This window comes from Dysgonomonas termitidis (assembly GCF_042654545.1).
GTDB classification, from domain to species: domain Bacteria; phylum Bacteroidota; class Bacteroidia; order Bacteroidales; family Dysgonomonadaceae; genus Dysgonomonas; species Dysgonomonas termitidis.
On sequence record NZ_JBHSGN010000122.1, the window covers coordinates 1 to 42,978 of the forward strand.

The 42,978-nt window shown below is 39.0% G+C and carries 41 protein-coding genes; 8 read left to right on the forward strand and 33 right to left on the reverse strand.

Annotation, left to right across the window (positions count from 1 at the left end):
• Window positions 1–80: 80 nt before the first annotated feature.
• From ACFO6W_RS20970 to ACFO6W_RS20990, 5 genes are all read right to left on the reverse strand, one after another.
• Complete coding sequence (locus ACFO6W_RS20970) at window positions 81–1,556, reverse strand: hypothetical protein (protein WP_380000111.1); 1,476 nt, start codon at window positions 1,554–1,556, stop codon at window positions 81–83.
• Window positions 1,543–2,253, reverse strand: coding sequence for a hypothetical protein (locus ACFO6W_RS20975; protein WP_380000113.1), 711 nt, complete (start codon window positions 2,251–2,253; stop codon window positions 1,543–1,545). Before ACFO6W_RS20975 ends, ACFO6W_RS20970 begins: the two co-directional genes overlap by 14 nt.
• 32 nt (window positions 2,254–2,285) lie before the next feature.
• Window positions 2,286–2,774, reverse strand: coding sequence for a hypothetical protein (locus ACFO6W_RS20980; RefSeq protein WP_380000115.1), 489 nt, complete (start codon window positions 2,772–2,774; stop codon window positions 2,286–2,288).
• Window positions 2,775–2,843: 69 nt separating this feature from the next.
• On the reverse strand, window positions 2,844–4,256 hold the full coding sequence (locus ACFO6W_RS20985; RefSeq protein ID WP_380000117.1) for an SU10 major capsid protein: 1,413 nt from the start codon (window positions 4,254–4,256) through the stop codon (window positions 2,844–2,846).
• A 17-nt stretch (window positions 4,257–4,273) separates the two neighbouring features.
• Window positions 4,274–5,071 (reverse strand): hypothetical protein, encoded by a 798-nt coding sequence (locus ACFO6W_RS20990; protein ID WP_380000119.1) that lies wholly within the window; start codon window positions 5,069–5,071, stop codon window positions 4,274–4,276.
• Between the two features lie 221 nt (window positions 5,072–5,292).
• Between ACFO6W_RS20990 and ACFO6W_RS20995 the strand changes: the two genes are divergently transcribed.
• From ACFO6W_RS20995 to ACFO6W_RS21025, 7 genes are read left to right on the forward strand one after another with little or no spacing between them, the layout of a single operon-like run.
• Window positions 5,293–5,583: a hypothetical protein gene (locus ACFO6W_RS20995; protein ID WP_380000121.1), complete on the forward strand. Its 291-nt coding sequence runs from the start codon at window positions 5,293–5,295 to the stop codon at window positions 5,581–5,583.
• Window positions 5,580–6,080: a rhomboid family intramembrane serine protease gene (locus tag ACFO6W_RS21000; protein WP_380000123.1), complete on the forward strand. Its 501-nt coding sequence runs from the start codon at window positions 5,580–5,582 to the stop codon at window positions 6,078–6,080. The genes ACFO6W_RS20995 and ACFO6W_RS21000 overlap by 4 nt, the downstream gene beginning before the upstream one ends.
• Window positions 6,043–8,133 (forward strand): hypothetical protein, encoded by a 2,091-nt coding sequence (locus ACFO6W_RS21005; protein ID WP_380000125.1) that lies wholly within the window; start codon window positions 6,043–6,045, stop codon window positions 8,131–8,133. Before ACFO6W_RS21000 ends, ACFO6W_RS21005 begins: the two co-directional genes overlap by 38 nt.
• An 11-nt stretch (window positions 8,134–8,144) precedes the next feature.
• Window positions 8,145–8,588, forward strand: coding sequence for a hypothetical protein (locus ACFO6W_RS21010; protein WP_380000127.1), 444 nt, complete (start codon window positions 8,145–8,147; stop codon window positions 8,586–8,588).
• Window positions 8,585–8,815, forward strand: a complete 231-nt coding sequence (locus ACFO6W_RS21015; RefSeq protein WP_380000129.1) for a hypothetical protein — start codon at window positions 8,585–8,587, stop codon at window positions 8,813–8,815. Before ACFO6W_RS21010 ends, ACFO6W_RS21015 begins: the two co-directional genes overlap by 4 nt.
• Window positions 8,812–9,039 (forward strand): hypothetical protein, encoded by a 228-nt coding sequence (locus ACFO6W_RS21020; protein ID WP_380000131.1) that lies wholly within the window; start codon window positions 8,812–8,814, stop codon window positions 9,037–9,039. Before ACFO6W_RS21015 ends, ACFO6W_RS21020 begins: the two co-directional genes overlap by 4 nt.
• Window positions 9,040–9,078: 39 nt before the next feature.
• A complete protein-coding gene (locus tag ACFO6W_RS21025) occupies window positions 9,079–9,420 on the forward strand; it encodes a hypothetical protein (RefSeq protein WP_380000133.1) in 342 nt (113 codons plus the stop codon).
• A 39-nt stretch (window positions 9,421–9,459) separates the two neighbouring features.
• Here the strand turns inward: ACFO6W_RS21025 and ACFO6W_RS21030 are convergent, their stop codons facing one another.
• From ACFO6W_RS21030 to ACFO6W_RS21045, 4 genes are read right to left on the reverse strand one after another with little or no spacing between them, the layout of a single operon-like run.
• Window positions 9,460–11,424, reverse strand: coding sequence for a portal protein (locus ACFO6W_RS21030; RefSeq protein ID WP_380000135.1), 1,965 nt, complete (start codon window positions 11,422–11,424; stop codon window positions 9,460–9,462).
• Window positions 11,421–23,924: a MuF-C-terminal domain-containing protein gene (locus ACFO6W_RS21035; RefSeq protein WP_380000137.1), complete on the reverse strand. Its 12,504-nt coding sequence runs from the start codon at window positions 23,922–23,924 to the stop codon at window positions 11,421–11,423. The genes ACFO6W_RS21030 and ACFO6W_RS21035 overlap by 4 nt, the downstream gene beginning before the upstream one ends.
• A 12-nt stretch (window positions 23,925–23,936) precedes the next feature.
• On the reverse strand, window positions 23,937–25,190 hold the full coding sequence (locus ACFO6W_RS21040) for a hypothetical protein (protein ID WP_380000140.1): 1,254 nt from the start codon (window positions 25,188–25,190) through the stop codon (window positions 23,937–23,939).
• Window position 25,191: 1 nt separating this feature from the next.
• Entirely contained in the window at window positions 25,192–25,806 is a 615-nt protein-coding gene (locus tag ACFO6W_RS21045; RefSeq protein ID WP_380000143.1) for a virion core protein, T7 gp14 family, read from the reverse strand.
• Window positions 25,807–25,924: 118 nt separating this feature from the next.
• Between ACFO6W_RS21045 and ACFO6W_RS21050 the strand changes: the two genes are divergently transcribed.
• A complete protein-coding gene (locus ACFO6W_RS21050) occupies window positions 25,925–26,401 on the forward strand; it encodes a helix-turn-helix domain-containing protein (RefSeq protein WP_380000145.1) in 477 nt (158 codons plus the stop codon).
• Window positions 26,402–26,539: 138 nt separating this feature from the next.
• Here the strand turns inward: ACFO6W_RS21050 and ACFO6W_RS21055 are convergent, their stop codons facing one another.
• The 24 genes from ACFO6W_RS21055 to ACFO6W_RS21170 all read right to left on the reverse strand — a co-directional run.
• Window positions 26,540–27,253: a BRO-N domain-containing protein gene (locus ACFO6W_RS21055; protein WP_380000194.1), complete on the reverse strand. Its 714-nt coding sequence runs from the start codon at window positions 27,251–27,253 to the stop codon at window positions 26,540–26,542.
• A 241-nt stretch (window positions 27,254–27,494) separates the two neighbouring features.
• Complete coding sequence (locus tag ACFO6W_RS21060; protein WP_380000147.1) at window positions 27,495–27,908, reverse strand: hypothetical protein; 414 nt, start codon at window positions 27,906–27,908, stop codon at window positions 27,495–27,497.
• A gap of 13 nt (window positions 27,909–27,921) precedes the next feature.
• Window positions 27,922–28,569, reverse strand: a complete 648-nt coding sequence (locus tag ACFO6W_RS21065; protein ID WP_380000149.1) for a hypothetical protein — start codon at window positions 28,567–28,569, stop codon at window positions 27,922–27,924.
• Window positions 28,566–29,012: a hypothetical protein gene (locus ACFO6W_RS21070; RefSeq protein ID WP_380000151.1), complete on the reverse strand. Its 447-nt coding sequence runs from the start codon at window positions 29,010–29,012 to the stop codon at window positions 28,566–28,568. Before ACFO6W_RS21070 ends, ACFO6W_RS21065 begins: the two co-directional genes overlap by 4 nt.
• Window positions 29,013–29,022: 10 nt before the next feature.
• Complete coding sequence (locus ACFO6W_RS21075; protein ID WP_380000154.1) at window positions 29,023–29,286, reverse strand: hypothetical protein; 264 nt, start codon at window positions 29,284–29,286, stop codon at window positions 29,023–29,025.
• A gap of 11 nt (window positions 29,287–29,297) precedes the next feature.
• The gene (locus ACFO6W_RS21080; RefSeq protein WP_380000156.1) at window positions 29,298–29,570 is read right to left on the reverse strand and encodes a hypothetical protein; all 273 of its coding nucleotides are present in this window, start codon (window positions 29,568–29,570) and stop codon (window positions 29,298–29,300) included.
• A gap of 495 nt (window positions 29,571–30,065) precedes the next feature.
• Entirely contained in the window at window positions 30,066–30,284 is a 219-nt protein-coding gene (locus ACFO6W_RS21085; RefSeq protein ID WP_380000158.1) for a hypothetical protein, read from the reverse strand.
• Window positions 30,285–30,518: 234 nt separating this feature from the next.
• On the reverse strand, window positions 30,519–30,728 hold the full coding sequence (locus ACFO6W_RS21090; protein ID WP_380000162.1) for a hypothetical protein: 210 nt from the start codon (window positions 30,726–30,728) through the stop codon (window positions 30,519–30,521).
• A gap of 41 nt (window positions 30,729–30,769) precedes the next feature.
• Window positions 30,770–31,114, reverse strand: a complete 345-nt coding sequence (locus ACFO6W_RS21095; RefSeq protein ID WP_380000164.1) for a hypothetical protein — start codon at window positions 31,112–31,114, stop codon at window positions 30,770–30,772.
• Window positions 31,111–31,458 (reverse strand): hypothetical protein, encoded by a 348-nt coding sequence (locus ACFO6W_RS21100; protein WP_380000166.1) that lies wholly within the window; start codon window positions 31,456–31,458, stop codon window positions 31,111–31,113. Before ACFO6W_RS21100 ends, ACFO6W_RS21095 begins: the two co-directional genes overlap by 4 nt.
• A 3-nt stretch (window positions 31,459–31,461) precedes the next feature.
• Window positions 31,462–31,770 (reverse strand): hypothetical protein, encoded by a 309-nt coding sequence (locus tag ACFO6W_RS21105; RefSeq protein WP_380000168.1) that lies wholly within the window; start codon window positions 31,768–31,770, stop codon window positions 31,462–31,464.
• Between the two features lie 41 nt (window positions 31,771–31,811).
• Window positions 31,812–33,269 (reverse strand): replicative DNA helicase, encoded by a 1,458-nt coding sequence (gene dnaB, locus ACFO6W_RS21110; protein ID WP_380000170.1) that lies wholly within the window; start codon window positions 33,267–33,269, stop codon window positions 31,812–31,814.
• Window positions 33,235–33,486: a hypothetical protein gene (locus ACFO6W_RS21115; protein ID WP_380000172.1), complete on the reverse strand. Its 252-nt coding sequence runs from the start codon at window positions 33,484–33,486 to the stop codon at window positions 33,235–33,237. Before ACFO6W_RS21115 ends, dnaB begins: the two co-directional genes overlap by 35 nt.
• 1 nt (window position 33,487) lies before the next feature.
• Entirely contained in the window at window positions 33,488–34,333 is an 846-nt protein-coding gene (locus tag ACFO6W_RS21120) for a Lin1244/Lin1753 domain-containing protein (RefSeq protein WP_380000174.1), read from the reverse strand.
• 136 nt (window positions 34,334–34,469) lie between these two features.
• Window positions 34,470–36,500 carry a DNA cytosine methyltransferase gene (locus ACFO6W_RS21125; RefSeq protein ID WP_380000197.1) on the reverse strand — a complete coding sequence of 677 codons (2,031 nt, stop codon included), beginning with the start codon at window positions 36,498–36,500 and terminating at the stop codon, window positions 34,470–34,472.
• Between the two features lie 38 nt (window positions 36,501–36,538).
• Window positions 36,539–39,058 (reverse strand): DNA methyltransferase, encoded by a 2,520-nt coding sequence (locus ACFO6W_RS21130; RefSeq protein WP_380000176.1) that lies wholly within the window; start codon window positions 39,056–39,058, stop codon window positions 36,539–36,541.
• Between the two features lie 4 nt (window positions 39,059–39,062).
• Window positions 39,063–40,214, reverse strand: coding sequence for a DNA polymerase III subunit beta (locus ACFO6W_RS21135; protein WP_380000178.1), 1,152 nt, complete (start codon window positions 40,212–40,214; stop codon window positions 39,063–39,065).
• 26 nt (window positions 40,215–40,240) lie between these two features.
• On the reverse strand, window positions 40,241–40,450 hold the full coding sequence (locus tag ACFO6W_RS21140) for a hypothetical protein (protein WP_380000180.1): 210 nt from the start codon (window positions 40,448–40,450) through the stop codon (window positions 40,241–40,243).
• A gap of 13 nt (window positions 40,451–40,463) precedes the next feature.
• Window positions 40,464–40,919: a DUF4494 domain-containing protein gene (locus tag ACFO6W_RS21145; protein ID WP_380000182.1), complete on the reverse strand. Its 456-nt coding sequence runs from the start codon at window positions 40,917–40,919 to the stop codon at window positions 40,464–40,466.
• The gene (locus ACFO6W_RS21150) at window positions 40,912–41,460 is read right to left on the reverse strand and encodes a recombination protein NinG (RefSeq protein ID WP_380000184.1); all 549 of its coding nucleotides are present in this window, start codon (window positions 41,458–41,460) and stop codon (window positions 40,912–40,914) included. The genes ACFO6W_RS21145 and ACFO6W_RS21150 overlap by 8 nt, the downstream gene beginning before the upstream one ends.
• Window positions 41,441–41,890, reverse strand: a complete 450-nt coding sequence (locus ACFO6W_RS21155) for a recombination protein NinB (protein ID WP_380000186.1) — start codon at window positions 41,888–41,890, stop codon at window positions 41,441–41,443. The genes ACFO6W_RS21150 and ACFO6W_RS21155 overlap by 20 nt, the downstream gene beginning before the upstream one ends.
• 21 nt (window positions 41,891–41,911) lie before the next feature.
• Window positions 41,912–42,205: a hypothetical protein gene (locus ACFO6W_RS21160; protein ID WP_380000188.1), complete on the reverse strand. Its 294-nt coding sequence runs from the start codon at window positions 42,203–42,205 to the stop codon at window positions 41,912–41,914.
• A 175-nt stretch (window positions 42,206–42,380) separates the two neighbouring features.
• Window positions 42,381–42,668, reverse strand: coding sequence for a hypothetical protein (locus tag ACFO6W_RS21165; protein WP_380000190.1), 288 nt, complete (start codon window positions 42,666–42,668; stop codon window positions 42,381–42,383).
• Window positions 42,665–42,978, reverse strand: a 314-nt coding sequence (locus tag ACFO6W_RS21170) for a hypothetical protein (protein ID WP_380000192.1), incomplete at its 5' end; no start/stop codon positions are given. The genes ACFO6W_RS21165 and ACFO6W_RS21170, both read right to left, overlap by 4 nt.

Here is a 42,978-nt window from a genome sequence, read left to right on the forward strand (position 1 = left end):
GTATGCCGGCTGTATCTTCATAATAGGAATCATTATTGGAGTATGTCCTTCGTCTCATATTTTTAGCTATTGGCTGGTTATTAATTCGGATCTCCTACTCTCATGCTATAGTTTCCTGTTATCCCGCACAAAATATTCACTTCCGCTACTTTGCCTGCCGGAATGCTTACTGTAGGCTGACCGTAATTGTTCCTTAACCCTGTTACCGTAGGCAGTGTAAGTGTAATGGCGGACGCTCCTGTATTTTCAACCTCTATTACCATCTCGTAGCAGGATTTAAGACTGCTGATATTCGCTATCGACATTGTTGCACTGGCGGATATCTGGCATAATGTGTATGAAGCTGTAGCCGGGATATTTGCTACGGAAGTGAGCGACTGGGAAGCTAACTTGAATGCGATATAAGGCAGGGCATCAGCTAAGGATGCAGCCAGCGCATCCCAACCTACTACCGACATAGAGCCGTCGTTTTCCACGAATACCTTACCTGCGTTACCCGCTATCGCCGCAACGCCTTTTACGAGCCCCAGCACATCTGTCGCCGCCTGATTGACTGTATCCGTTCCCCTGTCTATCCATTCGAATACTCCGGGGGATGTTTCCAGATAAGTCCACGCGTGACCGGCCGGTGCGTCCTGATCGAGATTGACGACGGTCGCATTATCCAAAGGGGCTGCGCCTTTTATGGCTGTCCATGCATCGGTAAGCTGCTGCTGTGTAGGAGTGTTTCCCAAATTAGCCGCTGCACGTCCCGTCCCTTTTATAATTGCAATATCCGCCGTATTTATGCCTATCTGTTGGAAGCTCTCTTTCGGCATGGCCCCATCCTGTACTTCGGAAGCGTTTGGTATTACGTTGCTTGTATTACTTGTTATTCCGGATAACAGGTTTTTAGATGTTTCATTCAGTTGCAGACGTTTTGTTGTAGGGTTGTTGTCTATGGAGATATCGGAGAGGACGGATTGGTTGAGTTTGGTATCGGTGTAGCTATTAGCATCCTGTAATACATTTTCACCTACAGCATCGGTATAGTCCCTTGATTTTCTTTCTACATTAGATAACCTGTACTTATCTTTGAAATAGCACCACAATGAGAATTCAGTTATTTCATCAGGTTGCAATATAATTGATCCTCCGTAATCATTAAAAATAGGCGATTCTGTCGGTAGCGATATGGTTATGGGATTTTGAGATACATTTTTAATTATGATACGCATCTCATATCCGGGCTTCATACATTCCAATCCCTGGAGAGTAAATTGTTGGTCAATTAATGCCTCTACGGCGACATTACCCTTTGGTTTCAGATTAAATAATGTATCTACAACTTCATACCGGGTCATAAACCGGGTATACATATTCGATGGATCTAATCCTTTCCACTCCCTTTCTTCTATATCCCAGTATGCGAATGTCTTTAAAGACTGAACAAAAGCAAACCAACCGTAATATCCTTTCGGATACCTTTCATATATATCATATATAGAGCCGTATGCGCCTTTATAATCCTGAAAGGGAACACGGTCTTTTCTGTCTATTCTATTAAATCCGCTCATTGTCTGCAATTTTTATTAATTGTAATTTTTCTATTGCTGCCTGTTTTGTTTTGTCGGATAATTCGGATTGCTCATAAATAAGTTGAACAATCGAGACTATAAGGTAAATGAATACAGGAATAAGTCTGCTGTCTATATCTTCCAGTATCTGGCTATTCTCGTTATCCATGTCAATAGTTAGTTTTGGTATGTAATAACCGAAATCAATTTTATGCTCTCTGTATGTTTTAGGAAGTGAGTAGTATTCTAACTTTTTACCCTCGCTTGTTTTTATAACAGCGCATACAGGCGATGATACGCCGCCCCGTAAATAAGGGTTGAATTGATTCATATATGCCGGACTGTCCGAGGTAATAATTTTACTAACCGGGCGCTCCCAGCCTCTCATTTTGAATAATTTCAGTGAATGAAAATCTTCCGGAAGTTTTATATAGCCGCTGCCGTCTTGATTTTTTACAATATCTATAGGAGCATCTTCCGGCGATAATTCTTTGGACGGAAGTAAATCACCCGGTGATAATTCTATTAATAGGTCGTAGGCTTCGCTTATGGATTCTTTTATGTAAATCTCTACTGGTTTGTCGTATCTTTCAGGGTCAAGGACAACCAACCCGTCAGTCAAAGGAGTAATCACTGACGAATCGGGATCAAGTACAGCTAACCCCGAACCATACGGGGTTAGCTCTTGTAATTTCACCTTAACCTTATATATAAGATCCTTTATAGTCATTATTCATTGAAAATTCTCCAATTCGGGAAATTAAACCCATTTTCTTTTGCCAGAATAACCAGGCTTTCAGCTGTCAGGGCATTATTTAATATTTCAGGGCTTACGCCTTTTGAACCCATAAATTCCCGCACCTGCTGCTGATTGGACACATGCTCCGAGTATAAATCCGGATTTTGAGGAACGCCGACGCCTTTACCATTATCGAGCGTTACTTTCTGGCTGAGGCTCTCTGTACCTTCTTCATCAGGTGCATCTTCCTCTGTCTCGCTTTCAACGTATATCTGTTTATCCTTGAATCGCTGAGATGCCTTAATGGCTTTTATCACAAGAGGATCCTTTGACATATACCGTCCTCCGATAATGGAAGTACCGTTGTTTGATCCTCCTGTATATTCTATACGCACGCCTTTACCATTATCGAGCGTTACTTTCTGGCTGAGGCTCATCAATCCTTTTAGCCTGAATATGACTATAGTTATTTTTGACATGTTTTTTAATTTTGATTATGATAATAAGCGGAGCTATGATATTGACTATAACTCCGCTTTTAAATTATATTAAGCTGCTTTCATTATTTTACAATGGCAGGATGGATATCCCAATCCTACGCAGAAGCTTTCCGAGTTAACGGTAGTGTCCGACTTCCTTACACCAAGCTGCTCCTGGTCATATTGTTTTGTAGTTCTTGCTTCCCATATATATTTATACAGGTAATCAGGATCTAATACATAGGCATTTTCTGCGTCATCGTACAAATCCAGCAATTCATGATGGATCAGATATAGTGTACCGAAGTTTGTTCTTATGGTAGTCCACTCTATACCCCATTGTACGTCTGTGCCTGTTGTAATATCTTTGTACAATGTCCAGTCTATTTTACTTACATTGGATATAAACTTGGAACCGGCAAAAATAGCGCGTTTCTTAGATCCGCTGTTTTTAGTAAATATATATTCGAGCATGTCCACGAAATCGTCTTTAGTAAACGTCGTATATTCGTACTCTTTGAACATATATTTAGTGATACCGTTACATGTATACACATCTACGTTCTGATCATCATCATACGTCATACCTTTCTCTCCATACATCAGGGAGCCTTCCATTTCCATACGCCATTCAAAGATAGCAGCCTCATTCATATCTTCTTTTTCCCAGTCCAGTATCTTATCCTGTTTTTGGTACCATTTCGAAACGTCTATCTGGCACATGAACGTTTGCGCATAGTTATTGTCTATCGTAGGATAAGAAGATGTAGGAGGTGTTTTTACGTCAAATTCAGTGGCCGCACGTCCCAAACGGAATAGTTTCGTATTTGCCGGGATAGAAGGTATGAATTTTTGTGTTTTAGGTCTTAGAGCTGTACCCGTTAATGCTCCCCCGTTGGTCGCGTATACAGTGATCTGGTTTCCTGCGATGCTTTTTACTCTCAATTGCAGGTATACCTTTGTACTACGCACAGTACCTGATTCGTCGTATCCATATACACCTTTTACACGTATTGTACTGGATTTTGCGAATATAATAGGGTTGTCTACCGTTAACACAGCTGTCGAACTGGTTGTTACTTGTGTATAAGCACTCGTCGCAAATGTCTCGAATGGCTTTATATCAACACTTCCCCATTTTGCTTCTATGGAATTCGTATTCCGTGGGGTCATATGACGCAGCATAGTATCAAGTATGGCTTTATCCGGCCTTACTTTTATTATCTCATCATCATAAAACGGTTTTAATAGCTCTGATTGGACATTTTTACCGGTATCGACACTGACTTCCCCGGCTACATGCTTTCCAAGATTATCAGCTCCGGGAGAGCTTGGATCGGCTCCTGTGTTGTTCGGTGTGAATATGCCTTCTGCCGCATGTACGGAGCCCGCATCGGTCACTCCGATAATAGCGCATGCAAGGGAAAGTAGCAAAATAATCAGCCCTCCCTTTCCAAAATAGTTTTTAAAAATTTCTTTCATTTTTTTATAATTTAATGTTACTTAATTAGTTCCGTATTTGTTCCCCAGCTTCCGTTTTTCCTTGGTGTAGAAATTCTTTCTTCCGGTTTATTCTGAGGCTTGCCGCTTGTGGCTCCCAGTGTAGGAACTCCGTCTCCCCCTCCATTATCGTTACGCACCTTTTCTACTATTTTCTGGGTACGTCCTTTCGCTTCTCCGGCTTTTATAGCACTGTCTACGTCTGTATCGTAGTCATATGCTTTTTTTAAAGCCTCCAGTCCTTCTGTACTATACACTCCTGAAAATGCAGGCATATAGATAGTATCATAAGCCCATTGCAGAAATTCCGAAAACTGCTCTTCGGTCATGCCGTTATTTTCGGCAAATGCTTTGAAGACTTCTTCCGATTTAGATATGTTATCTTCAAATTCTTGTTGCTGTTTAGCAGTTCTATCAAATGCATCCTGTTCAGACTTCATCCGCTCGTCCTCTGCCTGAATTATTTCTTTAAATTCTTCGCTTTCGGGATCAAGCTCCAATATAGATTTTCCATACATTTTCACAATGTCCGGCAACATATTATTTCCGGACATAATAGATTGGAGAAGGGCTGCGTTCCGGGGGTTCTTCCTTACTCCTTCCGCAAGTTTATTACTTGTATCGTTCACCTTTCCGTATCTGTCGAGTATATGGTCTATCGCATCGTCATCGCTTTCAAAGATCATGTCTGGACTATTTGATTTCAGATAATCCATCATTCTGGAACGTCCTCTTAACGGTTGTTCTTCCGGTTCGGTGACTACTTCCTCAGCCATTACTTTTTCTTCATCTTCCATTATTTATAATTTATATAAAACTTAAAGTATTACTTTACAAATTTGTTATATATAATTGTATTTAAAAGTGTTGAAAAATTAATTTTTTATGTTTATTTCTTATTATTTTTACAGCAGAATCATTTTTTTATAATATGTGTACGCTTAAAAAAATAAAGGATCGGGATTTTAATTTAGCTTACAAAGAAGTGATTCGTAGATATGGACAAAAAGCCAGATTTATGAAAAGGATAGATATCGTGAATGAAGCGGTAAATATGCCGGCTCCCCGATATTACATAACTGAGCATGAAGCTGGAAGAATGATAAATAAAATGATGAAAGGCTATATTCCGCAGCACAAAAGAATGGAAAGGCGCAAGATGTATTTCGATATGTTCAATGCTTTTCTGGAATGGAGGATAAATAATCCGGACAGTAAAATATCTGAAGGTATAAATTATGTGATATATAATGAGGCTCCCGGATTTTATATAACGGCGCAATATGCGTCACAAATAAAAATAAGATGAAATATATTTTTATAATAATATGCATAATTGTTTATTTTTTGCCTGTCGATATCCTTTTGGCTGGGTATTCAGATAATAGTCCGGTATATACATTCTTTATATACATGGTATTTCACAAATCGTTTATTCATTTATCATTGAATATGATGTCTTTTTATTTCATATATGGATCAATAAATATAAAGGACAGATTATTTCTTCTATTATATCCGGGCTCTGTGCTTATCGCATTTTTGTCATCTATGCCGGAGCCTACCATAGGAGCATCGGGATTGATTTATATATTATGTGGTATACGCTCAGGAGCTATAATAACCATTCCGTATAAGTTTATTCCGTTTTTCACTTTAGTTATTTCTTCTATAACTATAGGTTTTCTACTGCCGGGTATTAATGGATTAATCCATTTATTAGGCTTCTCATTGGGATTTTTAGCATATATAGTTAAGTCTATTTTTAATGAAACTGACAGCGTCATACATAAGGGAAGAGAATAAAAAACGTAACAGGGATTTACGGCAGGAAGAAGATCAGTATAACCCTTATATTGGTGCAGGATCGAATACCGTAGAAAGAACTCCTTTAAGGATAAGTGATTTACCTATTCCTCTCTTTTATGCACCTAAAGAAATGCTTTGTCATGACCTCATAAAGTCACTGGAAAAAGAAGGTTCCATATTCGCTTATCTGCAAAAATTAAATATACCACCACAAAAGGAGAATGTAAGGAAAATAATCATAGCAGTCGAGAAAATAAGGATTAAGACGGATTTTGAATACACAGCAGCTTCTTATTTCAAAATAAAACCTAAACCCAAAAAAGACCCTTTTACCGGACAGGATATTGTTATAGAAGGGGATATCCCATTTATATTGAACAGAGGACAGCGCAAACTTTTAAAAGTATTGGAATCATTCAGGCTCAGGCGGAAATCCATCAGGATAATCCTGTTAAAAGCCAGGCAATGGGGCGGCTCCACGCTTGTACAGTTATATATGGCATGGATGCAACTATTCCATCACCGGCAATGGAATAGTACAATATGTGCGCATGTTGAAAATACAGCCAGAATTGTAAAGGGCATGTATACTAAGATTTTAAAATACATACCTGTCGAATTGGTCGATAATGTAAATTATTTGATGATGCGGCCATATGAAAAATCGGCAAAGACATCTATCATAGAAGGTCCCGACTGCCGTATCACTATAGGGAGTGCCGAAAAACCGGATGGTGTACGCGGGGAAGATACAGTAATGGCGCATTGTACCGAAATAGGAATTTGGAAAGTAACAAAAGGAAAAACCCCTGAGGATATATTAAATTCGGTTACTTCCGGTATACCTATGGTAGCTGATTCTATAGTTGTCTATGAGAGCACGGCTAAGGGCGTGGGTAATCTTTTTCATAGGGAATGGCTAAGGGCTAAATCAGGAGAAAATAATATGACTCCCGTATTTATTTCATGGTTTGATATTGAAAACAATGCAGTAAAAATAGACAATGTCATTGATTTTATTAACTCGATGACAGATTATGAATATAACCTTTGGGAAAAAGGGGCGACGCTTGAGCAGATAAATTGGTATAGGAATAAATCTAAAGAATACCCTAACGAATGGGGAATGCGTCAGGAGTTCCCGTCCGATGATATCGAAGCATTTCAGAGTTCCGGGAAGCGTAAGTTTGATATATACCAGGTACAGAACATGCGTAAATTCAATAAAGAGCCATTGTTTTACGCTACCGTCGAATCTACTCTGCTTCTTAAAGAATGCGATGATTCTGATAAGCAAAAGGAATTTCTAAAAAATTCATTTATAAAAAAACTGGAAGGCGTTCCGAATAAAGAGGATAATCTTCTTAAAGTATGGGCTCTTCCAACAAAAGAATATATACGTCGTCGGTATGTCGTAAGTGTCGATATCGGAGGTAAATCCGACAAAGCGGACTGGTCTGTCATTACCGTTTTCGACCGGAAATATATGACTGAAATAGGCGGAGTTCCGGAAAAAGTAGCGCAATGGAGAGGGCATATAGATCACGACTTATTAGCGTGGCTGGCAGCTATGATAGCTACAATATATGACAATGCGTTACTGGTATTTGAATCTAATACATTTGAAACAGAAAAAACGGAAGGCCAGCACTTCGAATACATACTTGATGAATTAGGCGGCGCATATGATAATCTGTATTGCCGTAATTCGGCGCAACGCATAAAGGAAAATTTACCTCCTAAATGGGGATTCCATACGGGTGAGTCCTCAAAAACAATGATTATGGACAATATGACAAAAATGTTACGTGAGGAAGGTTATTATGAACGTGATCTGGAATGCTGTAACGAAATGGATCAGTACGAAATCAAAGAAGACGGCAAACTTGGAGCTATCGAGGGCTGTCATGACGATATATTAATGTCTACGGCAATAGGGGTATATGTCTGTTACGACTTTAAATATTTTCCCATGCCCGAAATATATATTCCATATGAACATAAAAATCATAATAAACAACCAAAAATCAGAAATGAATCAACATTTTAAATAAATAATTTATGGAAAAATCAATCAAATCAAATGTATGGTTAGAAACCATGACATTTTTAATAGCTACAAAAAACTGGATCATAGAGATCTGGCTATTGTTTATCCTGGGTCTTAGGCTCCGTATGGCTATAAAGTTAGCCGATATGAAGCATTTCATCAGAGATAAACGCTATTTTGTATATCCAGACAGGATAAGCGGGGGGCTGTTGGTTCTGAATAACGATGAAATCGATATCCGGAAAAAACAAAAGTTAATGCCTCCCGGAATGAAATATCTGGAGATAAGGAACCGGTGCTTCTACGTTACGGCGACAAAAAGGTATGGGACGGATGCGCCTACAGAGATAGAGAAAAAGGAGATGAGGGATCGTTACCTGAATTGGCAGAAACTATTGAAGCCTTTTTTCAGGAAAGCCAGGGTAGGAATACCGGTAGTAAAGAAAAAGAAATGAAAATATATACCGTAAAACGTAGAAGGAACGGGCTTTCCTTTTTATTGGATGAAGACAGGATAAAAGCCCGCTCCTGGATATATGCCGAAATCAAACTTTTTATCGGGAAATTAACGGGGAGATATGACGCCTCATGCCATATAGATGGAATGCTTGTAGAAGAGATACCTGTAAGCGTTGATAATATGTTGGATATAATGATAATGATTAAAACAATAAAACTATGACAGAGAAAAATTGGAAAGTAACAATCGATATCAGTAAAATAGGACAAAAAAACACTTTAGAAACATATAACCTGTCCGCATGGAAAAAGAAAATAGGTTGTTATGGGAAAAGAGCGGCTAAAAGGATGCTATATTGTGCCCCTGAATGCCAAGTGTCGCCGACAGGAAATGGATATTGCCTGGCAAAGGACGTTTGTAAGAATTACGTCGAAAGGAAGCATTAATATGTTATATAATTATTTACACAAATAAACAATAATGATATGTTTAAACTTAATAAAGAATTAAAAAAAGGAGATACGCTGTATATAGACGCATTAGCGGATGGAATACATGAATTTCTTGTAGAATCGGTATCAATTAACAAAAATTGCATATCCGTAAAGATAGAACGCCGGAATGATTACTACGGAAGTCCATTCCTATTCGGACATAAAAACGGAAAAACCCTTTCATCCGATTCAGAGATATTTTACGTGAATATAGGCCATGCGAAAGATGCGGTATATGAAAGGGTAACCTCGAGAATATGGATGGATTATATAAGATCCAAGAAAGAAATTAACAGGATAAACGAAATAATAGAACAAGAATCATCCATATAAATAACGTATATAGAGAGCCGGTTAATACCGGCTCTCTCTTTATCCCTGAGGCATAAAATTACCACTCAGCATATTCATCGCTTCAGGGTTTACCTGTCCCTGTATCTCCTGCATCATTTCAGGAGAAAATCCCTGCATCTGCCCGTTCTCTGCCGATTGTTCAGCCGATTCTACGGACTGTAGCAATCTGTCTTTAAATGGCAGTGTTGAGTTTTCAAGCAGCATCTTTAATGTTATGGCTCCGCCTTTGAACATATCTAACAGGAATGTATCCATGACAGACCTGTACGCAGCAGTAGATGTGCTTTGAGCAAGTGATATATCCATCTCCGAGTTTTGGACGGTTTCAGGATTATAATATTTCGACTCTTTTGAATAATACACCCCGGCCGTATTAATGAACTTCCTGGAGTCATAATACTGCTGCAACACTTTCATTAGTTTTATATCCCTGTCTGTGCGCAATGAATTGAATGAGTTTATAAGGTGTACTACATTAGTGGCCGCATTCTGCGCCTCCTGTGCATAGAGGCTGGCAGCAGTACCAGCTTTTGGCTCCTCCCCTCTTGCAGCTCCGTGAACTCCTGATATGTCGTTCATAAATGACATCATCAGGTTTATCATTTCATAGGTACCTACATTGTTATTATCCGCCTTTATCTGGTGTATCGATTCGCTTATCTTAATACCGGTCTTAGGTTTCATAACAATAACGGAACCAACTTTTACATAGGATTCAGCTATAGATTCAGGAGATTGCCCATTCAGCGCATCTGCATCTATTATAAGCGTATTCTTTGCCCCTGAGCTTATGATAAAGTCCTGGAGTATATACATCCGGTTAAGCATCCTTTGCGGGTCTATAAGGTCTTCTACGAATGAATGAGGTTCACCGTCGAACGAAGAATAGAAATTAAATGTGTAAGGATGGCCTTTATGCCAGTATGGGGATTCTCCTTCCGATAACACATTTCCGTATGGAGTTAGAAATCTGTAATACCAGTATTGGTGTATAGCCCACTCATACTTTATCAGCAACACGTCATCTATATCCACGCCCTGGGCAGTCGCTTCATTTATGCGCCTTTCATTCTCCGCTTTTATTCCGGATTCTTTATTTATATCTACCCAGTATAAAGACCCCTCAGCTTCATCGATACATCGTAGCCTTTGTTTGCTCTCAAATCTCCAGCTTTCTATTACTCTGCATGTATAATCATCCTGCGGAATATAAAAATCAAGGTTATCGATTCTTTTAGTGGTCATGTTTCCATACGATGATGATATACGTGTATTTATACCGTGGTATAATCCCCGGATATAATCAGCATCCTGTTTATTCTTCGCAAATGCCCTTAATACGTCAGCTATCCTTAAATCATGTATTTCCCCGATATGCCTTAAATCCCATCCCCTGGGGTCTTCCATATCCGCGTTCCAGAACATACGCGCCGGATTATTTATAAGTACGATACCGTCAAGCATTCCATTGGACGGTACTATGTCATACTTAATCTTGTAAAATGCGCATGCTGAAATGGCGTATTCGAACAGGTTTATAGCATCCAGCTCGGAAGTCTTATTCAGTTGTTCGTTAGCTTGTAAGGCTATTGTCATCATTTCGCCTATTTTTACTTCATCGCTGTCACGTACCGTACACACAGGTTCCGTCTGATTCGTCCTGAACTGTCCGACAATAGAATTCAGGAACCTGCGTATCATATTGTTCTGTAACGGGGTTTTACCCTGCATCATAATAGCCTGGCGTTCGGTTATAAATCCTCCCGGTCTGTCAGGATTAGGAATTAGATCTTCCCACTGCTTGCCGTATACATAACGACCGCAACGTTTACGTTTATGCCTTAATTCCCTCAGATCATACCAGTAAGCGGCACATTCTTGCAGTATATCCTTGTTATCGGCATAGTGCACGCTGTTCAGTACTTCGGATGCTTTATCGGCTTTTATGCCAAGCTTTTTTTTGTTGAATATTTTATGATTCATCTGCGGTCTATATTTATTTCTTCAAATTCCTTAATTAATTCTTCCTTTAGCTCTTTAATATATTGTTCCTGTTCTTTCAGTTCCGGCCCTTTTAACTCTTTAAGCAATTTCTCCTCATTTTTTATGTCGTTTACATAATCTTTAAGATATGAATATTCTTCGATTTCAGGCTTATCTTTTATTATACCGTCAAAGCTGTCCGGATATTCTTTTTCATATTGTTTATATTTATAATCGGCCGCTTCAATCTTTTTCGATATATTATAGTATTTATTATTCAGGTAGCTGTTATTTTCTTCAATATCCGCTTCTGATATATAGAATGATCGCAGAGGAGTATTCCTTACCTTTACTTCTTTTTCGGGGTCTGCCGCCCTGTCTGCCGTATCGGCCAGTCGTGATGCGAAAGTGAACTGCCCCCCAAGGTACGCGTTAAACACGTGGTATACCTTATCTGGGTTATAGTCTATATGTCCCTGTTCTACATTATCCCCGCCGGTTATATCATTTATGGCTTTCGATAAATCAACCATCCATTCCGGGGTTTTATATTCGCCTTTTTTATTCGTAAGAGCCTGTTTGTGTCCTGGCGCGTTTTCGTTCGCATATTGGTTATAAATCCTATTTCCGGCAAAATCCTGATTTATCGCAAGTTCAAAGAAAGGACGAATGCGGTCAGGGGTTAATTTAACCAATGATTTTGCGCCTATATCTTCAATATTGCCAACATCACTTCCCAGCGGATTTACAGGGAATAGATCTACCAATCCAAGGATACTATTACCGGCTGCCGTCAAAGCATCTTGCCGTCCTTCACAAGCCATCATAAAATTATCACCCATGCGTGTAAATACGCGTAATTCATGGGGCAAGCTGTATTTTATAAATCCGCTGCCCGTATAGATGCAAAGATGATTCTGCCTATCCCAGTCGCTCAGGTTGTAGTATTCTTCCAGTCCGTCATCACCGCCTATAGCGTAAGCCAGTAAAGATGCCAGATATGAAAGGCTACCGAATACGGCTACAGCTGCTGTCATTCTCGCCTTATTCTTAACAGCTACGCCTGCCAGGTTATACGCCGCTTGCAAAGCCGGGTTCACAAACATGTAATATCTTCTAAGGAAATCATTACCCATTTGCCCTGATCCGGTCTGGTTAAAGTTAACAGTTACATTCTTCGCGTCAGATATAGCCCGGTAAACCGATCGGCCATTTTCTATACTTGTGACGTATACAGAAAAACGGGACAGATTTTCGGCTATTTTATTAATGGCATCGATACTATCCGGCACATATTTCATCAATTCCAAAAGATTTGGATATCCCCTGATTTCCCGCTTAATATCCTTTTCTATATTTCCCTGTATCTTATCCAGTTCCAATGCCTGCATATAACCGGTTTCTCCACCTTGGAGTATAAAATCAGACAAGTGGCGGTCATATTTATTCGACATATCCATTTTTCCACGGATAAACCGTTGTAGCGCCATGAATGAACCCGGTATATTTCCTTGGAATTCAAGTGCATATTTAGCTCCTTCTTTTACACCTAGTATCGTGCTGGAAAACAGATAGTCCCGTTCAAAGTTTGTTACAATGAAATTCGGATTACGTGAAGTTACATTTCGGGCCCTCCAGTTTTGGGCCTTTTCTGCTGCATCTGCCGTTTTGTGCAAAAACTTCAATACACGCCCGTATTGTTTAGTATTTGTTTTCCGCTTGTGTTCTATAGTATTTATGCCCTTTATAGCACGACTCACCGCAGGATTGGCATTAATATATACTGAATATTCCGTACCATTCACATATACCGGTATCGTATGCTGTTCTTTCTGTATTGGTGTTGTAAATAATCCCAGATCGAATTTTCCCTGATGCGCTTTGCCTTCTTTCGAAAGTTCATACATGCGTTTATTAAACGATTTGATATTATTCGCGTACACTTCCGGATCTTCGGAATATTCTGGTTCTGTGGCTTGATATACAGGTTCGCCATCTGCATTTACTCCGGTTTGCATATACCACGTTTTATCGCGTGTTATTAGCCCTGTTTTATCTTTTCCGGCTATCCTGTACCATGATTTATTCAGGTCATTCCAATTTGCGAATTTAATAGCGCTGCTTCCCATCTGGTTTATATAAGCGAACGGAGATTCACTTCTGGAAACCCGCCCATTAGCTCTCTTCACCGGATCGGACATATAAGTGCCCATAGATGGGGAATAGTCGTAAATATCCTCTGCTACTGTTTGGTCGTGTCCGCGGAGAGGTATATAGTACCTTTGTTGTTTCAGCCTGTCATACTCTTCTTTAGAGATCCTTCCCGATTCATACAATGTCTTCAATATATAATCGGTACTCTTCTTTTTTGTTTCCCAGAATTCATTTATAAGTTTATCGCCTGCTTTATTTTCAAATTCAGATATGAAAGCTTCTGCGCTTGTCCCGACCTCTTCCTCTACGGCTGCCACACCGGAATAGTCATTCGGTAGACGGCTTTCAAAATCAGCTATTTGCTTTTCAGTTGCTTTAGGATGTTGTTCCTTATATGTATCTATAGCCTCCCGCCTCTTCAGCGGATTGCGCTCCAAAGAGCCGAATTTAAGTATCGCGTAATTCTCGATATCCCGCAGGCTAAATCTTTTTTTCTCTATTTCGGCTATCTTAACTGACAATGGCTTCATGTATGTTTTATCGAATGCATCGTATTGAGCCTTAATTTTACTTCCCGTAGAGCTTACCCGCATATGATAATCATCGATATCATCTATCCTGGTACCGGCCTTACGTAATGTATCGAGAAATATCTTAGTAGGTAACCATCTGTCGAAGTACGCTTCCCTGAATTTATTAAAATCCCTTCTTAATTTTTTATCCAGTCTTTTTGCATCTTCTTTACTTATACCGGAATTTAAATCTTCCGCTATATCCTCTACCGCCTGAAACCTTATATCTTCACTCTCACTGCTGAAATCTCCTGTATTTTCGGTAGCAGATTTTATTTGATTAGGATCGAACACAACAGTTTCTTCCCTAAAATCACCATTAAAATACACACCGTCATAGCCCTCCGATTTTAGATTATCGGAAAATTCAATGGAAACATCCCTGTCATTCTTTTCTGATAATTCTAAATTTTCTTCATTCGTTGCATAATATGGCTCCCTTATATTAAGGAAGGCTTCTATACTATTATCCCCATAACCGTAGCTTTCGCTTTCATCTCCATAGAAATAGAATCCGTCACCCAGCCAACCTGCATCTGTATTTTGTCCGTTTCTGGTTGCGTCAAACTCGGTAAATATATTCGGGCTTCTATGATAGAATATCTTTGGTTCCCCGTTGTTGTCCAACATCTTACTTGCCTCTTCCGGATCATTCTCCCAATCACCAAACCAGTTTTTGAAGTTAGCGGTACGTACTTGCAGCCATTGCCTTTCATCCAGGTTAGTAGGCTTACCATTTGGGGCAAGCATAAATGTACCGTCATTAACCGAACTCTGCTTTATCTGCTCCATTTCGGATACTATCTGTCCCCTAGCGTCTCGCCGTACTTCCGATGGTATAGCATCTATTATATAAAGGTTCCCATCTTCACCTTCCATTACATTTTTAAGATGGATATCCTCTATAGTTACTTCCCCGTTACTGAAAGCATCAAGCCCGGAAGGATTCATCCCGAAGTTGTCTTTCATATAATTTTCAACTCTCTTTTGCTGGTCGGTAAGGGATTTAATGGAGGTAACCTGACTATTGAGCGACTTACCCTTAATATATGGCTGTTCCACAACAAAGGAAAATCCCTTATCGTTTTCAGTAAAGCCAACAATTTTATACGGAGTATCTTTAAATAGTTGGTTGAATAATAAAATACGGTTATTTAAAAAGTCAGCTGGAGTGTCGCTGTACTTGGAATAGTTAACTACCTTAGTTACCGTTTTGCCATCTTTATTAAGGTAAACATCCGCTTCTTTACCGGATGGCATTTTCTTTGCGGCATTGGATGCTATCTCTTTTTCATCCATCCATATGCCTTCCTGTTCAGCGTATTCTTTTAAGGATTTTTCCTGTTCGGATTTACCTGATTGTGGTCTTTGTACATTTCGTCTATCTGCCTGTCTATAGCTTCCCAGTCGGGCGGCGACTTGTGCATTTCTTCCACGGCCTTTTTCATTTTCTCCTGATGCTTCTGAATCTGCGGCCAGTATTTGCTTTTCGTTATATCGTACATTGCCGGTGCTATTAGTTTTCTCAAAGTTATCGCTTTTTTTCGAATCTACAATATTTTTACCCCCCAGCAATTCTTTTACAGCCTTGTCTGTAAAATCCTCCAGCGTCATATCCTCAACATTCACAGAGAACGAGAAACCGAAGGCTTTTTTAATAGAATTCCATACATCATTAAGATATGCTTTCACACGGGCATACAGAGATAAATCCTGCTGTTCTTTCCACACAGATTCTCCTTTGTTTCCAATAAACCTTGCGAGAGCTTCGTCTGCAATCCTGTCTATAGCTTCATCAGTAGGTTTATTAATAGAATCATTATTTTCTACCGAAAGACTTACCTGCCCCGCGCTTGTACCTTTTAATAGATGACGGTATGCGGGATCAGTAAATACCTCATTGAAATACCGGGATTCCTTTATAAGCTCCTTCCCCCTGGCCCATAATTCAGGATTATTTGCTTTAATAAAGCTGTTCCATAAATGCCCGAACTCATGTACAGGAGTATTTGCGTTCATCTTATCCGGATCGAGGTAAACACCTCCATCCTTAGTGACGAATCCGTAAATATCTCCCTGAGGGGTGGACATGAACCTTATCTTATCCACTATCTCGACAATGGCATCATCAAATACAACATAGTTAAAGCCTTTTTCCCCGTCAGATGGCCTGAATGTGCTTTGAGCCGGATATTGAATACCGTCAAAGCCTGCCCGAAGGAGAAATTTGGATGTATCCGCCTTGCTTTTAAAGATTCTGGTGTCCAGACCGTAATATACACTCTCTCCGGTTAAATTTTTGCTGAAATCCCTTGGGAATGTAGTATTGAATTCTTTTTCCAGTTGCCTGTCTATGATATTCATCTGTTCATCCGACAGAGGCTTATCCCACCGTATAAAGTTCAGGTCATCATCTACATTTACTTCATATAGGTTTGTCTTACCCTCAGGTAACAGCTTTCCTGTCTCCAGTATCTTTATTTCTTTTCTTACCCGCTTCTTGTCGCTCCAATCTTCCTGAAGTATTTTCCGGAGATATTTCAATGCCTCATCTACATCTCCGTTTGCAGATTCTAACGCTTCCTTTGCAAGTTGATTAATGGTAGCATTTTCTACATATTTTTCAGGTTTTAGGGTTTCAGCGTACCATTTGGCGATATCCTTGCGTTCCGTGAAATATAAACCCCAGCCGAAAGCCTGTACTCCTTCTCCCGTACCCATGAAACTTGTAGAAAAAGCCTTGAACGAATGCGGACTGCCATGCCATAGCCTCATGAACCGTTCTGCGCCTTCTTTACCAGCCAGGTTATCTAGATACTCACGCATCTTCACCTTATCCACAATCACATTCTTTGCAAGGCCTGTTTTCTTTAGCTTTTTTATCAGGTCATTGAACTTTTTAGCGGTAATCGTTTTGAAAGGAGATTGAGAAATATATTCCCTTGCGCTTGTATTTTCAAAGTTTTGGACTATATTTGTGGCAGAATCGAGGAGTTTTTTAACGTCAGCGGGGTTACTGCTGTTTAAATAGCTTCTCGATTTTATTTTTTCACCCAACCATTCATATAGTTTTTCCTTGTTTCCGTAATCCATCAATCCCTCGTTTATCCAATTAGCTATATTATTTGTTGTCCTTGGATGGATACTTCGAATACTATTGACTTCAAGTTTTCCCCTATTGCTATTTGTTTCTATTACTGCTACAAAGTTTTTACCACCTTGTTTTAGTTCTGTGAGTATTACATTACTTCCTATATGCGTAGCACTACGGAATACAGCCAATGGATTGTGTATAGCTCTGGGTAGGTCTTTAACCTCTGATAAATCGAACGGGTGGTTTTCCTGATTTGATTTATGTAACAATCTTGCGCTCGCCATTTCTATAGGCAAATCCGGTATTCCCGCGCTTTGCAATATAGAAGAAGGATTGCCCAGCGAATAAGTATGCCCTTTCGGCAATGTACCATCTATCTGCTGTTGTAATTGTTGATTAAAGGTATTGTTTACGGATTCAAGGGTATTGGAGGCCTGCATAGCTTTAATTCCTCCTTCTATCCCATCACGAATGAATATCTGATCTTTACGGGAAACATCTTCCGTTTCGGAGGCTAAGGTATTAAGGCGTTCTTCCTGAGTCATATTCATTCGGGATTGAACATTACGGGCCTCAACTTCTCCTCCCAACTTACGGTATTTGATAAACGAACTTGTATTATCCATATCATCAAACAACTGCCAACGATCCGCATAACCATATTTTTGAGCAAGCGAGTCAAGTTTTTTTCCATAAAAATTAATAGGAGCTAAAGACCTGTCCCCGTTAGACGTCTCTGATAATTGATTGAATAAGTCAATGGTGCGCCCACCCTTAAATTTAGTATTTGTTATAAATTCTATCGAGCGTAATATTTCAGGATAATCATCTTTAAATGTAGATGTATTGCCCCCTTCAGCAAATCCTTCTATATCCTGTATGGCATGTTGTATTTCATGTAACAATACATTCCTGAATCCTTCATCGATAGCATTGATATCGAACAGTTCACCAGATTGCATTTTTCCATCTTTATATGCAGGGATATATGCTGATAATTCAATTGTTTTGGTTGAAGAATTCCATGAACCTGCCTCTAACCGGGTATCGACTATTTTAACCTTAACATCTTTCAACTTAGGATAGGCTTCGAATAATGCTTTGTCAACCAAAGCCTCTTCTAATGGAATAGACTCACTTGTATCTAAATCTTTAAATGCTTGCGTAGTATGGCTGTCAGGTATCTCATACCTCCATTTGCCATCCGCACCACGCTCCCATCCGGTAGCAAGCTTGATTGCTTTAGTGTCCTTCTCTGCCGTTTCCATATCACGGGCAATATTAAGATTGTCAAGTCTCGTTGTGGCTTCTTCGTATTGATCCAGGTTAGCGGCTCCCTGCTCTCCGATGAACTGCATCCGTATATTACTTTCATCTATAGTGCTTCCGATATCTATCCCGCGTCTTTTGGCCTCTTTTTGCAATTCAGGCAATAACAGTTCTTCCGTCATAGCAGGAATGCCTGTTTTACCATCATTCGTGTTCGTGGGGGTATCCAAATTCTCCACATCAAAGGAATTTACTATATCGAAACTATCCATTTCTTTGGACAATGTTTCCATACCTGGAGCATACCTGGCACTTTCGTAGAACGATTTGAGATATGGGCGGACATTATCACCCAGGTCTTCTATCATCCGGTTTGCGAAGTCTGCAAACTTACGCGCTCCGGCTTCTATATGGTACATTGCCATTTGTGTACCGATGGTAAACAGTTCCGGATCAAAACCCATATTCAGATTGTTGAGCTTGTCCCGCATTCTTTTTCTTAATTCTTCGTATTGTTCGGAAGAGATAAGCGTATTAGATGCACCATAAGGAGAAGAGCCTTCTTGAGTCTCCGGTTGTTCGTTTACTGTTGACTGCTCACTGTTTACTGTTGGCTGATTTTGTATCTCCTTATACTCTGCAAACGGTTTGATACGCTTTGTATCGCTTTCTGCCCATTTACGGAATGTTTCCACATCTACTTCCGTGATATTGCCTAATCCCTGCCAGCCTTTTTCATAGTTGGATAAATATGCTTCCCTAGCTTCATCTATGGAATCGAAACCCAGCATTACCTTATGCTCATCAAAGCTGCTATCCTGAGTAACTTGGTCTATAACGAATACTTTATTGCTCTCAGGATTACCGCCCAAGAACACATCAATATGGTCACTATCTTTACCCTCAGTACCACGAATATAGCCGTAAGTATTATTCATCGTGACGCTCCATTTCTTACCGGTAGCATCTACACCACTACGGACAGAGCCTTTTGGCTGCTCTATGGAGATATCAAAGCCTTGTATAGTTACATGTCCTTTCTTATAGTTCCCGGCTTCTTTCTGGGCTTCAGTAGGGTTAGTATCTGTTTCAGCTTCAGCCTGTGCAATTTTATCTTCAATAGTTTTCGGAGTATCAGATACTTTACTATCTTTGTTGCCAGAAGATAGTCCGGTAGAGTTGGGAGAATTTACAGCTGTTTCAGATATGCGGTTCTCAGTGTCCATTACCGGACTATCAGATAATCCCTCATCAGAAGTATATTGCGGATAATTGGGATTCGCCAGAACTGACTTTTGTTGAGGGGTTATCATTTCACTCTCATACAAAACTTCTTCATTTCCGCTTATCCCCTTTTCCTTGTTAAATACTGTGGATATCGCATTTACATCAATATCTCTTCCAGCTTTTTTAACATCCACGCCCACAACGACAAATCCATTATCGGTATCTATAGTTGTATAAAGTCGGTAACCGTCTTTTTTATCCGTCTTTCGAGTAATAGCAAATGGATTTTTTATAGCTTCAGGCAATTGCTTCCATATTTCAGGAGTTAATGTATGGTCGGCATCTTTATTTATATGCCTGGATATTACACCGTACGACATCGTAAATTTATCGCCTGTAATACCTAGTCCTTTCATAAATTCAGGAGTTAGGGCTACATTAAAATGTTTTCTTTTCAATCCTTCCGCATCTCCCGCGAATATTTTATCAATAGCCTCATCAAACGACACTTCATTTTGTCCTAATTCCTTCGACCCCACATCATGTAATACATCTTCAACTGATTCTCCAGCAGTTCCGTTAGTTGAGGATGCTCCGGCAGGTTGTTCGCTTGTATCAATGTCGATGACAGACTGCTGAACGCTTCTATCAGTTCCTCCGGATCTTGTATCTTCTCCAGCCTGAACATCTGTTCCGCTACCTGTTTGCTGTCCTTTCTCCAGCTGTTCATCACTAACGCTACCTTCTGATTCATTTTCAGTATTATTTGATTTAACTTCGTATCTTTCCCTTATCACATTATCTATAGCCTCTTTCCGAATCTGCCATTCAGAAATGGCTTTGCGTGACGCTTTCTTTTTATTGATACTATCTGCACTGTCTAACTTCTTTTGTTCGGATTGTATCTTTTTCGCAATATTATCAGACACGGAGATAAGCTCCTTGTGCGTTTCTTCCGGACCTTCTTCATTCTCATACAGTGTAGCAAAATCGGCAGGGCTTTGTTCCAGGAGAGCATCATAATCTATCTCTCCGTTTTTCTGTTTAGGGGCGTTAGCTATGACTGCATTCAGATCAGGCTCAGACTGCGCTGATCTTTCTTTAAGTATATTCTCTATCTCCTGGGGATAATTTTGCTGAAATTGTATTTCTTCGGCATTCCATTGAGTATCACCATTTATAATATTATCCGCAATACTTGTTGCTGTTACCGCGCCGGTTTCTGACACATTGCTTTGTTTTGCCAGCGTATAACCCTCATTATTCGAGATTTCAGGTTGCAAATTATCAGTTTTTTGTTGTGCCTGTTGACTACTAACTGCCCCCTGATTTGTCAGTCCGATAATATTTTCAACAGGCACAACATTTCCGTCGATATCTATCATGCCCTGCGAACGTAAACCGTAAGCATCGTTGACAGTACCCTGTACCGTTTCGCCTCTCTCATTCCTGTATTCAACCAGTGAACCATTATCCACACCCTGTATATTATCCTCGTCTATGATTTGGCTTGGCTGTATGGCGATTTGCTGAATTCCTTGTGGTGTTTCTACCGAAAGCAGATAATTACCGGACTGATCCATTCCTGCTATTTCTCCGAATAAAGGAATATTATTTACATTCGCACGTACTGTCTCTCCCTGCTGGTATTCCCTTGTTTCGTCATTAGCGTCCTGAATATCTATTTGCTGCTGGACTATATTCCCGGCTTCTTTTATCAGATCCTCCGAACTTTCATCGGATAATACCTCAAGTATATCATTCTTGGAAATCGGCTTCCGTTTGCCATCGGAAGGGTCGCTATAGTAGAGTATATCCGGCGTTTCCTGGATATTCACCGTTCCATCCTCATTTAATACAATATTACTATCCCCAGTCAGGTTTATTTCTTCAGGATATAATTTTGTTCTTATGGTAATGACGCGGCCACTAGTCGTAGAATTATCCCTAACCATGTCGGATACAGTTTGTTTAGACTGATCTATACGGCCTTGCTTGGCTCCCTGATAAGCATCGTAAGTAAGGGAAGCTTTATACATGTTTATCGCCGCTGTCTTCTGTGCAGCACTATATGAATTATTATTAAGTATGTCATGTAAAGCCTGCTGTTTATTAATAATCGGAACATTGGACATAGTAAGCGTTGTTAGCGGAATACTCATGTCGCTAACTTCCTTGCCGGATAATTCAGGAAAATGAGAGTAATAGTTGGTTACGGATTTATCATATGACCTGCGAGCCCCGTACTTCATTATCTTGTCACCCCCAAAGCTTACCAGGCCCGCCCCACTTCCTATTGAAAGTGTTGTAAGGAATGTAATAAACTGTTGATTCGGGTCTGTCAGGTCAGACCATTTAGCCTGTCCGTCTTCGAAGAATGAATGTAGTATAGTAGCGATCTGTTCTTCTGTAAACTCGGATGGAATACCATTCCACCCTGACTTTTGCATGAAATCCGTTACCAGTTGTTTAAAAGGTGATCCCGCAATCTTTGTCCCGGCTTCGACCGCATTTCCGGATAATAATCTTTTCAGGGCCGATGTGCCTTGATTTATAGCTCCACCGGAAAACTCAGATACATTCTCTATTGTATTTGACGTGAATGCATTTAACAGGGCATTTGTAAAACCCATCTGTTCTGCATTACCCAGATAATAAGGTTTACCGTTCGCATCATAGCCGTATGTAACCTGCCCCGTCATATTGTCGAACATATCCCTGTAAGTATGAGGGTTTATCGCTGCTATTATAGAGCTTCTACCAACCGCGTCTGCTACATTAAGTCCTGCATTAGTTAGTTGGGCTCCAATCCGGGCCGTAGCTGCTTTTGTACCTTGCCTGACAGTATTGGCTGCTATGTTTTTTATCCCTGTTTGAGCTGCTGATTTAGCGCCTTGCGTTATACTTCCGGCAAGTCCACCGGTAATTGCAAAACCTGCCATAAATGGCATTGAACCCATAACTGAACTTGTAGCTTTTTGCGCCGTAGTCTGCCTGTCTCCCATGATATCCTGGTATGCCTGGTTGTTAGACATGGCAGACATGAGCAATCTATCTTCATCAGTAACCGTTCCGCTTTCTATCCGCTTCTGCAACTGATTTACGGCAAACCAGTCATTCATGGAGTTGGCAGCCTGAAAGGCTCCCAGGGTAGTAATATCCATTCCCATTTCTCCGCCTCCGCGTACAGTTTCCCCGAATATCTGGTTTAATATGCTTGTATCCCCTTCCTTAATTGCCTTCATGAGATTCTTTTGCTCATTGATCTGTCTCCTCACAGTACTAAGGGTAATCTGTTCATCGGTCACACCCTGCCCCGATGACTGAGTTGCCCCTCCTAGCATCTTGTTTCCAAATATCTCCTGCCATGAAGGAGTATTCTTTTCTTCGAGCTCCTTTAATTTAAGTTCATTCTCTTTAATGCTGTTCTCAAGAGACTGGATGTAATCTTTTTCCTGTTTTGCTATATCCTGTCCGAATTTTGTATTGGCGATGAAATCCCTGATAAGTTCTGATTGTTCGGGGGTATTTTCATTTACAGTTCTATGATACATACCACCACCCATTATACTTGGATTGTACATGGGTATCTGCCTTTCTACCATATTAGATTTCAACCACCGTCTAGCCGCTAACGGCAAATCCTTATCCTCTATCGAACTGTCCGATACACGATAATTCGTATTGAAATAGTCTTTCATTGCCTGTTTTTGTTCAGGCGTATAATCCGGATTATCTTGTGTTGAACGTAACCAGTCTTTCCGTTGATTATATATATCATACTCAAGGTTGAATCTTTGCTCAGGTGAAAATCCGGCAAAAGGATCGCTTTTTTGTTCAGGCTGTGCAAATTGAATTCCTTGTGCTGTAGCTCCCCCGATAGCCCCGCCCATTATACCCGCATAATCCTGAGGAACATTGTCGTCAGGCTGTTGCACAGGAGTTTTTTCGACCGGAGTATCAGTTTGCTTTTGAATATTCGATTGTCGCGGGGTTGAGTTAGCTGATATTGCCGCTGAAGCTCCAGCCATGCCGGCGGCATATCTATTTTTATCATATTCGGATATTTCTTCCTGTGTAGTTTGCCTGCTACCGGGATATTTAGACATAAATTCACGCTCACGTCCACTAGGTACTTTTTTATATGCACCCTCATTATTTATATATACATTAAAATCAGGCATAATAAATCTAATTTAATAGTCCTCAAAATCCTCTTCGTAAGTATCACCTGCATCAGCAACTTGCATACCGGCCATTTGCCTTACAGTGTTCATAGCAGCAGGACTACTATTGATAAATTGTTTTACAATCTCATCTAGAACATTCCCCTTTATCTTTCCACGTTTGATACTATTTGCCATCATTCTATAGTCCGGATCAGATTCTATTACAGGTAATATATCTGCCATTAATTGTTTAGAGCTGCCTTTCCATGCGCTTTCCGGCACACTTATAATATTTCCGGTAGACTGATCCAATATATCAACTGTTTTACCTTTACTCTTAGGATTAGCTATATCATTTTTTACTTTACTCTCATACGCATTAGCTCTCTGCCTGTTCGTCCGGGCATTCATTCCGGATACATCTTCCATTGCCTTATTGTGTCTTGCACGCTCCTCACGGTCTAGCTTTTGAGCTTCCAGTTTCGCGGCTCCTTCCGCTGCTTTACGGGCTTCCTCTTTATCCTTCCCGGCAATTATCCTATCTTTATAGGCCAAATCATAGGCCGTTTTTATGGCCGCCTGCTTTTGTTTTTGCAGGTTAAGATCATATTCATACCGGGATTTCTGCATATTAGATCGTAAAGTTTCACGGTTCAGCCGGTTCTTATAGTTTTCCATCATAAATTGCGCTACGCGTTCGGGCCTTTTATCAGCTGCCTGCCTGTACAGGTTCGTCATATTTTCAACAAAAGCATTATATTTCCCTGTAGCCGGCTCCCTTTTTTCTACATTAGCTCCACCCTTTGCCCCGATAAAATCGCTAACAAGGAAAGCGATATCGGCTAGAGCGGGAATATATGAAAGCGATCGTGCTTTATCCGAATCTGCTTTCTTCTTCGCGACATCCTCGTTTATCATGTCGATCATGGAGGACAGATCAGGGGCTTTACCAAACTTAGCGTTCAGCTCATCATCGCTTACGTTATACGAATCAAATGTTTTTGTCGATGTCGGAAGAAGGGTTTCTGCATATTTGCCGGCAGCATCTGTTAGCGACACATCCCCGGTATTTGGTAACAAATTGTTATTATCTGTAGATACAGTACCCGCACTTTGAGGCTTATTTTGTGATAAATCGAAAGCCGAAGCAGGCACAGAAGACACAGGGGGCGTTACTGCTTGCTCGCTATCCTGTGTAGGAACTACAGGCTTAGGCTTGTTATCATTATTTGTCAGCCTTTCCTTAACAATATCGTTAAGTGTACCTAAATTGAAAGCCATATTAGTTTCCTCTTAATTTTAAAATATCATCCGGATTTGTCGCATCACCAAAGCTTTTAAGATCGAAAGGCTTAGGAGCTACAGATGTTTTGGTAGACGGATTAGATATTAGCTGGCCAGCCAGCCCCATAGCACTATTAGCACCTGTATTAATAGCATTAGATGTCATATTCCCGTACTGATTCACCTGGTTTTGCTTCGCTCCCATCCGCATACCGAATATATTACGCTTATTGGCTTCATACCTGTCCTGTATCCTGTCTCTAGCAGCGGAACCCTGAGCAGCTATTTTGCTTATCAGGTCACTATATGCTCCGAGATGGGTCTTCCGGTTAGCCGCTACAGCTTCCGGGGTTGCACCGGTAACGGCAGCTGTCTTAGTATCTATCTTAGCCCTGTCTTTCAGATAATCATGGGCTTTTTGAAGAGCAGCAGCATTTTCTGTACGGTCGAGCTGATTTTTGTAGAACTCGTTTCTGTACACATCTTCATTACGCTGGTCTTCTGCGTCGATCATGCGCTGTTGTTTCTTCTTTGCGTTAGCGCCGCCTATTGCGCCGCCTATTGCGCTTGCCGCGCTTATTATAAGCGGTATAGCCATTAAAGGGAATGCCATATTTATATTATTTAAAGTATTACTTCATAAAAGTAAAGTAAGACTTTATATATTAAAGTGTTCATATATTATTTTATGGGCAATTAATTATTATTTTTACAGAAAAATATTACAAGGTATGGCATATACAAAAACAGATAAGCTTAAGGCTGTAAGATGGTACAGGGATAACGGGAAAAATCAGAGAAAAACATGCGATAAATTTAAAATAGATCCTTCAACTTTTCGCGGCTGGCTAAAATTATACAAGGATGTATTGGAGGCTAACCAGGAAAATTCTACAGCTATAGCACGTATAGAACACATGCGGGCAAACAATATTATCCATTTTGAGGAGAAGCAAACATATTTAGCAGAGCAAGTCTGCGAACTAGCTTATAACAGATTAATAGAACTTATTCCACAGGAAAAGAATATATATAATCTCGTGACTATTATAGAAAAACTAAATCCTGTAAAATTACAGGAACTAAATAAGGGCAATAAGGTCGATTCCGCACATACCCAACTGGACGATATACTCGAATCATATAATAAAAAATGGCGTGAATCCCGGCAGATAATAGATATAGAGAGCGAAGAGGTGAAAGGGTAAAAAGAAAAAGGCCACCCTAAAGCAGCCTCTAACTAATAACTATAACACTATGAAACAATACAAAGATAGCGATCTAATATTTAGGCCGCCTGTATTCTATAACTGATTTTATCTTCCCTTTGTATTTTTCTTATTGAATTACCGTCTAAGTAATTTGGGTAGATACTCCAATGCTAGTGGATCTTTATCTTTGAAATATTTATGAGCATGCTTGGGAATCCATTCTTCGTTTATAAATCGAATAAATATGGGTAAGGCATCTATATGGTACATATTGGCATCTGCCTCCCGTCCATCAGGGAATGAATGCCTGTAAGTTTTATGAGTATTGAAAAACTCGGAATTATACCTTTTTAAGAAAGCGGCGAATGTACGGCCTACGCTAATATCAGGCATCATTTGGGTGCCATGTTCTCCTTTGTCGGGTATAGAGTAGCCAACTTTCTCCAGTTCCATATATAAGCGGGCATACATTTCGGATATAACCGAAAAATGGTCTTTAGGCAATTTGTGATAATTGTCTTTATACCGTTCAATGAAATTAGGTAGTGCTGCCCGGTCTATTTTTCCGTAGTACCCTTTCTTATGGATAGAAGGCACAACCTCGTCAAATAACCATGTTTCAAACTTTTCGGCAGAAGGTAATTTTGAACTCACAATAAGACGATAAACATTACCTTCCGCAATGAATTTCATATTTGTACCACCAACCCCATTCGGATGAGGGATATAACAATTCGTTATATCGCCTGATTTACAATGATCTATAATGGCTTTCGCCGGATTTTCATAGCCAAGCATCTTAGCCACATCAGAAGCGCAGAAAAGTATTTTACCCTCCGGCGTCTCAATAGTCCTGACTTCGTTAAATAAATGCTATTCTTCTGATTCATACTTAAATACTTGCAAAGACATATTGATATTAAATCGATTGTCTTTACCTGATAATTCCTGTTTTGCCATACTGGTATAATTATAGATTTAACATTTACCCAAAAGTATTAAAAAGAAATCTAATCACATTAAATTAGGACTCAAATTATTTACAGCCTATTTAAGCTGTGTTTTGTTAATACAAATAAATTAGGCTGTATTATATTATAGACTTCCATTCGGTGACTATAAAATTAGTATTTACATCAAATATTACTTTATTAAACTCTCTGAATACATCTTTATTGATATAAGCTGTATCGAATATTTCTTTGCCTATTACTTGTCCAACTTTATAATATCCTTTAATTAAATATTTCTCATCAAGATTTCTGTATGTCGGTATGGGCAGTTCCTCTTCTACCTTTCTCCATCTGTTTAGGTGGAAGATGAAGTTTGCGCCAGCTTTGAATGACTCTCTTGCTTGAATTGAACAAGCTGTTGAAGCTTCCCAACAAAACAATTTATCATTTTCGTTTGAGCATCCGCAAATATATTCCTGTGATGCGATGTAATCGGTTTCATCTTTATGTTCATTACTCGCTTCCTCTATAAGTTTATCTATTTCTGTCATGGGTTAGTCTGTTTTAGTAAATTATCTTCCAACGTTTTACATTAGATTTATCAATAGTTAGTGTTCCTTTGGGAAAATATCCATCTTTAGGCCAATTAGGAATTTCATTATACCTCACATATTCAGGTCTATTAACTTGAACTTTTGTTTTATCAGAATGAAATACACCTTTTAATTGCCCTTTAAAAACTTCAGGTATATCAACATCGAATAAAAGCAATCCACATTTAGGTATTTCTTCGGATATATCGTTCCAAAGAAACTCTTTATACAATTCGTCCATTCTCCTTGAAACTGAATGTTCGATAACGTACCCCCTTCCGGCTATTAATCCGTCATCTTCCCTGAATAGGGTTGTTGAATAGATAAACTGCTCGTTCTTGGCAAGATTATAAACCTTCTTCTTATCCCAACCAAACGCCTCTTTGAATATCCTACTCGGTGTACCAAATTTACGAGCATCATATAGTATAACTACAAGTGCGAATATATCTTGATCCGTGAGATTAGATATATAAATCTCTGCGCTATATATCCAGGAGAACTTATATTCTTTGTAATCGTAATTATCCTTGATATTTGAGTCATCGTATATCCTTCTCTTTAGTTCAAAAAAGCGTGTAGCCTCTTTAACTTGTTCTGTCGTTAATTCTGCTTTCATACCTCTATCTTTAAATCGTTTCCTGTTAGTGACTTGAATAATCTCTGAGCCTGATGCACATAATCAATGAAATTAAGATGCACGGTATTTACACCATCAGATATAAATTCACCTATTTGTTCTATTTCGGGATACCAATGCGTACCAATCCTCATTAAGATTAGATGTGTAGATGGATCGTTTAGCATTATGGCAACCTTATTTTCTCCTAATCTCTTCGCCCCTGCCTTCAACAGTATATCTTCTGTTAGTGGGATAGGATAAGCATCTTTTATTTTTAAAATCTGCTTACTATCTATAGGTGTACAGTAGATAGTATCTTTATAAATACCTATAACCTGAACCTCATGATATGCATATGTTTCATTATTAGGTTCGGGATTATAATATTTTCGAAATATTCTATTCCCTATCATCAAATCGCTTGCTTTTATTTCTTCCATGTCCATTAATTTAATATTCATTATCTTCATCACATACACAATTAAACCAGTCTAAAGCACCGCAAGCATCACAATAGAGAACACCCCGATGTGCTTCCTCATGTATTTTATATTCCAATTCTTCATCAACTACAATTGGCACATAGAAATCGCACATTTCGTTTCGCTCAAAATACTCCTTTGTCGTTTTATAGTGAATCTTAACACATGAGCAACCGCTACAATCAACAGGCGGTTCGTCATTCCAACATCTACATATGTATTTTTCTTCCATGTTATTTGAGTTTAATCTTCTATTGTTATGGTAATCCCGAATAAGCAAGTTAAATATTTAGCCCCCATAGAAGCAACGTAATATCCTATTTGCTTTTCGCTTTCAAAATCTCGTTTAGTAGCATAACCGATGCTAACTAGATACTCCCAATCTTCATCAATTTTAGATGTGACGAATCGGTTTCTATATGCATCGTATCGACTTTTCTTTAACTTTTCATTTCCTAATCCGATAGCATGTCGCATTATTTCTATTTGGCGTAATGATAATTTAGGTTCTTTCATCTGTTTATCTGTTAATCAATTATAATTAAATCAACAATATATGTTTCTATGATGTTATATTTGTGCAACTGTGAGACATATATCATATATTGTAGAGAGGGGTTTGGTAGCGCAATCACCCCTCTCGCCTATTATAGACGTTTATTTGTTATTGGTGTGTGGAATTTCTTTTCCACTTTAATATATAAAACTCATATTTACGTTTAATTACATTATCGAACGTACACAAACTAGATCCATCAGGGAACATCGCAAAAAGCTTAAATTCATAACTCAAAATCCGGAAGGAATAAGAGTTGAAAGACCGCCATTTCTCACGAGTAAATTTCATTTCTCTTTTGCTTTAATTATTTAAAATGTTCTTTTAGTTCGGCGAGGGTGGCTTTATGAAAGCCTGCTGATCCTATTACGAAATCCTCACCTTTGTATTTTACTGTGATTCCGCAAAACTCTCTTGATTTACATAAATACATTTCTTTTACATCGGGTATTAGTTTATTCGAAGTCAGTTTTAAACCACTGCATATAATCGCTATCTTCTCTCATAGCTGTTACTGCTTGAAATAAACAGTCGTTGCCGATGCAGTTAATTATATCAGGCTTTAGCATATCTGTATCTTTCCATGAAATAAGATAAAAACTTATTTTTGATTTGGTATCCGTGTATGTGGCGATCATGTCTCCTCGTTCATGGCTAAATGGGTGCTTTTTCATACCTACCTTTTCGCGATGCTCTCTATTCTCAGGCGTGTTATTCCCAATACAACTGTAAATAAAACTCATAACTATTCTTTGTTTAAATAATTTCTTATCACTTTAATCCTAGATTTCATATATTCATCCCACGATGGAGAATTATCATCAGGTTGTTCACAGCATCCGTACATTGATTCTATATCGGACATCATATCCTCAATAGCTTGCTTTACATTTTTGGGTATTTTCATCTTATTCCTTGTTTAGTTCGTTGATAAGAGCATCGGCGCATTTCACGGCGAATGATGAAGCTTTTATTGCATCACTCACTTCTGGGTCTGCTAATATCCCTTGCATAGCCATAGCAGCGAATAGTTCTCGCTTGGTGAGACCCGTTGTGTGTATTTCCGTACCTTGTACGATAGGGAAAACTCTCCCTGATCCATCTACTGTTGATTCCATAATCTTCTATTCTTTATTTTAGTAATGAGGGGTTAATTACCTCAGTGACGGCGGTGTGTACTCCGATATTTATCATTTATAGCTTTTATCTCATCATATATTGAGACAGGCACAATAATTCTCCCATTAGGTGTTATAAGACCTTCTTTTTTGTAGAATCGTGTAAGATGGAAAGATACATACAATTTATTTGTACTGTTTACTTTCAATCCATATAGAATAAAAGCAGCATCCATTAAATCTTTAAATTCTACTCTCATGTCACGACACGCTCGATCTTCACCTTTGAATAGGAAAAGTTCTTTCATTACATCAAAACCGTTAATGCTGTCATATACATCAATAGTTTCTTTATCTACTTTATCTTTGTTTTCTATCTTTCTCATTCTATTAAGGTTTTGGCTTTATCTATTAATACTTTTCTTTCGGCTGATCTAATATTATATTCAAGATCAGTCTTTGCTTTTTCCATATCACAAGTACATTCTACAATCTCTCTCAACGCCTCTTTGCAGGCTGTTAATTGAGATGAGAGAGCTTCTATATCCTCATTTTTGATATTCAAGACCAATTCCATACATGTGATGATTTTATGTTGCTCAACTTTAAGCAATCGTACCGAAGTTTCAATCATGTCCCTTACATTTTCAGATAATACGTTTGCAGGATTACTGATTATGTTTTCTAAATTTTCAATAGCTAAGTTGTAGCCTTCTTGTTTCTTTTCCATAACCTATTCTTTAATTTTGATTAAATCATTTCTTATGAATTTTACCCTGAGGACGTCCCATACAGCCTGACAATTAGGTACAGCATGCCTGTCAAATCCATCAATGGAAACGTTAATCATAAGTTTTTCGAGAACTTCTTTTTCTATTGGTAGCTGGCCTTCGGAGTCGTGATACCCTACTTTTAATTCTGTATAGATTCCGGCCATTTCTTTGCTCAGGCAATAACCGGCATTATCAGGACGCCAGAGAGTAAGGTAACGGTCTGTTTTTGCCGTATGCTTTAGGCTTATTATGTAATATTCCTTTTTCATTTTTCTTTCTCTATTAAATATACTTTCATAAATTATTCGTTTTAAAATGGCATTTCGTCTGATTCTGAACTTTGCACCTTCGGAGTAGGAAATTGAGAGCTTTGATAAGATGCCGTATTATAATCGAAGAATTGAGCCATACCCTCACTGTGTTTATATTTCACAGTCCCTGTAGCTCCATTTCGATGTTTTGCAACTATAAGCTCTCCGTAATTAGATTCTTCCATGCCATTCTCATCCGTAACTTTCATATCATAATACTCTGGCCGGTGATTGAATATTACGATATCAGCATCTTGCTCTATTGCTCCGGATTCACGCAAATCAGATAACAATGGTTTTTTATCAGCCCTGGATTCATTACCACGATTCAACTGAGATAGAAGGATAAAAGGTACTTCGAGCTCTTTTGCTATCTTTTTAGCTGTACGTGACATCTTAGCAACCTCTTGTTCACGGCTTCCGCTTTCTTCATCATTTTCCGCAAGCTGAAGGTAGTCGCCGATAATTAAACCGAGCTTACCTTGCTTTTTCAAAACCCTACATTTCGCCCGGATATAGCCCATAGATGCACAAGGATTATCATCAACATAAATAGGCAAACTCCATAATGCTCCTATCGCTTTCTCTATCAAGTCCACTTCTCCATTAGTCATGTAACCTGACTTGAAGTTTTCAGGATCAACTTTCGCCTCTGACAGAATTAAACGATTAGCCAAACTCACATCCGACATTTCCAAAGAGAAGAAAGCGACCGGATAACCTTGCCTTGCAGCTGCTTTAGCATGCCATAAGGCAACTGCAGTCTTACCCATCCCCGGACGTCCGGCTTCAATAATCAAATCTCCTTTTTGCCATCCGTTGGTTTTCCGGTTTAAGTCCGCAAACCCTGTATCAATACCTGACCTGATATTCTTCCGTGCCAGTTCGATTCTCGAATACATCTCATCCGTTGCCTTTTTTAGAGAAACAGAGAGATGTGATCCTGTCATTTTACCGACTAATGACTCCTGAAGTTCTTCCAGATTCTTTCCTGATGTGAAAAGAATATCAGATATATCTTCATTCTCATTTATTTTGTTGATAATAGATCTGGCTTCTGTTATCGTTACACGCTCTATTGCTTTTTGTTTTATGATATTTGCATGAAAAACAATATGTGCAGATGAGCCTACCTTTTCCGTTAGTCCTGCGATATAGACCGGCCCCCCGATTTCAGCTAACTTGTTACCGGATTTAAGTTTTTCTGTAACAGTAAGCATATCTACAGGGCGACTTTCACCATTCAAAATTCTAATTGCCTGATATATCAGTTTATTCGATTCCACATAAAAATCATCCGGCTTTAGAATATCCTCGATAGATTGATAAGCTTCTTTTTCTATCAAAATGGCACCAAGAACGGCTTCTTCCAATTCGACTGCTTGAGGCGAGATAAAACTATCACATAGGTCATTGACGGGCTTAGTCTTCTGGTATGATGTAAACTTGCTTTTCATTTTCTTTAGCTTTTAGCTTGACTATTGTAGCAACTGTAAGATTCTTATATTCGAACGTATCTATACACTTATTCACCGTGTCGGTTATTTCCTGCTCTGTAAATTCAAGTTCTTCAATTCTTTCGAGTAATATTTTGAAGAATTCCATGGGTTGCTGCGGAAAAGCCTTGCTTAATCTAAGTATTTGATTGGCTATGTAATTACTACTTGCTTTCATATTATTTATCTAATAGTTTATTAATAAATTCATCATCATCTAAAGAATTTCCATTAGTACGGTTATCAAAATTACCTGTTAGGATCTTTTCGAAATTAGTTGGTCTTATTATCCAATCGAATGTTGCACGCCAGTTTCTTTTATTATCTCCTTTCAAAAAATTACTTTTAGCAGATGATAATATGACGCTAAAGAATACATCTTTGCCATGCTCCTTAATTCGTGCGCGCATCATTCCCTTTCGAGATTCAGATAAAGGATACCTAAGTTCTCCAAATACACCTTTTGTCTTATCATTGAACCATTCTATAAACTTTTGATAATCGATATTTTCAGCGTGGGGCTTTTCAGTCCCACTTAGAGGTAATTCGTTAGAATTATCTCTATAATTAGAATCTTTAGATTCTTTTACTTTACTATACTCTACTTTACTCTCCTCTGTTGGTTTTTCTTTCAACGGTCGTTGAACGGTCGTTGAACTACCGTTGTTCTTTGCTCGTTTTTCTGCTGATTTTTTCCCAGCTAAACTCCTTTGTTCTCTAATGTTTTCTAGAGGGTTCATCCTATCATTAAAACTTTCCGAATAAAAGAATTCGCCATCATCAGTAAACTTAAACAGTCCGAAATTCTCAACGATGCTTTTAACTAGTTCAGCACTTACATGTAAATCAAAGGCTATTAGATTATAATCTTTGGCACACATGTAATTAGAACTTTCAAGTATCCTTTCCAGGATTGCGAAATACACTCCATACCCTTCCATCTTATGCCTCATTCGCACGGCGATAATTCTATCATCATTACGAGCATTGCCGTCATGTGGAAAGTAAAATGTTTTCTTTGCCATATTTATTTAAATTCTAATTGATTCTGACCTCTTTTTGAGAGTTCATCTTTATATTGCTTGAGAGCTTCACGGGTAAATGTTTCATTTTTCATCTGTATAATCTTTAATTGTTTTCATGCTATATTCCTTTTTAGTTTTAATAGCTTTTGGCTATAGCCTCGCATAATACACGAGCTTGGTTTACTTCGACTGCATTACCTATAAACTTCTTTTGATCTGCTTGAGAACCGATAAGAACATAATCTTCAGGAAATCCCATTATCATTTTAAGTTCCGGAATACGGAGCATGCGCATCTTAATATCAATCAGTCCATACAAAGCCATAAACTCTTTTATTTCCTTTGTTTTGGGACTGTCAGCATCATATATCTCATATATGATAGTATCACCTTCTATTTTAATGAAAGATGGTATGTTCTGAGGCTCTGAAGATGCTTCAATCAGATAAGGTGGTGTTTTATCCATCCTTGCAATCAGAGTAAAACATGGACGCTCTATATCTTGTCCTGTCCTACTGTATTGGGCATCGACTATATAATGCCATTTGCGATTGGCGGTTATAGTTGGAGCCGGTTCTTCAAGCGATGAACCAATATTATTAAAATTGGTATTCATTAGCCACTTGTCACATTTAACAAGACTATATTTCGGATTCTGAGTTAATGCGCCTAAAGGCTTATTTATGCTTGACGGCTTAGATTGCCCAAATTGCTGATCTACGAAATGACACTGTACAAGATTTTGTTTTGGAACTTGCGTAACAGCCGGACAAGGTTTGTTGATGTCGCTGTGCTGACCACCACCTGTATAATTATTCATAATAAACTTAGGTGTTGTTAGTGCCAACCTATCTTTAGTTAGTAAGGTAGGACACGGATCATTTACGCTCTTAGGTTCATCCTTATAATTGTATGAACATATTAACGCTTGAGAATCTTTTGTTCTTATCACCGGTGCGGGTTCATTTATTCCGGAAATCATATGATCCGGATTGCCTGAATAATATTTAGCTATAAATTTCGCATTGACTACCGAATGATGGTCTATCGTGGTTATAGCTCTCGCAGGCTCATTAATTGAGCTGTTCTTACTATCGGGATGTCCTGAAAAATGCTTGCAAAGGAACGAAGCCTGTACAACACCTAATCGACCTTGAGTACTTACCGTTGGGCATGGATCATCAACACTTGGTGGATTATGCTTTCCTGTATTTCCATTTATGGAATTATACTTTAGTAACCATTTATCTTTACCGCCTGCTACATGTATAATACAACCTGACAGAACGCGATCTAAAGTAGCTTCAACAAGTTTTTTTTTCCTATCGAATATACTTTCGCCTTCATCTGAAAAATCTAAGCACTCTTTTACTGGTTTATATTTTAATGTTGTATCGAATAAGTCTTTTGATCCGTGTTTACTATGAGTGCGTTCCGGCCATTCAATAGGCATATCGGGTTTTGCAAACTGTATAAACAACCGCTTTCGACTTGTATATGCTCCATAATCAGCAGCGTTTAAGATACGATGTTCATATTCGAAGCCAAACGACTTGATCCTGTCTCGCCATTCGGCATAATACGTTCCTTTTAACTCTTCTATCGGTTTGTAAACTGGATTGATAATCCACTTCTTTGTTTTCTTGTCTATCTTAATATCAAGAGGACAGTAATCAAGGCCTTCATCTGTCTTTTTTACGACAGGTTCAACAGGACCATAATCCAGGAACTCTTCTACATTTTCAATCTGAATCAAATCAGGTTCAATTGCATTGATATATCGATATAGATGTTCTGCTAAAGTTCTACTATCCGGATTGCGGGATAATCCTCCTTTTGCCTTGCTGAAATTTGTACATTCCAGAGAGGCCCAAAGTACGAACTTTGCATTCGGTTGCCTCATTCGTATTTTTTTAACCAAGCTTACAATTATCGAAAAATCAAGCGTCCGGATATCTTCTGTAAAGTGTAAAGCATCCGGATGATTGGCGAAATGACTTGCTATTGCGTTTTTATCGTGATTAATACAAATGATAATCTTTGCTACCTTCCGGCCGTTTACGGTTGCTAACTCCACCCCGGTAGATGTTCCTCCGGCCCCACAAAACAGATCAATATAATATATGTCTATCCCCTCATTTACAAGTTTATCCAATAGGATAATCATGTTTAATGATGTAATGGGATTCAGTATCGTGTTACTTTTCATACCGCCTCCATTTCCATTAAATCAAACAATGTCGGTGTAGATGCTTTCATTTCCGCTTCGCGCATGTAACCCAGTCCATCAAACCAATAATCATAATTAAGTTCTGAAAGGAAAGCCTTGCGCCTTTTCTTTAAAGCACAATATCCAACTGTACCAATACCCCCGAAAGGTTCATATACCTCATCCCCCTCATTACTATATCTGTCAATCAGACGGTCTACAATATCCAACTGTAACGGACAAATATGATTTTGGCGATTCTGTTGCGTTTGGCGGGTGTTAAGTGTTTTCATCCGGGCCACATCATCCCATACCATCGGATGATCTGTTGTCGGATCGATAGCCATAAATGTACGGGGTAGAATATTTATTCTATCCATCATTTCGGCAATCTCAACATGACGTTCATAATTATATACATTGTTCCGGTCAAAGTCTTTGAATAGTAACCGTACCTGATCTATTTTCATGTTGGCAATATGCTCAGCTGTCAATAATGTATTTCCGGACGATTTCCAGAAGGCATGCGCATCTACTTGCCATCGTGCCAAAGAATATGATTCCGGGTCCTTTATTACCGGAATGTCTGCATAGGCTTTACTTTTATTTGTTTGCGGCTTGCGGAACAATAGGACATATTCAGGACAACCGACACCCATTTTTGAGCCGTCTTTACACATCTCAGTATATCCGAGCCTGTAAGTCTGATTATTTTCCCTTACTACATCGGTCACAACCGTTATCATTCCCATAAATTCAAATCCGTGCTTCATATAATGGAAAATACACATGGCATGGAAAGGATCGATTGTCGGCATACCTGTACCCGTAGCATTTCCGAATAATACACGGTCCTTAACATGGATACAGGCAAGGCGGCCCGGCTGCAAAATCCGGTACATCTCCGGAGTTAAGAAATCCATCTGCTGAAAGAACTTATCATTATTGAGGTTATGTCCGAAATCGTTATATGTTGGCGTGTACTCGTAATGATTAGAGAATGGAATAGAAGTAATTATCAATCCGGAAGAATTGTCCGGCTTTTTGAAAGCCTCTAAAACACAATCATTATTTACAGACACGAAGTCCGTTCCTTTATATTCTTCACGACTGGCAAACATCCATCGCATCATCTTTTCTTGTGCATCCAAGCCGTAAAGCCCGTATTTACGAACTATTTCGGCCATATTATCCACGAGCTTATTGTGTTGCTCCCATTTCAATATGAAATCCTGATAAATTTTACTTTCAGATTCGGCATATACCAGATATAGGTGTACATTATGCTTTTGCATAAAACGCCAAATACGGTGTATAGCCTGAAACTTATCGTGAAATTTATCATCAATTATCATTATCGCTTTATGGCAATGATATTGAAAGTTCAATCCCTCTCCTAGCATCGAAGGTTTTGCAGCCAGATATTTTAAACGGCCATTTTTAAAGTCGTCAATAATAATATCAGCCTCCTCATCCTTTTGCGTGCCATATACGGCTTTGCATCCGGGGACAGCTTTACAGATGGCGTGTCGTTCAGCCTCTAAGTCGTGCCATATTAAGAAATGATCGTCTTTGTTTTCCGGACGGTTCAGTATCTCAACTATGCGATCTACTTTTACATCTAAGTTATCCCGGCGTTCTTTCGCTTTGCCTCTGAAATCCTTTGTTGAGGCTTCCCGCAACATTTTAACCTGTCCGTCCTTATTTACACCTGCAGTCGAGTTGTCTACATTTACAACCTCCTCATGTGCTATCAAGTCCGGCAACTCATATCCTTCATCAGAATATCCAAGATCAGACGGTTTTGTCAGGAACAACGCCCATGTTGACATCCATAGCCAGAACTCCTCTTCTTTGTGTTCATATAATGTCAGGTTATTAGCTTTTGTACTATCGCGTTTAAAGAAGCGGGTTAAGGCTTGTCCGGTATCCATGATTCCCAAATATCCGGCATAGTGTATCAATTCTTTATATCTGTTCGGTGATGGTGTCGCTGTAGCAACGTAACGATATGGAACCGGAGAGAATTTAGGGAGAAACTCCTGATATGTTTTTGTCCCGTAGTCCCGTAATACAGAAGCCTCATCGAGCGATGTCATAATGAAGTAATCCGGTTTTATATCTCCGTCACGCACACGCTCATAGTTGGCTATCATTATGTCCGTCTTACAGTCTATTACATCTGTCATGTATCTTACATAAGTCACATCCATATTAAGATGTTCCTTTGCCTGAGCTTTGAACTCTATGACTACACGCTTAGGACATACGATGAGGGCCTTACCTCCTTTGTGCGCAATTATCTGCTTTGCTATTTCCAGTTGGGTTACAGTTTTTTGCAACCCGAATGACGAAAATATAGCCCTACATCCGCCCTTTATAGCCCATTGCACAGTGTCTTTTACATGTGGGTATAGTGTAGGCGTTAATTCGCTCTTTTCAATATCAAATCCTGTTTGGCTGCTGATAGCCATTTTTAAGGAAAGAAAATTGATATATTCCTGTTCTCTTGTCATATCCTTATTTCAATATTAAAGGCATTGATAATAGTGTTAATTCACATTCCTCCTCATCTTTTTCAGGCTTTATGAGGATAGGCCTTTCAGGGGCTGAAAATGCCAGTATTGCATTTCCGTTTATAACAGATAGTATGTCTATCATTTGAGGGCCGCTAAACCCGATAGTTATTTCTATGTTACTCCCGGAGTCTATTGATTCTTTTGCTGCCTTAGTGCTAAATTCGTCAGCAGTTGAAAGGGTAGAATCTATCATACCTGATTCTAATTTTATCAATCCTACCAGGGGATTAGCCACAGTTAACAGACGATTCAAGACAGACGATAAATATTTACTATCCACATGCATCTTTATTTGGTTGTTTTGCGGAAATACGCTGTTGTAATTTGGATATCTACCCTCAACTAACCGGGAGGTAACTATTATCTCTAAAAATGAAAAGGAAACATTCGACTCGCTCGATATTATCTCAACTTCTACACCCGAAATACCTTCTATAAGTGATGATGTTATATTAACAGCACTCAGCCCAAATATAAAACTCTTACATTCCGGACACTTAACCGAATTATCCTTAAACCGGGACATGTATTGTCCATTTGTGGAAACAAAAACAATATGATCTTCTTTTAAGTCAAAGAATACGGCTGTTTGTGTGGGCTTCATTGCATCTATTCCGGCAAACTTCTTTGTCATGCTTAACCCCCGGCGCAATGATTCTATAGGCATTTTAAAAGATTGGCCTGTTACCGCCTTCATCTTTTCGAAGTATGTTGCATCCATACCGGGAATGATAGCGTTACCTGTAGAGTGGGATAATGCAATGGTAACACTTGCATTTTCGCTGTCAGCCGGATCAGGAACTCTTGTTACTTCAAAATGGACAGGCTGCTCCGGAAGGGTCTTTAATATGTTTATTATTGACTTATCTACACAAAACGTCAACGAATTATCCACCTCAACAACCTCCAGTGATGTTTCAATTTGTATCTCTGTTGTTGTTCCTGTGAGTTGCAGCGTTTTATTGCTGCCTAATTCGAACAGTATATATGTGTAAACCGGAAGTGTCGATTTGTCTAATACAGCTTTACTGACTCTTTGCAGATGGTGCAGTAGCTCATTCTTAGACACCTTAAATATTACTTTTTCTTCCATAGTTATTTTTTCTTACGATATTCTTACTAAATTTTTTCAGAGAGTAATTTCATTAATTCATCTTTCGGCGTGTGATGGTTTACGCCTACCATATCACAAAAGAGGTCTTTTAATTCGTATGGGGGGAGTTCGGAGATATATGCTGCTATTTCTTGGTTTGAAATACAAGCGTCATTTAATTCTTCCGATATATTTTGCGCATTGGTCTTTATTTGACCGTATATTACTTTTGCCATAATCTGAAATATTTTATGTTAACACTATCTTTTTCTTCTGATCCTCCGCATATGGGAATACATCCATTAGCTTAGTTTCCTTTACCTCTGCGACCTCATAATCCGCAAGTGTACCCTCCATTCCTTTTTTTATTACAACTTGCGCCTCATCGATATCAGAGGCCTGAGCTAACATGTAAACAGGTGTTTTCTTTTCAGTCCCGGCTCTTTCGTCTAGTGTTACAAATAGTACTTTTGCCTTGAAAAAGCGATCGCCGTTGTCATTGAAGAATAGTTCAGATAGTTTAGCCCTTTTGATGTCTGTGATAGTAAATTCACCACTGATGTAAGGTCGTATTTCTTCTGTTATTCTTGCTTCTGCTTCGGTAAACGAAAGAGCATCTACCAAATAAGGCTCAGTTACTTTCTTTTGCATTCCATTATCTAAGGTCTTTTCATAAGACACTTTGCATTCAAACCAATTATGCATATTCTTTAATTTTAAGTTTATAATATTTTATTTTTTCTTTTATTTCCTCAATAGTGAGTTTTAAAGGCTCATTCCGAATCTCTAACAATGTTTCGTACCTTTCAATCCCGATGCGCATAGACAGGGATAAAGAGTACTCGGTAGTGTTTCCATGTTTATGTTGATTACAGGCTACACATTGGCCGTGTACGTTATCTTCGTTGAATCGGATATTAGGATAAGCGCCTACCGAAAAGAAATGGCCAGCATCGTATTTTCCTGTTAAAGTACATCCGCAAGAAATACAAGGTTTGCCTTTGTCTCTAAGTCGAATATATGTGTTGAATACTTTTTGCAAGTCATTGAGCCACTCCGAACGTGTTTTTAGCTTCTCCTTTATTTTATCCCTCTCCTTTGCCTTATCTCTCTTTACTTTGTGCTTTGCTTTCTCCATTAGACAAGAAAGGCACAATCTTGATACGATTATACTATTTCTGTATATTGGTTCAAAGTCTTGTTTGCAGCTTCGACACTTGATTAGATTACGTGTTATCGCTATCATCTATATTTACATGTTGGTTTCTTGTTCTCCATTCCGGATCGGGTTCAGGTATCTCGATATAGAAATATTCTAAAGCATAATCCCTTACCAAGTCGCAATAAGTAAAAAACTCAAGCGTAGTCATTGCAGATGTGGAACGTGGAAACGTTACTATTTCCCCTGTTTCCCTGTTTACAACACTATCTTTTGTGAACATATTCTTGCAAAACTCATGCGCCTGTTCTACGCTTGTGTATTCCCATCCCTCATTTATAGCAGCCTGTAAAAACATCGGGTAGATGCACCCCCAAAGCCATGCATTCTGGTGGTTAGTACGCTTCTTCCGCTTTCCGGTTATCTCTATCATTATAATAGATGGTTGCTCAAGCAGCTTTAAGATATAGGCGTATATCTTTTTTTTGATTTCGGGGTCTCTTTTTGGAAATTTCATATCCGAATCAATAATTTTTTCCTAAAATGGAAGATCATCTTCATCTGCCATGGGAGCATTCTGTATTTCCTCCGGACTTGGAGCTTTAGGGGTTTCATTCCAACGTTTCAGATTACCACAATAAATAGGCTTTTCACCCTCTGACCTCTGGTCTTTCGGTTTGGAAGCTATTATATTGTGTGTGTCGCCATATTGCGATTCCGATTGCCTTTCGGCTACTGCAATATTCAGGTATACTTTGCCGTTATCGGCTTTCTTAAACAGTTCCTTCGGTATGTCCGATACGCATATCGAACCTATTAAAAAATCACTCATAGTCTTTTTCTTTTTTGTATGTCACTTTCACATACCCAGTCTTAGCCGTTTCTTTCTTATACTTTTCGGCTAATTCCGGATTTTCTTTTTTGAATTTAGCTGAATCAAAACCTATTGAATTTCAGCTTTACTTTCTCTATCTCATAGATAGCTTGTTCCTGTTCTTCCATTTTTTTTAAAATCTTGGGTTATTGTTATACATAGGCGCGAGCCTCATTTCTTCTTTTGCCTTGCTGATCAATGTGCGGCACCATTCCAGTTGATGCGTGGCCGACCTGTTCAGGCGTTCACACCAGTTGACAAGGTATTGCTCCTCTTTACAAAGGCTGTCGATAATTTTATTAACCGCCTTGGAAGTTGCGCCGGCTTCTTCTGCCTGTTCGCTCATTGTGATATTCAGGAAAGCATCTATCGAGGTAAGCTCCTCTAGTATCCGGACGGGAGATGTGATATCCAGGTTCATTTGTTAAATGTTTCGTCGAATTTCTTATCGAGTTGTTCCAGTATGCGGAGCCTTTCATATGGGTTCTCCGACATATCGAGGGATATGATTCTGATAAGGAGTTGCTCCCTGCTTCCGATAAAGCAGCCACAGGTATAAAATGGCTTTTTGCTGTTATATTTATACCACAGGTGATTCGTTCCCTGCGTAGCTACATAATTATCTCCTATCACATATTCCCTTGTATCTGTATAGCCAGGTGTAGATGGATTGGAGGCAGCACGCCTGCGAACATTCCAATTACTGTCTTTTGCCAGTTCTGTTAATGCAT

Excerpts from the sequence above, each read along its gene's own strand:
- ACFO6W_RS21020 (WP_380000131.1), top strand. The coding sequence starts at position 8,812 with ATGACAGAGAAAAATTGGAAAGTAACAATCGATATCAGTAAAATAGGA.
- ACFO6W_RS21040 (WP_380000140.1), bottom strand. The coding sequence starts at position 25,190 with ATGGCTTTCAATTTAGGTACACTTAACGATATTGTTAAGGAAAGGCTG.
- ACFO6W_RS21150 (WP_380000184.1), bottom strand. The coding sequence starts at position 41,460 with ATGATAGCGATAACACGTAATCTAATCAAGTGTCGAAGCTGCAAACAA.
- ACFO6W_RS21000 (WP_380000123.1), top strand. The coding sequence starts at position 5,580 with ATGAAATATATTTTTATAATAATATGCATAATTGTTTATTTTTTGCCT.
- ACFO6W_RS21060 (WP_380000147.1), bottom strand. The coding sequence starts at position 27,908 with ATGACAGAAATAGATAAACTTATAGAGGAAGCGAGTAATGAACATAAA.
- ACFO6W_RS21165 (WP_380000190.1), bottom strand. The coding sequence starts at position 42,668 with ATGAACCTGGATATCACATCTCCCGTCCGGATACTAGAGGAGCTTACC.
- ACFO6W_RS20980 (WP_380000115.1), bottom strand. The coding sequence starts at position 2,774 with ATGTCAAAAATAACTATAGTCATATTCAGGCTAAAAGGATTGATGAGC.
- ACFO6W_RS21050 (WP_380000145.1), top strand. The coding sequence starts at position 25,925 with ATGGCATATACAAAAACAGATAAGCTTAAGGCTGTAAGATGGTACAGG.
- ACFO6W_RS21045 (WP_380000143.1), bottom strand. The coding sequence starts at position 25,806 with ATGGCATTCCCTTTAATGGCTATACCGCTTATAATAAGCGCGGCAAGC.
- ACFO6W_RS21115 (WP_380000172.1), bottom strand. The coding sequence starts at position 33,486 with ATGAAAGCAAGTAGTAATTACATAGCCAATCAAATACTTAGATTAAGC.
- ACFO6W_RS21135 (WP_380000178.1), bottom strand. The coding sequence starts at position 40,214 with ATGGAAGAAAAAGTAATATTTAAGGTGTCTAAGAATGAGCTACTGCAC.
- ACFO6W_RS21075 (WP_380000154.1), bottom strand. The coding sequence starts at position 29,286 with ATGGAAGAAAAATACATATGTAGATGTTGGAATGACGAACCGCCTGTT.
- ACFO6W_RS20995 (WP_380000121.1), top strand. The coding sequence starts at position 5,293 with ATGAAAAGGATAGATATCGTGAATGAAGCGGTAAATATGCCGGCTCCC.
- ACFO6W_RS21140 (WP_380000180.1), bottom strand. The coding sequence starts at position 40,450 with ATGGCAAAAGTAATATACGGTCAAATAAAGACCAATGCGCAAAATATA.
- ACFO6W_RS21085 (WP_380000158.1), bottom strand. The coding sequence starts at position 30,284 with ATGAAAAAGCACCCATTTAGCCATGAACGAGGAGACATGATCGCCACA.
- ACFO6W_RS21120 (WP_380000174.1), bottom strand. The coding sequence starts at position 34,333 with ATGGCAAAGAAAACATTTTACTTTCCACATGACGGCAATGCTCGTAAT.
- ACFO6W_RS21095 (WP_380000164.1), bottom strand. The coding sequence starts at position 31,114 with ATGAGAAAGATAGAAAACAAAGATAAAGTAGATAAAGAAACTATTGAT.
- ACFO6W_RS21130 (WP_380000176.1), bottom strand. The coding sequence starts at position 39,058 with ATGACAAGAGAACAGGAATATATCAATTTTCTTTCCTTAAAAATGGCT.
- ACFO6W_RS20985 (WP_380000117.1), bottom strand. The coding sequence starts at position 4,256 with ATGAAAGAAATTTTTAAAAACTATTTTGGAAAGGGAGGGCTGATTATT.
- ACFO6W_RS21125 (WP_380000197.1), bottom strand. The coding sequence starts at position 36,500 with ATGATTATCCTATTGGATAAACTTGTAAATGAGGGGATAGACATATAT.
- ACFO6W_RS21010 (WP_380000127.1), top strand. The coding sequence starts at position 8,145 with ATGGAAAAATCAATCAAATCAAATGTATGGTTAGAAACCATGACATTT.
- ACFO6W_RS21030 (WP_380000135.1), bottom strand. The coding sequence starts at position 11,424 with ATGAATCATAAAATATTCAACAAAAAAAAGCTTGGCATAAAAGCCGAT.
- ACFO6W_RS21155 (WP_380000186.1), bottom strand. The coding sequence starts at position 41,890 with ATGAAATTTCCAAAAAGAGACCCCGAAATCAAAAAAAAGATATACGCC.
- ACFO6W_RS20970 (WP_380000111.1), bottom strand. The coding sequence starts at position 1,556 with ATGAGCGGATTTAATAGAATAGACAGAAAAGACCGTGTTCCCTTTCAG.
- ACFO6W_RS20990 (WP_380000119.1), bottom strand. The coding sequence starts at position 5,071 with ATGGAAGATGAAGAAAAAGTAATGGCTGAGGAAGTAGTCACCGAACCG.
- ACFO6W_RS21005 (WP_380000125.1), top strand. The coding sequence starts at position 6,043 with ATGAAACTGACAGCGTCATACATAAGGGAAGAGAATAAAAAACGTAAC.
- ACFO6W_RS21035 (WP_380000137.1), bottom strand. The coding sequence starts at position 23,924 with ATGCCTGATTTTAATGTATATATAAATAATGAGGGTGCATATAAAAAA.
- ACFO6W_RS21070 (WP_380000151.1), bottom strand. The coding sequence starts at position 29,012 with ATGGAAGAAATAAAAGCAAGCGATTTGATGATAGGGAATAGAATATTT.
- ACFO6W_RS21100 (WP_380000166.1), bottom strand. The coding sequence starts at position 31,458 with ATGGAAAAGAAACAAGAAGGCTACAACTTAGCTATTGAAAATTTAGAA.
- ACFO6W_RS21080 (WP_380000156.1), bottom strand. The coding sequence starts at position 29,570 with ATGAAAGAACCTAAATTATCATTACGCCAAATAGAAATAATGCGACAT.
- ACFO6W_RS21025 (WP_380000133.1), top strand. The coding sequence starts at position 9,079 with ATGTTTAAACTTAATAAAGAATTAAAAAAAGGAGATACGCTGTATATA.
- ACFO6W_RS21145 (WP_380000182.1), bottom strand. The coding sequence starts at position 40,919 with ATGCATAATTGGTTTGAATGCAAAGTGTCTTATGAAAAGACCTTAGAT.
- ACFO6W_RS21090 (WP_380000162.1), bottom strand. The coding sequence starts at position 30,728 with ATGGAATCAACAGTAGATGGATCAGGGAGAGTTTTCCCTATCGTACAA.
- ACFO6W_RS21105 (WP_380000168.1), bottom strand. The coding sequence starts at position 31,770 with ATGAAAAAGGAATATTACATAATAAGCCTAAAGCATACGGCAAAAACA.
- ACFO6W_RS21065 (WP_380000149.1), bottom strand. The coding sequence starts at position 28,569 with ATGAAAGCAGAATTAACGACAGAACAAGTTAAAGAGGCTACACGCTTT.
- dnaB (WP_380000170.1), bottom strand. The coding sequence starts at position 33,269 with ATGAAAAGCAAGTTTACATCATACCAGAAGACTAAGCCCGTCAATGAC.
- ACFO6W_RS21160 (WP_380000188.1), bottom strand. The coding sequence starts at position 42,205 with ATGAGTGATTTTTTAATAGGTTCGATATGCGTATCGGACATACCGAAG.
- ACFO6W_RS21015 (WP_380000129.1), top strand. The coding sequence starts at position 8,585 with ATGAAAATATATACCGTAAAACGTAGAAGGAACGGGCTTTCCTTTTTA.